The organism is Brevibacillus sp. DP1.3A, assembly GCF_013284245.2.
Classification (GTDB): domain Bacteria; phylum Bacillota; class Bacilli; order Brevibacillales; family Brevibacillaceae; genus Brevibacillus.
The window spans coordinates 2,963,352-3,018,073 of record NZ_CP085876.1 but is presented as its reverse complement, the minus strand read 5'-3'; the positions used below and the strand labels follow the sequence as shown (position 1 = coordinate 3,018,073).

Genomic DNA, 54,722 nt, shown 5'->3' with positions numbered 1-54,722 from the left:
AGGCAAGCAAACTTCCATCTGGTGACCATTCAGGCTGAGAGCCTTCTACTAGCTTCCATTCTTGGAACGATACTGTGCTGCTCGCCCAAATTTCTTCGACGCCATTTTTAGAGCGGGTAAAGGCAAGCGAATCATCATGTTCAGACCAGCTTGGTGAAGAGTACAATACTCCTTCTTCTTCCTTCAGCAATCGGCTACTTCCCATGCTGTAAGTCGTTGGCATCTCCACAATCCATAGCCTCGATAATTTTTTATCCTGCTCAACGACAGCGATTTGCTTCCCAGAATTAGACCACGCTACCCCGGTGTATTTTCCTTCGGTTGGCGGTAGCTTGATCGTGACTGGCTTTAATTTCTCATCAATTGGAATGGTTTTCAGCTCTGCATTGTTATTGATGTAAGCTAGCTGAGTGGCTTTCTGATCAATATCAACAAGCTCCACGGTTGCTTGTGCTGGCAGCTTAAGTACTTCATGCTCTCGAACGGCAAGAGAGGTATTGTTCCACCACACAAATCCTACTATGGCAAGGGTGAGAGCAGCAGCTGCGATTCCGCTCCAAACCAACCTCCCCCATTTTTGGGGTACGGCACTTGGAACTTTTGCCTGCTTGGCTTCGAGATCTCTCATTTTCTGGAGCAATTGCTTTTTAAGGTCTGATTTTAATTGATAATTGACAGGAACCGTTCCGCGCATCTGCTTCAAATGGGCTAGGAGTTGGGTTACAGTCTGATCATCCGATTGATGATCCTGGGGGTGCTTCTCCTCTTCTCTCATTCGGAGTCCCCCCTCTCATACATCTTCTGAAGTTTTTGTAATCCGCGATAAGAAATCATTTTGATACTCGATTCTGTTTTACCGAGCACCTCAGCCACCTGGCTGATTTTGAGGTCAGCAAAGTAGCGGAGCATCAACACGTCTCGTTGATCCTGAGACAATAAGTCCAGACGATCACGAAGCAGACGAATCTCTTCATTCGTCAGCGCCTGCCGTTCCGGCTGCCATGTGTCGTCCGGTTCTGCTCCTAGAAAATCTTCCTGGTCGACCGGTAACTCCCTGTTTTTCCGCATAAAATCTACATATGTATTGTGAGCAATACGAAAAATCCATGATGCGAAAGGACTTGTTCTGCTATATTGCTCGAATTTTTCTAGCGCTTTTAAAAAGACCACGGTTGTCAAATCATCGGCATCCCACGTACTCTGAACCCGGCATCGCAAATACCGGTTGACGCGATCAAAATATTCGTCATACAGTTCCGTAAATGGACGAGATTCATAATAATCTCCGGATGATGGCCCCGACGGTTGCTTCATAGCCATTCCCATTTGCGTTTTCCTCGGTTTCTTCCAGACTGAAGCATGTTCTCAGAATGGGCTTTCCCCACTGCATTCTGAGACTACTCTAACTAAGTATTACGTATTTCTTAGGAAGAAAGTTTCATAATGTGGCAAAGTTTTTTGAATTATTTACCTAATGCAGCATCTAATGCTAACTGAATGTCTTGAACAGCCTCGATTCCGACCGATAATCGTACCAGACCCATCGTGATTCCCGTTTCCTTGCGCTGCTCTTCAGAAAAAGCACGGTGGGACGTCGTAACAGGATGAGATACACTCGTCTCCACACCTGCAAGAGACGGAGCCAACTTGATCCAGTCAAGTGCCCGGTAAAAGTCATAGATCTTCGTCTCGTCTGCCAGAACAAAGGATACCATTGCCCCCTGCTTTTGCCGTGAAAAAAAGAAGGTATCCGTAGGACTTGGGTAATACACTTGTCCAACTGCAGGATGCTCACGAAGAAACGCAGCGATCTGGCTAGCATTATCGCATTGACGCTCCATTCTCACTGCCAATGTTTTCAAACCACGCGATGTCAACCAGGCCTCAAAAGGACTGAGCGATGCACCGTAGTTGGCTACGATCTCTGTGGCACGCTTGATTGTCGCCTGTGATCCAACCAGAACACCTGACGTCACATCGCTATGTCCACCTATGTATTTGGTTCCACTATGTACCACGAGATCCGCTCCGAATGAAATGGGTTGTACCAAATAAGGTGTCGCAAACGTATTATCCACCATGACGGTTAAGCCAAGACTTTTTGCTTCCTTGATCCAGTAAGGCAGATCCACAACTGTCAATAGCGGATTGGTGATGGTCTCCAAGAAAAACAGCCGCGTAGTTGGGCGAACATAGTCAGCAAGCTTTGTCATTTGACCAAGCTGGATGCACTCAAGCTCGATCCCAAACCGCGACAGCTCCTTGTGCAGTAGAGCGTAGGTACCGCCATAAATTTCATGAGAAGCCAGCACGTGATCGCCAGGAGAAAGTACGGCAAGTAAACCCGCCATGATCGCTCCCATACCGGAGGCAGCACTGACACCTGCTTCTGCGCCTTCTAAAACAGCGATTGCATGAGCCAGCTCCGCTTGGTTAGGATTGCCATTTCGGGTGTACAAGTATTCTCCCTCGCCGACGTAGTATTGTTCTACTTTTTCCAAGCCTTCGAAGGCAAAAACGGAGGTTTGATAAATCGGTGTAGTTTTGCTCTTTACTCCCCGCAAAGGGTCATGTCCGATATGTACCGTTTTGGTCTCAAATCGCTCTGCCACATTGATCACCCTTTTAACCCAATCATACCATGCGAGATTGGAAAGGAAACTAGCGGATTGGCAAATGCTCGTCTATTTGTGTTATAATTCGAAACCGAACCACCCAACAGTACGATACAAAGGAAGGTGCATAAGATGAGAAAAATGATGACAACTCTGTTCACATGTCTGACGGCAATCGCCTTGGTTACGGGTTGTTCTACAGGAAGCAATGAAGCGGCTCCTAATCAACCGACTACGCCAGCAGAGAAACCAGTATCCAAAGAGCCAGCTAACCCACCGGGTCCAACCGGAGAGAAGAAATACGAGAAGGCTCCGGCTATGCAGATTGACAAAGCAAAGGACTATCAAGCGAAAATCTCTACTTCCATGGGAGACATTACGATCGATCTGTTTGAAAAAGATGCCCCGATTGCTGTCAATAACTTTGTTTTCCTCGCAAAGGACAAGTTCTATGACGGCATCACGTTCCACCGGGTCATGAAAGATTTCATGATTCAAACAGGGGATCCATTAGGATCTGGCATGGGAGGTCCTGGTTACACGTTTGAAGACGAATTGAAAAATGGTCATAAATATGAACCAGGCGTGGTTGCCATGGCGAATTCCGGTAAAAACACGAATGGTAGCCAATTCTTCATTGGTTCTGGACCTGACGTGACAGGATTGGACAACTCTCCGAATTACACGATTTTCGGAAAAGTTACGGGTGGCATGGATATCGTTCAAAAAATTGCCGGAACAAAAGTAAAGAAAAACCCACAAACGGGTGAACCAAGTGTTCCTGAGCAAACGATTACCATTAAATCCATCGCGATTACAGAAAAATAAGAGCAGCCTCAAACTGCACACGAAAGCCACTTTCTCAACGGGAAAGTGGCTTTTTTTAAAGAAGAAACATCCGTTTGTGAAAACTCTTTCACAAACATAAAGATATTGTAAATAGTACTATGGAACCAATTCCCTCTTGAACCATTCCGATAAGACCGATAGACTTGCAAAAGACCTGATTCGCTTCCGCAATCAAAACGCAAAAAGCGAAAAGGAGTGGTTCACACCATGTTGACACGAGAAGCGCCAACGCGCTTTTTCTTCTTTTTGAACAGTTTTGGCTTGATGCTGTTATGCTTATTTGTCACACCGACAAGTGCAATGGCACCGCAAGCAGTACAAATCCTCCCTGTTCTCGGTAGTGCACAGGCGCCATCGGAACAAGTTTCGAAGAAGGAAAAGAAATCAACCACATCTGCTACAGCAGTAAAACGTGAGTCTGTGCAGGTTAGTCGTGATAGTCGCCCAAAAGTGGTTCGCAATGGAAAAGTGAAGGTTTCACAGAGGGATATGGAACTGCTCGCCCGGTTAGTGTATGCGGAAGGCCGGGGAGAACCGTATGAAGGACAGGTAGCGATTGCTGCCGTTGTATTGAATCGGGTTGCTTCAGATGAATTTCCAAATACGGTACGGGAGGTTATTTATGCTCCCAATGCGTTTTCGCCTGTCCATGACGGCAATTTGACACATAAATCAAATGAAAGTACGAGAAAAGCGGTCCAGGACGCGGTGAATGGAAAGGATCCGAGCAATGGTTCCCTGTACTTCTTCAATCCGGATACGGCTACATCCAAGTGGATATGGTCACGTCCTGTAACAGTTGAGATCGGTAGCCATCGTTTTGCTCGTTAACGCGGTACTTACAGAAAAAAGATTTAATAATACTTTATTTTTATTTAATTGATGTTTTACTTTTGCTTGCTATGTTGTAGGTGTAAGCACTTTTTCAACGCATTGAGAAAAAGATCGATTATCTTCTTTGGATGACTTTTTAACGTAAGCATGTTTAGATCGATTATTCAATCTGAGTATGCCTACGCTAATAGCTTTGATTGATTGACTGTTTTGGGTGAGAGCAAACCAGTCATAGAACAATCAGTCGTTCTTTTTCTCAATCGCCCCCAATAATTAGGCATTCCCAACCGGGAATGCCCCTTTTTTTATTAAAACCCGTAAATAGACATACCGCCATCAACCGAAAGCGTTTGACCTGATATGTATGAAGCTGCATCAGAGGACAAGAAAATCGCTGGTCCTACCAAGTCCTCGACATCCCCGATTCGGCCACTCGGCGTTCGCTGCAACACCTCTTGGACGAACGCTTCGTCGCTAAGCAAGCTCTCCGTTAATGGCGTACGGAAATACCACGGCGCGATCGCATTTACATTGACACCAAACTTGCTCCATTCTAATGCCAGCACCCGGGTCATCTGGATGAGCCCTGCTTTACTGGCACCATATGCGACGCCAGTGCGAAGTGCTACTACACCTGCGACCGAAGCAATATTGACGATTCTGCCATAGCGCTGATCGCACATGATTTTTCCAGCAGCTTGACTCATGAAAAACGCTGCTTTCAAATTCAAATCCACTACCCTATCCCACTCTTCTTCCGTTATCTCATGAGCTTTTTTGCGGATATTCATTCCTGCATTGTTGATCAGGATATGCACACCCCCTAACCCTTCGACTACTTGCTTCACAACACGGTCCGCTACATCAGACACAGTCAAGTCAGCTTCGACAGGAAAAGCCACCCCGCCTTTTGCTTCAATCTCTGATACTACTTCTTGCAAATCGGAAGCTGTTCGCGAGACTACCGCAACCTCCGCACCCGCTGCTGCGATTCCCAACGCTAGTGCCTTCCCAATCCCTCTTCCAGCACCTGTTATGATTGCTTTCTTTCCATGCAAATCGAAACGTGTCATTTTCGAAACGACTCCCCTTTCGTTTCCTTAGAGGATTCTGCATCCATCGCCTTTTCCCTTGTCTTTTGCTACAATATACCTGTATGGAAAGGGGGCAGTCCGTTGCGTTTGTACAGTCAAATGACACTCGCCGAGCTGCAGGAGGAAATGGAGCGCCTGCACGTCGAAGCGAAAGAAAAAAAGAAGCTTGGTGATCACTCACAGCTTGCGATCATTACACAAAAGTACTTTATGGCGAAATCGTATTATTTAGGAACAGATGAGTTCCGAATCGGCAGCAAATACAGCGTGCCTGATTACGATCAGCCGTTTACAATTGATTATTTCAACGGCGTCTTTGCTTGGGGACGTTTCCCTGATTCGGACGAACAGACAGGCTTTCCAGTAGGAATGCTGGAACTCTGGTTCGACTAGAAAAAAGAGATCGGCACTCGCACTCTTGTGCATGCTGATCTCTTTTTTCTTGCCCCGGCACATGCCGCAGCAGCATGGATATACTAAGAAAAACGAAAGTGAGCCAACCCGCATATGGACTGGATTTCTATCATCCTCTTGGTACTACTGGCGCTCGGTGTCATTGGCAACAACGCAACCGTCTCCATTGCCGTTGCGATCCTTCTCTTAATGAGGCTCCTGTCATTGGACCGATATTTCCCACTGCTCGAGCAGCATGGATTACAGCTTGGGATCATTATACTGACGATTGGCATCATGACTCCGCTTGCAAGCGGCAAAATCAATCCTTCCTCCATCTTGGAGATTTTCATGAATTGGCATTCGTTACTGGCCGTCGCCGTCGGTATGTTTGTGGCTTACTTGGCGGGAAAAGGAACGGTCTTGATGACCCATAATCCCTTGATCGTCACAGGCTTGCTGCTAGGTACAATAGCTGGTGTCACTTTTTTCCGCGGTGTTGCAGTCGGTCCTTTAATTGCAGCAGGTATTCTCGCCTTTATTTTGCAATTTCTCCCGAGGTGATTAGTTCCAGCGCTCTTTCAACTGAAGGCCATAGGCCAAAATTTGCTGTGGCGTAACCATGCGAAAGCCTTGCTGCGCACGATAATCAATCGTAAGCAGTTCAGACCCGATATAGGCAATGGTTTCGCGATCTATCAGAAACGTCAAAGAATCGACCTGGTAGACTTCATCTTCTGGACCTTGGGTATCCCACCACAACGCATACTCTACATTCATCCCACAGCCGCCGACTAGTTCACCGTTTATCCGAATGGGCTTGTCTGTACTGGCTATGCGTTCTACTGCCTCTTTTGTCACTTTTACTATCATGTTTGGTGCCACCCTTCTCATGATTTTCCAGCATGCTGGATGCATCATCTCTTACATGATAGCATACAATGCTTGAAAGGCAGCAGAAAGGACGATCATCTATGAACATCTACGAACAAGATGGGATTTTTGTCGCTGAAACGGAGTTCCAATCGGAGCACGTTGTCATATTTGCGAATACGTGGGAGGAAGCCAAGGAAAAACTACTCGTTCGGCTTCTCGTACTAGAAATGATTGGTTGAGTAAAAAGCGGGTCGCCCAGTGGACCTGCTTTTTTCAATGTGAAAACAACAAGGAGCTACCCATAACCATGACGGATTCGACAGCAACGAAAATTGCCGAGCAGCACCTGGTTGCTCAAATCAGACAAGCAACAACCAAAGCCAATCGCAACAATGTCACCCGCACTCAAGCATACCTCGCCTTTTATCTCCAGCACCAAGAGGTTCACTGGGCGTTATTGGCCCATCTAGTCTCACGAAATGGCGGGTGGAACATGACCGATTTAAAAGGAGAATGGCTACCGCTTATCATGGATACACAAGCAATCGAGCCCTTTTTTTGGTTTTTGGAAAGATGTAACTGGCTGATTTTTCACGATGCCTACCCACAATTACTACTGTATGCGGAGATGAAACGAACGGGGACAGATTTAACAAAGCTTTTGGCGCCACTTGGTGTTTCAGTCTTTATGCAATCGTATTGGCAAGAGTTCCTCGCATCTAAAGACAGTGCGCGCATTACACATGCACTCATCGTTAATGAACAGCAATATATCGAACAACGTGTCGTACAGAAGCCGTTTACACTGAATCGTATTTTCGCTTCGTTTGCTTTCGTCGCCCAATCTGCTCTCTCGATGAATCAAGTGCTCATTCCTTATAAAGCGCATCCTACTGACCGCCGAATTAGCTTGATCGGGTTAAACGTTCATCATTTTCCCGACGTCAGAAACCGCATTCAGGTCGGAAAGACGTTGTATCAGCAATTGTTTGGGGATCCTTTTCGCTTCGAAAAAATGGTCTCCTATTGCTCTCGTATTCCTCATACAGGCTCACGAGCGGATTATTGGCCGCATTTATTCACACCTCATCATACTGCTTCCACCACAGAAGATGAGTACCAACTACGATTGGATGGACATGAGTTGCTAGAAGGAAGCCCGAAAATATACAGCCCACGTCTTCAAGATGCATGGGCAGATTATGGACACGATCCGGCAGATGGGGTAGATTGGTTTCGAGATGAAAAATGGCACAAGGTCGTGAAAGAACCTGCTTCACTGCCTTCCATCGACAGTGATTCTTATGTGCGTTCCTTGCAATGGATCGAATACGGAGTCAAACTCGTCTCAGCAATCACGTAGCTTGGAGAGGAGGTCAGCCTCATGGAAAAGTGGATGCAAGAAATGGCGTCCAATCAAACAAGTTTTTTGCTATCCTGCCAATTGCCGAGCGGTACCTTTCGCCTTGGCCCCAAACGTGATCAAATCAATCCGTACTTCACCAACCTCGGCATTATTTCCCTCATCCGCATGAAGGAAGTGGAAGCTGTTCGTGGTCATCTCGATTGGTATTTGCGGAACCTGAATGCAGACGGTTATATCAATGATTTTCGTCTTGAACAAGGCAGAGAAATCGATACCGGCACAAATGATAGCGAAGATAGCTACCACACCACTTATTTCAGTCTGCTTGCGGAATGGATACGAGCAACGGGGCGTATGGACTGGCTGCATGCCAACCACGCTAAACTCTTATCCCTTCTGCAAGCGGTTGCCCGCCTTCAACAGAAGGACGGTCTGACCTGGGCGAAGCATTCGTATCGGGTTAAATATTTGATGGACAATTGCGAGGTGGCCAAGGGGCTAGCAGATGCTTCGTATTTATTTTCGTTGATCGGAAATGTGGAGGCTGCCGAGGAAGCAGCTACGCGCGCCAAAGCCTGCGAGCTTGGCATCAGCGGAATGTACAGTCGGATTCGCAAGTCGTATGCAATGTATGATCGTACGTACCCCGGCTGGCGAAAATGGTACCCGGACGTCACTTCCCAAGCGTTTCCTATTGTCTACAGCTTGACAGATGCCAATACCGCTTCGCTACTCTACCAGAGGATCACAGACACGTTCCCGCATTTTGATACATTTCAGACTGGTGATTTATATCCGTGGATGACGATGGGGGTATGTGCGCAGTTGATGGGGGATAAAACACGGGTGAAGACGATGCTCGTGACCGCCACAGACTTGTACATACAGGGTCCCAGGTACCCGTACTGGCTGATTCAAGATGCCGGGCGCTATATTGAGTTATTACTGCATGATACCACGAATAAAAAATAGAAAAACGCGGGAAACCATCCCCGCGCTTGCTCTACTTTCTTTCAATTTTCGTACCCGAGTCGTGCGTCACCACGAGAAATGGGGTCAATTCCCCTTCCTCCCAGTAAAAAGGCAAGACAGAAATCGGCACTTGCCCCTTCGAGGCAAAATCATAGGTGAGACGCGCTAACAGGTGAGCTCCAGCTTCTCCTGTCATATCCGCCACGATCAACACATCCTGATGCGGTATCGCGACACCAAGCGAGTCCCCTTGCTTCTTCTGATCCATCTCCTCCAGAAATGAATCAAGCAAAATTCGGCTTGCCGCGTATCCATCTGTCGGACTAATAAAATGGATGTGCTGACCTCCTACCTCTTGTGATTTCACTGAAAAGGGGAGCTTTCGCAAGTTTTCTAGCGCGTATGAATGAAGCTGCTCGCTCGTCCAGCCTGCTTCCTGCAACATCCGCTTCTCAATCAATGCGTAACCTTCGCCTTGATCTAGGGCGTACAGTACATACGTATCAGCTGTATGCTCCTTCACCACCCACCGCTCGGGGTACTTGTTGATCATAGAGGCATGACGCAAAACCGGATAGATGTTATGCTCTTGGCCGCTTACCCGTAGTTGTCGATCCAACTCCTTCACTCCCTTCCCTCCGTTTATTACCAAGGTGGATTATCATCGTCCTCCGTAGGCGTGTTCACCGGGGTATATGCAACGTTCTGGCTTCTCTCTTCGATTTCTTTCACGATGTCCGTCAATGCCTTTGGCTTTAAAAACTCAACTGGAGACATGCCACGCTCGAACTGTAGCTGCTCGCCCTCTAATAGCACCAAATAACGCCCATTCACTTTGGCGATATGCAGGCTGGTGCCGTAATCGGCCAATAACGTGCGGATCTGCATATGATCCAGCTTGAACTTCAGCTCGACCTCTGGTTGGCGATCTGTAATGATTTGCATCGCTTCCATCACGGTCTCATGCTCCCATTTTTCTGCGAGCTCCCGCTTAGGGCTTGCGGCAATGAGTTCGATCGCTTCCTCTTCCCGTATCCGCTCTTCGGACTCTTCGGGATACGTATATTCGATGTGCTGTCTCGCCAATGAAATGACTTCTTCAGAAACGATCTGTGTCATCGTCTGTGGATACTCGATAAAGCGCAAAAATTCCTCGAAATAGCGCGCGTGGGAGAACTGATGAATTTTCACGTGATACGGGTCATTCATCCCTGATTCAATCATGTACGGATACATGAGCGATTTCATGTTTTTGGCATTGATCGCCATGCGTACATTCGATATTAGGCTCTTCTCATCTGTGATGACCGCTGTTTTTTGTTCGAAATCGCATTTTAAAATAAAGACATAGCGCTCGTCAATCAGCTCTAACCTCGTCCGTACCACAATCATGACTCCGCCTCTCACTTGAGAGGTTCGCAAATACGACTGAATCAGCTCCTGACAGGGCTCCTTGCTCTCCCCTGACGTTTCCGCTGCCAACAATCGATTCAAGAGGGCATAGTTGGGGTTCGAGTCCAATGGATGTCCAGGCTCCAACACAAATTGACCCAGTTTTGTCGGCGTGCCTTCTGTCTTTGGATTCATCTCGACTTTTCTTTTCGCAATCCGGGCGAATTCCCCATCGAGAAAATCTTTCAGCTCGCTTCTCTGATATTCATCATGGCTCAAATAGCGCGTCATCCGCACTTGTTTAATGCCATCCTCTTCTTCAGGCTGTTCCATTAGATAAAAGGATAACCAGTCAATTGTAAAATTCATACCCTTCGCTCCTGTCTGCATGTAACGAACTGATTATAGCAAACCTATTGAAAAAAAGGTCAGCTTTTTCAAATCATGATAAGATGAAGGGAGGGGGGAAAATCAAACAATGTGGACTCGTATGAAGGCATGGTGGAACGAAACGATACGCGATAAACCGTATCAACCCGGCCACCTAGCAGGTCAGTATGAAATAACAAAAGTATTAGGAATGGGAAGCTACGGGATCGCCTATCTCGCCACGCACAACCCTACAGGTAATCAGGTCGTGCTGAAACAAGTGAAACCAAGCCTGCGGCACACGCCAAAAGGAGAAGCCATGCAAGCGTATGAAAAAAAGGTGCTGATGTCCCTCTCACATCCGCAAATTCCTCGCTGTCTGGATTCCTTCACTTATCAGCACGACTCGTTTATGGTCATGACTTATATAGCTGGACCGACACTAGAAGACATGTTGTTTGATCAAAACATCGTGGCGAATGAGCAAAAATGCGCCGAATGGATTCGCCAAATCGGGGAACTCGTGGCCTACCTCCATGAGCAAAATGTGATTCACCGTGACGTACGCATCCCCAACGTCATCTGGAAAGAGGACAAGCCATACCTGATTGATTTTGGCCTCGCTCGGTTCGTTGGTGATCGCCCGACTTATACAGCTGATACGATTTCCGCCTACCCGTCCGAAAAACAATTGAAGCGAGAAGTTGCTCCTTCCAGTGATTTGTACGCATTGGGGCATTTCTTTTTATTCTTGCTCTATTCCGGGTACGAATCGGAACCGGACGCACCTGAAAAAAGCTGGGAAGAGGAGCTCTCGTTATCCCCTTCCATTCGAATGATGATTCGGCGTTTGTTACAAATGGACGCCCCTTATGAAAGCGTACATGATTGGCTCAGAGAGCTGGACCGCTATTTGATCCACTTCCAAGAAAAAAGAGCAGGGCATCCGTAGACTTCACGGATTCTCCCTGCTCTTCTTCGTCATTCATTCTGCAATCGGCTCTTGTTTCGCCTGTTCGATCTTTTCCTTCAGTTCCCCTGCTTCCTGGCGCAGCACTTGTCGTTCGTGTTTCGTCAGAACTTCTCCACCAACTGTGCCATTTACCAGCAAATCCTCTTCATATAACCGATCTTTGCGCATGGAAACCTCCTGCAGACAAGTTGTGTACTTCTTGTCCTACTTTGTTCCAAAGCTGCCCTTCTTATGTGCACGATTTTGATTTCGTTTTGCAGGGCTCGCATTTTTGGCAGGAGCTCCTGACTTTTGTCCTGGAGCGGGCTTTCGTACAGGACGCGGATCTTCCAGCGCTCCGTGCGTCATGAATTTTTCAGCAATAGGCAAGCCTGTTTGCTTGGAAAATTTTTGGACGATGAACTGTTCCTGTGTCGTAATGATCGAAAATACCAGTCCGGCACGCCCCATACGCCCAGTTCGGCCACTGCGATGAATATACGTGTCAGCATCCGACGCAGGATCATAATGAACAATACATTCCACACCTGGAATATCAATGCCACGTGCCGATACATCTGTCGTAATCAACACAGGGAATGCTCCATCCCGGAATTGTTGCAGGGTGCGGGCACGATCTTCTTTCGTAGCATCACGGTGCAGGAGTCTGCACGGCAAATGATGGTAGTTGAGCTTCGATACAATCTCGTCCACTTTTTCGATTTGATTGACAAAAACAATCGAGGAGCGAACATTGACGAGGCGCAACAAACGACGGAGCGTATCCACCTTTTTGCGTGGATCGGTGACCAAATACATGTGTGCTACTCCTGCGGCGCCTTCTGGTGCTGCTGCGCGAATAACAGCAGCATCTTTTGTGAAAATTTCAGCCGTATGTACGACTTCCTCTGCGATTGTCGCGGAGAATAACAAGCGTTGAGTATCACGCAGTGTTTTTTTCATGACCTCTTGAACTGGCTTGCCAAAGCCCGCATCCAGCATCCGGTCTGCTTCGTCGACAACAACTGTCTTCACTTCATGGACCTTTAGTTTGCGCTGATCAATTAGCTCCAGCAGTCTTCCTGGTGTTGCTACGATCAATACAGGCTTCTTTTTCAGTCTCTCGATTTGGCGTTTCACATCGACTCCACCAATAATGGACATTACGGCCGTGTCCTTGCCTGGCAGAAGGCTTTCTGCTTCCCGCGCAATCTGAACAACGAGCTCATGTGTCGGTGCAAGTACAATGGCCTGTACATCTTTTTGCTCCATATTGATTTTCGATAAAATCGGCAATAGATAAGCAAACGTCTTGCCTGTCCCAGTCGGTGATTCAATCAAGGCATCTCGACCAGCCATAATCACCGGGATAGCTTCACTCTGAACAGGGGTCGGTGTTTCCATTTTTCGCTCTCGCAATATAGTCAACAGCGGTGCGCTAATTTGTAAATCTGCAAACGTGGTGCTCACAAAAACCCTCCTGGCATAAATTCGTGCATTGGGTAAGCTTACCACACTTTGCAGGTAGAAAACAGAGGTAAGCCAGTCCTCGTGAGGTATGGTCCATCGGAGATAGATAAAAACAGGCGAAATCCGCAATGGACTTCGCCTGACCTTCCTTCTACCCGTTATTGGAATCGATACGGGTTTCCTGCTTCTCACCCTGGTCTTGACGGTCCCGGCTGGTGGTTTGGTTACGTGTCCCTTTTGGACTTTCCATGTACTCCTCTACTTCCTTTTGAAACGCCTCATCATAGTCACGCACACCTATCACCTCCTGTCCTTTATTTTGACCCGGGTGATCACATATTATTTTCCTGAAACCTTTTACCCGGTCATGCGTCTTCTCCTATAGGAATGATAACCCTTGTACAATTTTTCAATTGGATGTGAATATGGATATGGAGATGTTATCGCGCACTCGCACACACAAGCGAGTCAAGCGTAAAAGACCAGGGCGTTGGGTTAAGAAATGGCTCCTCGGCACTGCCTTAACCTGTACAAGCTTAGCGCTGCTGGGAATTATTTTTTTATTTGGAACGAAAAACGGAGTCGAATTACGTGAGTGGGCGGCAGGCACTTTGTTGACAACACAGCACGATTACTGGGCCCCCTATACGTTTTTACCTGATGAAAAATTGAAAGAACTAAAGCAGCAAATTACACATCCGACCGTTATCAATTCCGAAGGCACAGGCACTGCAGGACCTCCTGTTCCGCCGAAATCGAATCTGGTAACCGTCACACTTCCGGAGAAACCAAAGGAGCTAATCGAGATTGAGGAAATTGACATCTCGAAAGGAAGTTATTACTTTAAAGGAAAAATCATGTACATTAGCGACCCGAGCAGAGTACGACTCGTCGTCACGAATCGCAAGGACCGTGGAGATCTGCTTGATGAGTTTGTGAAGAAAACAGGAGCCATCGGGATTGTCAATGCGAGTGGATTCGCTGATCCAGACGGCTACGGCAAAGGAGCGCATGCCTACGGCGTCGTCATCCACGACGGAAAGATTTTGCAAGGCTACAATCCGAGAAGCGGAGAAACCGCGTTAGGGCTTACCTATGACGGTAAACTGATTACTGGCAGCTACTCGGCTGAACAACTCGTAAAGATGGGCGTGCGTGACGCTGTGAGCTTCCGTCCCCAGTTGATTGTAAACGGGAAAAATATGTTTGAAGGAAAGCCTGCCAAGAGCTGGGGCATTCAACCGCGTACCGCAATTGGACAAAAAGAAGACGGGACGATCGTATTTGCTGTCATTGATGGACGCCAGCCTGGTCATTCCATCGGCGCAAGCATGAACGACATGGCGGAAGTATTGGCCGAGCGCGGTGTGGTGACAGCAATGGCCATGGATGGTGGTTCCAGCTCCATGATGCTGCACAACGGTGAAGCCATTACGAAAACATCTTCTCCGTATCATCGAGGCCGCTATTTGCCAAATGCGTGGGCTGTTTTTTAGAGAACGGCTGAGATGATTTAGAGGAGGGTTAAGATTTATGGACAAATTGTTTCATTACAGTGAAGACCCGTCCATTGCAATTTTTCATCCTCGCGCCCATCCCTCCCACCCCACACTTGCTCCAGCTGTATGGGCGATTGATGAAGCACGAGCGCCGATGTATTATTTACCGCGAGATTGCCCGCGGATTTGCTTTTACAAAAAAGCAGATTCTGAGGCAACAGACGTCGAGCGCTTTCTTGGCTTGACGACTGCCAAAATGGTTATGGCTATCGAAAGTAAATGGTATCCCGTGCTTACACAAACAAAGCTATATGAATATACCTTCTCTCCAGAATCTTTTTATTGCTGGGACGAAGGCGCGGGCTACTATTTGTCAAACGAAACCGTTACGCCACTAGACGTAAAGCCATTAGGAGACCTCGTACACTGCCTTAGCCAAGCGGATATTGAATTGAGAATCACTCCTTCGCTGTTGCCGCTGCGAGATTCACTGCTACAAAGCAGTCTGCACTTTTCCATGATCCGTATGCGGAATGCGTCGCTCACATAAAAAAACAGGCAGTCTCACCCGATGGTGGCTGCCTGTTTTTGCTTTTACAATTTAATCGGTGTTTTTGCCTGTTCCAAGCTCCATTTCTCAACATCCCACGTCTGTGTAACCCAATCCTCATAAAATTCAGGTTCGTGGCATACGAGAAGGACGGTCCCTTTGAACTCCTTCAAGGAGCGTTTGAGCTCTTCCTTGGCGACGACATCCAAGTGGTTCGTCGGCTCGTCAAATACTAGCCAGTTGCTTTCGCGCTGCAGTAATTTACAGAGGCGAACTTTTGCTTGCTCGCCCCCGGACAGAGCGTTCAAGTTACGATTGATATGCTCATTTTTCAAACCACAACGTGCCAGCGCTCCGCGAACTTCATGGTTATTCATGGCAGGGAATTCATTCCATACATCATCAAGTGCAGTGATTGGCTTCGCCTTTACTTCTTGCTCGAAGTAAGCAGGATGGAGGAAATCGCCTTTCTCCAGCTTTCCATCCAACGGAGGAATCACACCAAGCAACGTTTTCAACAGGGTAGACTTACCGACACCGTTCATGCCGACAATCGCTACTTTTTCACCGCGCTCCAGCTTCACGCTAAGCTTCGGCAGCAATGCATGAGAATATCCGATCTCCAGGTTTTCAGCCTCGATGACAAAACGGCTACTTGCCCGGGATTCCTTAAAGATAAACGAAGGTTTCGCAGCCGTTTCCGGCTTGTCGATGCGATCCATTTTATCGAGCTGCTTTTGACGGCTCTTCGCGCGGCCGGTAGTAGACGCACGTGCTTTATTGCGCGCAATAAAGTCTTCCATTTTTGCGATTTCTTCCTGCTGCTTCTCAAATGCGTCAAAGTGCTGACTGCGTTTTGTCTCAGACTGTGCCAGGAAGGATTCGTAGTTCCCTGTGTAACGATTCAGCTTGGTAAATTCCAAATGATAAATCACATTCACGACTTCGTTCATGAAGGTCGTGTCATGGGAAATCAGCATGAAAGCGTAAGGGTAATCCTTCAAGTAGTTTTTCAGCCACACGATATGCTCTTCATCCAAGTAGTTCGTCGGCTCATCCAGCAAAAGAACAGTTGGTTGTTCCAGCAGCAATTTTGCCAAAAGAACCTTGGTACGCTGACCACCAGAGAGGGATGCAACGTCACGTTCCAAACCGATTGCACTCAAGCCCAAAGCGTTGGCGATTTCATCTACTTTTGCATCGATCAAATAAAAGCCGCTTGTTTCTAGCTTGTCTTGAATTTCGCCCATCCGCTCCAGCAATTCTTCCAGTTCCTCTGGAGTTGCCTCGGCCATCTTTTCACCAATCGTCATCAGTTCCGCCTCTTGCTCCAAGAGTGGCAGGAAGGCGTCCTTGAGTACGTCACGAATCGTTTTGCCAGCTTGCAGCTTGGTATGCTGATCCAAATATCCGTATTCGATTTTGGGCATCCATTCAACACGACCGTTATCAGGCAAGTTTTGGCCTGTCAAAATCCCCATCATCGTTGATTTTCCAGTACCATTTGCGCCTACGAGTCCTACACGGTCATTCGGTTGCAAACGGAAAGACACATCGCGAAACAAAACACGGTCCCCAAAACCATGGGACAAATTATCTACAATCAAAACACTCATGCTCTATTCTTCCTCCTGATCTGTTTCCTCTATGAGGCTTACAACAAAATTCTTTCAAAAAAAGTAGGAGCGTACCGTGTCACATATGATTCGCCCGTAAATACCAATTCGTCCAGCCGGACACGCATATCCTGAAGGTTGACACTTTCCCCGGCGATGTTCAAGATCGCAGCTCGTGTCATCGCCCTCAGAATATTGACTTCTGTAGCCAGCTTGTCACCGAACAGCTTGCCGCTATGCACAATCTCTGAGCGATGATTGTACGATTTTTTTACAAACTGTGCAATCCGTTCACGCTGCAAGGCGGTTTCTCCAAAATAGTACGCCATTCGGACACGCAATTTATAGGTAATCTCGCCTTTTTTGCCATCGGGAACGAACAATGATTCCAATGCAATCCACAGATCCAACAGCTGATCCTCGTAGTTTTTCTTCTCCAGTGAAAGCGCATAGCGACGAAAAGCAAGGGACGGCAGCTTCTGTTCGACTAATGAAGTAAAAATACCGGCAGTTTCGTCATCAAATGTGTACTTGTCACCATCAAGCGATCGCTTCAAATACGTAATGCCATACATATTGCCATTGACGGTGATGATGTAAGGAATCGAACAAGTCCCCGTTGTGGATGCTAGATTCAGCTTACTTTCGATTTCTTCAATCCACACCCGATCATCCGTTACTTTCATCTCTTCGTGATCCCCGACTAAAAATAAACTGCTGGGATCTACACGCAAATCAAAGGTTCGCTTGTTCTCGTCCATCTCATTGCGCAAGAAACGAGACGCGATCTCATATGGCCTCTTTGCGCCTGATATGAGCGTGTACGAATTAGGCAAATCGATCCGAACGGGCTGTGCTGTTGTTGAATTGAATACGGGGGCGATTAAGACCGGCATAGTTCTCGCTCCTTCCAGACCAGCAGAGCTCGTTTATTGTTTACATAATAAATATTATGTTCTATAAACAGTATCGTGCCATTCTGTAGTTTTGACAACATATCAATTCCTTCTAAATGTGGACATGCTTCCTCACCATACGAGTTTGGAACAACCTCATTATAGAATACCAGCATTTCCTATGATTCGTCATCATGTGTTTACGCCAAACTAGGTAAAGAAGGAGTTGATTTTATGGAAAAGGACCATATTCTTGATGAAAATCCGCATCAAACTTACAATAATGTAGCTCGCCCGCTGGAACAGACTGGCGAACCCCAACCTGGCTCTAAAAAAGTGAAGCAGCAAAATCATTCGCGCTCCATCCAAACACGCGAAGGATAATGAATGGCACCCGGCTCCATTGCAGTCGGGTGCCACTACCCTTCCTTTTTTTTACATCAAAAAAGATTGAATTGTCCCACAAGGATGCACTATGATAAATTTAGTATCCTTGATGGAGGTTAAGTGAAGATGATCACCATTCCACTTCCGGGCAACCATAGCCCTCTTTCCAATTTGATCAGCTATAGTGTTTCACCGCTGTACGAGATGGCTGCTAGTTTGTATACTCTCGCCCAAGAGACACCTCCCGAGCGCTTTGTATATTGGACCGAAGAAAAGTTAGAGCAGTTTGAGTCAGCCCGTCTTTTAAAAGAATGGGGTTATTTTGTCCCCCTCTTTCGATATGGGATCCCAGACTCATTTGACCCCCTACATACAAAAGGTGTGATGGCTGTCGATGATCAATATGAGTACTTCGTAACACTTCCCACTGATCATTTTGTGCGTAGCATGAAACCGATCTTAGAGGAGTGGCTATCGCATCACGATACTCCTGTGGTTGCCTTCGATTTAGAAGAGGATGCCGATTATGTGAAAGGCCGTTTCAGCCTGTTCGTTTCATCTTATTGGCAGTTATTTTTTGAGGCGAATTGGGAGGCGATTGCTCCCAAATTCGTACGTGAAGCAGAACGGATTTATTACTCTTTACAAGGAATCGAATCCCTTACTACCTATCTGCAATCCATTTCTCCCGCAATTACCTATGACACAGAATCTCATCAGCTTACCTGTCCGAGTAATGGTCCAAGCTACGATGCACAGCATCTCATTCTTTATCCTAGCTATTATTATGCCCAAGAACCCACGCTTACGAAAAAAGGCTGTAATGCCCATTTGCTGTATTCCATCTCGGAAATACACACTCAACCAAAAACGCCCTCATGAAGGGCGTTTTTCATGTTGCATATGTGCGACAATCAATTTATCTAATTGTTGACTGATTCTCACGATTTCAGGGTCAAGAAAATTGTAACCTGCATTTTTTGCTGCGCGCTCTAGCTTTAGTCGCAAGTCATCAATCATCTTACTCGTAGTTTCCATGCTGCAGCCCCCACCTAACGTTGTCTCCCACTATTTTACATTATATAAGAACAGGTGGAAAGGGTAAGATGTGGAAGAAAAAGCCTTGCACCCATTTCGGGCACAAGGCTTTTCACACTTTTTACTTCATGACGTGGATCGGACGACCCAGAGCCAATTCAGCAGCTTCCATTGTTACTTCACCCAGTGTTGGATGTGCGTGAATGGTCAGCTCGATGTCTTCGAGTGTTGCGCCCATTTCGATCGCCAATCCGATCTCTGCGATGATGTTGGATGCTTCTGGACCAACGATTTGCGCACCCAATACGAGATTCGTTTCTTTTTCTGCAATCAGCTTCACGTAGCCTTCGCCTGCATTTACAGACAGAGCGCGACCGTTTGCTGCGAATGGGAAACGACCTACAACGTAATCGATGCCTTTTTCTTTTGCTTCTTTCTCATTGATTCCTACGCTTGCGATTTCTGGATCGCAGAATACAACCGCTGGAATCGCCTTGTAGTCCACTTCTGCTGGATGGCCAGCAATCGCCTCAGCGGCAACCTTACCTTCGTAGGAAGCTTTGTGAGCCAACGCAGGACCTGCTACGATATCCCCGATCGCGTACACGTTAGGAATGTTCGTGCGGCCTTGCTTGTCAACAACGATCAACCCACGATCAGTCACGTTCATGCCGATGTCGCGAATACCGAGTTCATCTGTATTCGGACGGCGTCCAACAGTAACGAGTACGTATTCCGCCTCGATTTTTTGTTGCTCGCCTTTTACTTCTGCAGTCACGATTACGCCGTTTTCTGTCTCTTCCATTCCTTGTGCCAATGCTTTTGTATGGATGGTAACGTCGAGCTTTTTCAGCTTGCGCTCCACCAAACGTGGCATGTCTGGCTCAAATCCTGGCAAGATTTGATCGGAACCTTCCAAAATCGTAACTTTTGTACCAAACTTCGCGAACACCGTACCAAGCTCGATACCGATGTATCCGCCGCCAATTACCACGAGGCTCTTCGGCAGTTCAGTCAAGGACAGCGCTTCAGTAGAAGACATTACGCGTTTGCCAAACGGGAATGCAGGCAACTCGATTGGACGCGAACCAGTAGCAATGATGCAATGCTGGAAGCGATAACGGTTGACATCATAACCGTGGAATACTCGTACTTCATTTTCACTTACGAACAGCGCTTCACCAGGGATTACCTGGATTTTGTTGCCTTTGAAGAGGGAGCCAACGCCACCAGTCAGTTGCTTTACGATGCCGCTTTTCCACTCTTGTACTTTGGCAAAATCCACTTTTACATTTTCCATCGTGATACCCATGGATTCTGTATGTTGTGTGTGCTCATATGTGTGTGCAGCGTGGATCATCGCTTTGGAAGGAATGCAACCTACGTTCAGGCACACGCCACCCAGTTCACCTTTTTCCACGACAGCTACTGTTTTTCCCATTTGAGCAGCACGAATCGCTGCAACATATCCACCTGGGCCGGCACCGATTACGAGCACGTCTACTTCTGTGGTAAATTCACCTACTACCATTGTCTCTTATCCCTCCATGACGAGCAGCGTTGGGTTTTCCAAGAGCTGCTTCACGTAGTTGACGAAACGCTGTGCAGGTTCGCCATCAACCAAGCGGTGGTCAAAGCTCAAGGACAGGTGCAACATTTGACCTACCACGATTTCTCCGTTTTTCACAACTGGTTTTTCGCTAATGCGGCCAACACCCAGAATGGCTACTTCTGGATGGTTAATGATTGGCGTGAAGAACATACCGCCAGCAGAACCGATGTTTGTGATGCTGAAAGTAGAACCTTTCAACTCATCTGCAGTTGCTTTGCGGTCGCGTGCTTTCTTCGCCAACTCGCCGATTTCGCCTGCGATTTGGAAGATGGATTTACTGTCAGCCGATTTTACAACTGGAACGAGCAAACCGTCTTCTGTAGAGGTAGCGATACCGATGTTGTAGTACTTTTTGAAGATGATTTCTTGTTTTTCATCGTCGATAGAAGCGTTGAGTTCTGGGAATTTCTTCAGACCAGCTACAACTGCTTTCACGATCATAGGCAGGTAAGTCAGCTTCACACCACGCTCTTCAGCAAGTGGCTTCGCATCTTTACGCATAGCGACAAGCGCTGTAACATCCACTTCGTCGAAGATAGTTACGTGTGGTGCTGTGTATGCGGATTTCACCATTGCTTTCGCAATTGCTTTACGCATACCTTTCAGCGGAACGCGCTCTTCCAGCTCGCCTGCTGTAGGTGCGTGGTGAACAGTTGGAGCCGCTGCTGCTTGTGCTACACCTGTAGCTGCTGCTGCAGGAGCTTCAGTTGCTACTGGAGCTGCCACTGCTTGTGCAGTTGGTGCTGCTCCGCCAGATACGAAGCGATCTACGTCTTCGCGTGTGATGCGACCCAATTTGCCTGTACCTGGTACATTAGCCAATTGAACGCCTTTTTCACGAGCGTATTTGCGAACGGAAGGCGTAGCCAACACGTGTTTACGGTCAATTGGTGCCGCTACTGCTGTTGCAGTTGCTTGTGCCATCGGCGTTTCCAGTGCTTGGTTCGCATTTGCGCTCACTTGGGAACCGATGTCGCAGCCTGGCTCCATTTTTTCTGCAGCTTCAGGCGCTGGTGTCGCTTCAGCAGCGTGGGAATCGCCATGGCCATGGTCTGGCAGGTTCGGAATTTCGCCTTCTACGTCAAACTCGATCAGTGGATCGCCGACTACGGAAACCGTACCCTCGGTTACTTTCAGTTCGATAACTTTCCCTTTAACAGGCGACGGCACTTCTACAACCGCCTTGTCATTTTGTACTTCCATGATGACTTGGTCTTCTTCAACGGAATCTCCGGGCTGTACGTGCCATTTGACGATTTCGCCTTCATGGATACCCTCGCCGAGCTCCGGGAGTCTGAATGTAAAACGACTCACAGTATCTCCTCCTTAATAGAGATTTATCATTTATTTTTAGTTATTATCGGCCGAAAGAAGGCGGAAAGCTTTCAACTTTTCCGCCATTATGTCTGTTTCTCAATTAAAAATCGAGGACTTGTGTCAGACCATCTACTACACGTTTTACGTCAGGCAGCCATACATCTTCTGCTTGAGCAAACGGGTAAACCGTATCTGGTGCTGTAATACGCAGTACTGGTGCTTCGAGGTGCAGGATTGCACGCTCGTTGATTTGCGTGATGATTTCTGCCGCAACACCAGACGTTTTTTGTGCTTCTTGAACAACGATCGCACGGTTTGTTTTCTTCACAGAAGCTACGATGGTATCGATATCGAGTGGGCTGATGGTGCGCAGGTCGATTACTTCTACTTTTGCTCCACGCGCTTTCTCGATTTCTTCTGCTGCTTTCAGGCTGGTATGCACCATCGCACCATAGGTGATGATGGTAACATCGCTACCTTCTTTTACTACGTTTGCTTTGCCAAGTGGAATCGTGTACTCGCCTTCTGGAACTTCTTGACGGAAGGAACGGTACAGCTTCATGTGCTCAAGGAATACAACTGGATCGTTGTCGCGAATCGCGGAGATCAACAATCCTTTTGCATCATATGGGTTGGAAGGGATAACCACTTTCAGACCCGGAGTTTGCAGCATCAAACCTTCCAAAGAGTCCGCATGCAGCTCAGGCGTTTTTACACCGCCACCAAATGGGGAGCGGAATGTAATTGGGCTCGTGAAGCGACCACCGGAACGGTAACGCATACGGGAAGATTGGGATGCTACAGCATCAAACGTTTCAAATACGAAACCGAAGAACTGAATTTCTGCTACTGGACGGAAGCCGTTGATGGAAAGACCGACAGCCAAACCGCCGATTCCGGACTCAGCAAGTGGTGTATCGAATACGCGCTGCTCGCCGAACTCAGCTTGCAGACCTTCTGTTGCACGGAACACCCCGCCGTTGTTACCTACGTCTTCACCGAAGACAAGAACGGTTTCATCGCGCTTCAACTCTACGCGCATTGCATCCGTAATGGCTTGAACCATTGTCATTTGTGCCATGGCTTATTTCGACTCCTTCGCCAGGAATTCTGCCTTTTGCTCTTCGAGTGCAGGCGGCAGTGTCTCAAACATTACATCGATCAGTTCGCTAACTTTCATCTTAGGTGTTTCGTCCGCTTTTTTGATTGCGTCCGCAACAGCTGCTTTCGCTTCTTCGATGACAGCTTCTTCGTCTTTTTCGCTCCAGAGGCCTTTTGCTTCGAGGAACTTGCGGAAGCGGATCAGTGGATCGCGCAGTTCCCACTCGCTTTGCTCTTCACCTGTACGGTAACGAGTTGGGTCGTCACCAGCCATGGTGTGAGGACCATAACGGTACGTCATTGCTTCGATCAGAGTCGCACCTTCGCCATTCACGCCGCGCTCTTTCGCTTGTTGAACCGCGTAGTAAACTGCGAGAATGTCCATACCGTCAACGCGTTCGCTAGCAATACCAGCCGCAACTGCTTTGACTGCGATATTTTCAGAAGCCGTTTGTTTTTCGAACGGCAGAGAGATCGCATAACCGTTGTTTTGGGAGAAGAAGATAACAGGCAGCTTGTATACCCCTGCAAAGTTCATACCCTCGTAGAAGTCACCTTGGGAGGTCGCACCGTCACCAAAGTAGTTGATCGCAACGTTCTTTTCACCGCGCAGCTTGTAACCCATTGCAACACCTGTTGCTTGTGTACATTGAGCCGCGATGATGATTTGTGGCATCAACACGTTTACACCTTCAGGAATTTTACCACCCTCGATGTGTCCGCGGGAGTACAGGAATGCTTTATGCATAGGGTAACCATGCCATACCATTTGTGGAATATCACGGTAGCTAGGCAGGACAAAATCTTCTTTAGAAAGAGCAGCCTCGGAACCGATCATGCTTGCTTCTTGACCAGCTACTGGTGCATAGAAACCAAGACGGCCTTGGCGGTTCAAGCTGATTGCGCGTTGGTCCCATACACGGGTAAATACCATTTTACGCATCAGTTCGCGCAATTCATCATCGGAGAGCTTAGGCATCAAGTCAGGACGAACAACCGTACCATCCGGGGCAAGAATTTGCAGCGGGGCGTTGTTCTCTGTTTGTTCAACAGCAGTGGATACGCTCATCACATTCACCTCGTCACTAGAATAAGGGACTTCCTTTTCCCGAGTTGCCCTTTGTCGCCTCTATCTGAGCATCAGCTCGATGAGTGACGAATGCAATTCGCGGCGGAAGTGACCCTGTTAAAAACCAGAAGAAAGTTGCATGGTGCAAGAAAGGGCTTACAGCGCCGTTTGCAACACCCTGTTATATTGCAGACAAAATACCTGTTTAATGTGTTACAGTATTGATATTACAGGGTTTATTTCCTCTCTGTTATCATTTACTATATAAGCTGTATCAGTTTTTTTCAAGGCTTAGTTTTTCATTTGAGCAAACAGGGAGTGTGAATCGATGTCTGACTATGTAAAGCGAACCATAATGAAAGAAGAAGTGCCCAGCATCCACGTGGACACTCCCCGCTCGGTCAAAGTATACCTACCGCCGGGGTACAATGAGCTTCTTTCTTACCCTGTTGTGTATTGCCAGGATGGGAACGACTTTTTTACGATGGGGCGAATCGCGACCATCTCCAATCAATTGATTCTGGAAGAAGGTATCGAACCCTACATCGTCGTCGGTGTCTCAGTCGATCGCAACAAGCGCACGAGCGAGTATTCTCCATCGGGGTCGAGAAACGCAGCCTATCTGCGTTTTTTCACCGAAGAGCTGATTCCTTACATAGAGGAGCATTATCCTGTGCGCCGTGATCCTGGTTCTCGTATACTGGCAGGAGACTCTTTGGGTGGAACCGTTTCTTTGCATCTCGCATTGGAACACCCCGACCTCTTTCCACAAGTACTCGCGCTGTCCGGGGCGTTTTTCCAGACGACACTCGACCCGCTTTTGAATCAGTCCAGTCTATCTTGGCTGCGAATCTGGATGGTTGTCGGCCTCGATGAAACAGCTGTGGAAACAAGTGCGGGTACCTTCGATTTCGTGCAATGGAATCGCGAGGCAAAACAGATTCTTGAGGACAAGCAAGCAACCTTGTCCTATCGAGAAAAACCAGGGAATCACGTCTGGGGTTTGTGGCAAAAAGAGCTGCCTGACGCTTTGCGCTACTTTTTCCCACCTCCACGTCTGTAACCATTACGAGCCATTGATTTCTTTAATATCCTCGTACCCGTAATACCGGCCATCCACCAGGAAAATACCTTGGTGGTTGGCTTTTTCAATTTCGCCCGCTACCTGATTGTCGTCGTTTAGGACGATGTTGACAATCTTGCTCTCGTCCCGTTTCATTTGATTGAGAATGCGTTCTCGCTCTTTAGCCGAGATCATATCTATCCCTCTTTTCCCCTATGTTGGATAGCTATAGTATTTCATTGGCAGGTCTGAATTACACACAAGTGAGTCAACCGAATGGAACCAAAAAAAGCCTTGCCGCCCTCCAATTTTCCGGGCACGGCAAGACTTTACTACGACTTTATTTATTGTTCGATGGTTGTATATTTAAAATCTCTACCACCAAACGGGTTGATCAAAAATCCTTTGACCTTGTCATTTTTTATATACGGTCTTGCGCCATAATACACAGGAGCAATCGGCATTTCCTCCATTAAGATGGTCTCTGCCTCACGCATGATCGCATTACGCTTCGTCGTGTCTTTTTCCAAGTAACTCTGGACGATTAGCTCGCGGTATCTGTCGTTTTCCCAAGCAGCGTCGTTCGTCCCCACTGTTTTGTCCTTGAAAATTTCCAGGAAATTGATGGGGTCGTTAAAATCAGCACCCCAATTTCGGTAGGCAAACTGATAGTTTTTGGCGCGCTTGTTTTGTAAAAATACTTTTTCCTCCAAGCCACTAATTTTTACATCTACACCAAGGCTTCTTTTCCATTGATCCTGAAGAGCTTCAGCCAGCTTTTTCTGACGATCGTCACCTGAACCATATGTGTATGTCACGTCAGGCATCGTCAAAAGCCCCATCTCCTTTAACCCTTCAGCCAATAACTGTTTGGCCTTGTCTACATCCTCTTGAAAATAGTCATTTCCACTGAGTTGCATAGAGGGCGGAACCCATGCAAAAGCCGCAGGCACCCCTGTCTGTACGATTCCATCGACGAGAGGCTGCCGTTGGATCGAATACGAGAAGGCTTGTCGAATCTTTTTATTCGTAAAAGGGGGCTTGGTTGTATTAAAGGTGACTGCAACTGTGTTCGGATACGGCGCCATTACGATTTTTCCTTCCCCCTGCAAAACAGGGATCACATCGACGGGCAACACGTAGCTGGGATGCCCTCCCCAATCCAAATCACCAGAATCAAACAACGCTTGAGCGGTGTTGGTATCGGTAATCATGCTCCAGACGATTTTGTCGAGCTTCACAGCTTCTTTATCATGATACTTCTCGTTTTTCACAAGAACCAATTTGTTTTTATGCTCCCACAGCTCCATTTTGAATGGGCCGTTGCCCACGTAGTTGTCCGGAGACGCTGCCCAGTCTGGATGTGCCTCCAAGGTCTTTTTATGTAAAGGAAACAATGTCGGGAAAGCCGTCAGCTCATAAAAAAACGGAGCTGGCGAATTGAGCTTGACCTCTAGTGTAAAATCGTCTAGCGCTTTGACCCCTACGCCTTCATGCGATCCTTTCCCTGTGTTGAATTCCTCAGCCCCTTTAATGAAATAAAGCATGTAGGCATATTCGGATGCTGTCTTCGGGTCGAGATTTCTTTTCCAAGCGAACTCAAAATCATGGGCGGTTACCGAATCTCCGTTGCTCCATAGCGCATTCGTTTTCAATGTAAACGTGTACGTCGTCAAATCCTCGGATACCGTATAACTGTCGGCAATTGCGTTGGCTATTTTCCCATCCGGTCCATAGCGAGTCAATCCTTCAAAACAAGCAGTAATGACATCAAAGGAAGTGCCATCGGAAGCAAGACCGGGATCTGCTGTCGGAGGCTCTCCACCGTCTGCGTTCCAATTCAATACCATCTCTTTTCCCGTTGGCTGCGTTGGTTGAGATGCCTGCTCATTCGGTTTGTTCGTTACCGCCGTTTCACTTGAACTACATCCCGCTAAAACTTGAAGCAACAAGAAGCAGCTCAAAATGAAGCTCATCCTCTTTCTCATCGAGTCCATCCCCCTTGATTCCATTCGATTCCGTACACTAGTAAACGCTCTTGCTTTATCACACTACCATGATAACGCAAGTGTGGACGAAACAAATCAGACGGTATGGCGAAAAACAGATCGCGTTAAGACTCTTATTTTGTACAAATTGTCTAATTATTTGGAATTCATTATCAAGACAAAGAAAAAAGCCAGTCTTCCCTTCGGACTGGCTACAAGCGGTTGATACAATTACACCGTTTCCAATAATTGCTCTACTGCTGCAACAACGGTCTCAATATGTTGATCGGTAATGTGTCGATGCGTCGTAAAGCGAATGACATACTCGTCAAAATCAACTGCGAGCACTCCTTTTTCCTCCAAACGGTCCAAGAAGGCGACAGCTGTTTGTCCAATCGAGTCTGTATTCACCAGCACGATATTCGTCTCGACTTGCTCGACCTGAAGCGTTAGCTGGCGCAAGCCTCTTGCCAATTGCTGTGCCCGTTCATGGTCTTCTGCCAATCGTTCGGTCATCTGTGTCAGAGCGATGATGCCCGGTGCTGCCAAATACCCTGCCTGGCGCAGCCCGCCCCCCAACTTTTTCCTCCACCATCTCGCTTCTTCGGTAAACGCACGATCTCCAGCCAATATGGAACCAACTGGAGCACTCAGCCCTTTGGACAAGCAAATCTGAACGGTATCGGCAAAAGCGCTTAGCTCACTGACTGCAACACCTTGGGCCACAGCCGCATTGAAGAGACGAGCACCGTCCAAATGAACGGGAATACCGTGTTTTTGTGCTGTATCATAGACACTCTTCATTTGCGCGACAGAGATTACCGCCCCACCAGCACGATTATGTGTATTTTCGAGACAGATCAATTTTGTGCGAGGAAAATGGATATTGTTGCCCCGAATCGCTCTCTCTACATCTTCTGCACGCAAAGCACCACGTTCTCCAACCAGCGTCCGTGTTTGCACACCAGCCAATGCCGACATAGCGCCGCCTTCATAGTAAAAAATGTGCGAATCCGCTTCCGCAATGACCTCGTCTCCGTTGACACAATGCGTCAAAACAGCTACCTGATTGCCTTGCGTGCCACTTGTTACGAACAGGGCAGCTTCCTTTCCGAGTATTTCAGCCGCGATCGCTTCCAAACGATTGACAGTTGGGTCCTCTCTATAAACATCATCACCAACCTCCGCTTCCGCCATTGCTCGAAGCATTTCCTCGGTTGGTTTCGTAACGGTATCGCTGCGCAAATCGATTTTCATAGATGACTCTCCTTCCACCCTGTTGTCATTCTCTAGACATATCGTAACACTTTCAACATTGCATCCTGATTTCCCTCTTGCTAAGATGGAGGGGTAACTTACATACAGTTAGGGGATTTGACCTGTGAAACTAAAAATCACTCGTAACGCTGCCAAACAATTGGCTCCAATCATCGAGCAAGAAGAAGACAAAGAATTGAAACTGCGCGTTTATATTACTCACTCTCATGGTGATCATGCACACTACGGACTCGCTCTGGACAAGCCAACGGAAGAAGATGTTGTAATCTCGACCGACAAAGAGATCGATGTGATCGTGAAAAAGGATGAGCCATTGCTGGATGGCATCGTCATTGATTACCTCTTCTTGCCGCAAGAAGGCTTTGTTATTACCAACCCTTCTAAAGGTAACACCGGCGACCACTAAGCATGATACAGATAAACCCTCTGCTTTTATACTGGCAGAGGGTTTTCTTTGATACGTAGATTCTTATTCGTCAGTAGCCATGATGTACAGCTCTGTCGGTAAATCTTTCAGCAATAGTGAAGAAGCGTCTTCAACCTGCGTCATAACTAGGCGATGGACCGGACGAGTCATCCCGACATACAACAGTTTTGCGTCCCATTCATTATTTTGATAGGCGTCCACATCCAGTAAAATGACTACATCGAACTGCAAGCCTTTCGTTAAAAAAGCAGGCATGACGGTTACGCCACCCGGAAATTGGTTATCCTTGCTGCCTAACAGAGTCAGATCAGCTATCTTGTCTTGTAGGCCTTTATGTGCTTTTTTACTCGCTTGAATGGTTTTCGCTACGATCGCAATCGTTTTGAAGCCTTCCGATTGGTAGGCAGTCACACGCTGAGAAATGTCCTCCCACAGTTGTGCTCGCGAACGAGCCTTGACCATGATTGGTTTTTCCCCATGTCGCAAAACCGGTTTTGCCAATACCGTCTCGGGCAATTCAATTTGCCGCAACACTTCATTGGCACAACGCATGATCTCAATTGTAGAACGATAGCTTTGCGACAACGTATAATAGGAAGGAAACAGCTGGGCAAAAATCCCCTTCGTCAACTCTTCCCACGCATGAATCCCCCGGTAGCTATGAATGCCTTGCGCAATATCTCCCACGATCGTGAGCGAGTTTCTCTTGGTTGCCAATGCAATGACGGCTATTTCTAACGCACTCAAGTCTTGTGCTTCATCCACGACCGTATGATCAAAATGCTCTGCCTTATTCATTCCTTCAACAATATGCTGCAAGTATAGCAATGGCGCGATATCTTCCGGCTCCAATCTCTCCTCTGCAAACAGCGCAGCACTTGACTGCGTCACATCACGCACAACTTCGTCTGAAATATCAGCAGGTACGAGCTTGCGCAGCAATTCCCCGTCAGCAATCAGCTCGCGATAAGCTGCGAAGATTTCCAGTCTTGGAAACGAAGTCAGATATGTATCCAGTATTTGCTCCAGCATTTTCTCGAATTTGTACAAGCCTTCTTTGTCCAAATCGACTTTTCGCTCTCGCAAATGGGCAAATAATTGCTTGTTCATTTCTTGTTTCAAATGCTTGCGAAGCGCTTCTACCCTGCGATGATACGGCATATTCCCGAATTGCTCCAGGAAGCATTGGCGAATAAAATCACCTGGAATTGTAAAGACTTGCTTCGTTTTGTTGTATAAAAAGCTGAGCTTCTTAAAAGGAATTCTTGTTTCGACGATATGCCGAATGTATTGCTCCAGCGCCTCCCGACAAGCGAGCGATCCTTTGAAACGAAGCCTGTTTCGCGTCATTTCTTGCTGGCGCTCATCTTGCCCCTCTTCGAAGAACAATTGAAGAGGTTTATCAGGACTCACGATTTTCCACCCTTTTGGCAGCAGTGGCTTCACAAGACGCGCTGCCCAGTCTACAAAGGTAGACTGTTGAACGTCATCTACGCCGAGTTCAGGTAAAACCTCGGATATATAGGTAAGAAACATCCGGTTAGGTGCAAACACCATGAACTTTTTGGACATCATGGAATCCTGATAGTTATAAATCAAATAGGATAGTCGGTGCAGCGCGATGGTCGTTTTTCCGCTCCCCGCTACTCCTTGCACAACAATGGGCCGTTCTTTTTCCGCCCGGATAATATCATTTTGCTCGGATTGAATCGTAGCGACGATGTCTTTTAGCCTGCTATCGTTCGCCTGATTCAGATTGGCTGCCAAAAATTCATCGATGAAGCCCTCTTGCAAAAATTCGTCGGGATGCCCCATTTCGCGGTTAATCGTTTCTTTTACCGCTCCATCATAGATGCCGACGATCTTTTCGTCTTCGATCGCAAAATTACGCTTTAATCGAACTTCACCACGCACAATTTCGCGTCCCATCCGGTAAAACGCGTCTTTGCTCTCACCGGAATAATAAAGACTGGCGATAGGCGCGCGCCAATCCACGACGACACAATCAAACGTATCGCTGCGTACAATTCCTCGTTTTCCTATGTATACCTGATCCAGCTCGTAGATCTCATCTTTCAAAAAATCCACTCTGCCGAAATACGGCTTCTCTCGACCTTGATCTTCGAGGTAGCGCAAATCCTTAGCCTTTTTATAGTTAACGACCTGTTTCACATAGTCATCTGTTGCCTCGCGAATTTCATTGCGAAGCTGCTCCATTTCTTCGTCGATCGCTGAAATTGTTTCATCCAGCTTTTTTTGTTCCAATTCATAATCACGATGCTGTGTACTCACATTCATTCCCCCTCACATGTATCGTGTCATTGAACGTATTAAGACCATTGCCTAGCCAACCATATTCCAACCCCACAAGAAAGTAGTCCGACTCCCAAACTGAGAAGAGCGTACAAAGTGCCACGCAACAGGTGACCTTCTCCCCAAAAAGAAACCACTTCCAAGGAGAAACTAGAGAACGTCGTAAATCCTCCCATGACCCCCGTTGCAAATAAAAGATAGAGTGTCGGAGATAAAATGCCACGTTCTTTCCCCAGCACGAACAAGATGCCGATGATCAAAGATCCACAAACATTGGCGATCCAAGTTCCCCACGGCCATCCCGGCTGATTCGCGAGCAAAGACAATAGGTAGCGCAAAAGTGAGCCAACTGCTCCTCCAACCGCCACAGCTATCCACGCCACCGCTTTCCCTCCCTGAATATCAAAGCGTTATGTATGTCACAGAAAAAGACACCCTAGCGTCAAGCGAGGATGTCTGTCGTATCAGTAATTGTTATCTTACTGTTTTGGCTTATTTTCTTCAAGGTCTTCCACATAACGGATGGAATCCAAATTTGCTCTCAATGAAAGCTTAACGGCGTCAATGTACTTTTGGCGCAATGCTTTTTGTTCGAGCTTTTCCTCTTCGGTCAAACCTTCTTCGCGAGATTTTTTGACCAATTCGTTAATGCGTTTAATTTCTGCGTCAGATACCACTGCTGGTTCCTCCCACTCTGTAGTAGTGCCGATTCATTATACCACATTCGAATGATCCCGCAAGACAGCCGAACACTTACGGAGTATCAGGAAGCATGAGAGTCTGACCTGGGTAAATCCTGTTACTCTCTAAACCGTTCGCATCCTTAATCTCTATTATATAGTCACGAACATCCATATGCTGATCTGTATTGTATTGAACAGCTAACGACCATAGGCTATCTCCAGATTGTACGGTTACTTCTATTCCTTGTGGCTCCTCCATGGGCGAAGAAGCAAACACTAGTTCGGTCAATAAGTAAAAAAAGAGAGTAAATGTTATAAGAAACAAGAGAGCTTGTCCTCTCGTGATACCAAAACGAACTCGACGTTCTTCTTTTTTCTCGAAACGATTTCGTGCTGTCGATGAATTCATAATAATGGCCTCCTCGCAAACATACGTTCTGATCATTTGTAACCTCATGATAAATGAGAACATATGTTCATGTCAACAAAGAATCGAACTTATGTTTGTCGAACGCAAGCTCCCATGGTATAATATAGGAAAATATGTTCGAGAAATCAGGGGTGTCTTTCTATGTCAAAATTATCGAGTAGACAACAAGCCATCATCGAGTTCATACGAAAGGAAGTTCGTGATAAAGGATATCCGCCATCTGTACGTGAAATTGGTGAGGCTGTTGGACTAGCTTCCAGCTCAACAGTACATGGGCATTTGGCACGCTTAGAGAAAAAAGGCCTCATTCGTCGAGATCCTACCAAACCTCGTGCCATCGAATTGCTATCAGATGAAGATCGTTTTCAAGACAATTTCGAAGACTCTGTCGTCCGTGTGCCAGTAATCGGAAAAGTAACCGCTGGACAACCGATCACTGCCATTGAGGATGTGGAAGAGTACTTCCCGCTTCCAGACAATATCGTGACTTCTGACAAGGTCTATATGCTGCGCGTCTCCGGGAACAGTATGATTGATGCAGGGATTCTCGACGGAGATTACGTAATTGTTCGCCAACAGCACGTAGCGAACAATGGTGACATTGTCGTAGCCATGACAGAAGAAGACGAAGCGACCGTCAAAAGATTTTTCAAAGAAAAGAACCACTTCCGTCTCCAACCGGAAAATGCCACAATGGAACCGATCATTCTGGAGAATGTCACCATTCTCGGTAAAGTCATCGGTGTATATCGACTCATTCACTAGTTTCCACGTAAAAAAGGACAGCCTCGGCTGTCCTTTTCGTTTTCTATATGTTATCTGGCGACAAAAAACCAGATGATCATCGTAACTTGCAATATGACTTTTACGACCGCACTACCCAAAAATCCGATCAGTGAGCCTACGCCCGCTTTCACTGCTCGCTCCATCGACTGCTTCTGCACCATTAACTCTACCAGAACGACGAATACGAACGGCAAGATCAGCATACCAAACGGTGGGAAAACGAAGATCCCGAGGATAATTCCGACCGCAGCAGCAACGGACGACCACTTGGACCCTCCGTACCTTTTCACGAAGTACATGTTCGTCAGCAAGTCAGCACCATAAAGCAGAATGCTTAGAACGACCATTCCCCACCAAAAGGATGCGGGCAATCCCGCTCCCGGATCTGCAATGAAAAAGTGATAGAGCAAAAAGCCCGCCCACAGTAATATCGTATCAGGTAAAACAGGTAAAAAAATTCCTGCGATGCTTAGCAAGAACAATAACACGACCACTACCCACAAAAATATTTCCATCTACTACACTCCCTTCATCTAGGTATACGAGTGATTACCGATTTCGTTGCGTACTTATTCACTTTTGTCTAAACTATTTTAAAAGAAAGTAGACATGGAGGTAGTCTCTTGAGAAATTGGCATGATCTCTCTTATTTGGGCAGAGGAACGATGCGCCAAAAAGCGGCGTGGGAAGCGATTAAACAGACGCACATCATGGAAGTACTATCCGATTACCGTCCAGTGCTTGCCGGAACCATCCCTTTAGACATTGACGTCAAGCAAAGCGATCTGGACATTATTTGCGAGAGTCATGATCTGGAACAGTTTGAGCAGGCTGTGCGTACAGCATTTGGCTGCTTGCCCGGATTTGAAGTGACACACCTAGATGTAAAAAGTACTCCCACGTCCGTTATCTCGTTTTTCACAGCTGACTTTTGGTTTGAATTGTTTGCTCAACCGGTAGCTGTCGAAAAGCAAAATGCCTATCGTCATATGGACATCGAAGCACGTTTGCTAGACATAGGAGGCTTGGATGCATGCCAACATATTAGAGCTCTGAAGCAAAGCGGCATCAAAACAGAGCCTGCATTTGCCAGGTACTTTCATATTCCGGGTGATGATCCATACGAGGCATTGTTGCATTTGGAGTCGTTAACCGAACAGGAATTACGACAAAAAGTTCAGCTCCTGCGAAAGGATTAATCTTCAAACAAAGAGCCGATCTCTACTTCTTGAATACAGGAAGGACCATCATTTTTCGGACTGCCCACTTTGGCGGATACCGGATATACCATCATCTCGCCGGAATCGTAGGGGGTAAACAGCGACTGGAGCTGCAACCGATCATACTTCTCCCGATCAAGCCATAAGTCCTCATCATCTTTCTTTAAGATGACAGGCATTCGCTCATTTTTATTAAATGTCAACAAAATCGTACTGAGTATTGCTTTATTCGACATTTTCTATGGTGTAACACCTAAATTATGTCGCTAGTATACGTTTGAGATGCATATCTTGTTGCAAGGAAGTGATTATCATGGAAAATTCATATAATAACCCTACAGCTAATAACTCTGAGGACACTATGAAAGAAGCGATTGTTGTAGGTGAATCATATCACTTCTGGTTGGATGCAGAGGAAGATGTATATGATCAAAAGTACAGAAAATAAGAGTCGGTGTGTAGAGAAAGTCCCCTTTCGTCAAAAAGGGGACTTTTCCTCGGACATTAGATGGATACAGCTCGCTTGCGGAAAAATTTACTCCCCTGTTTCCGCAAATTTCTTTATACGGGCACCGATCTCGTCACGAACTCGTTGAAACTCAGGCCATTCTTTTCCCGCAGGATCGTCAAATCCCCAATGGACACGGTTTACATGAGTAGGAGTGGTTGGACAAACGGAATCGGCATGGCTGCATAGTGTCACGATCAGATCAGCCTTGTTTAAAATATCAGAGTCAATGACATCTGATGTTTGATCGGAAATGTCTATGCCAACTTCTTTCATCGCTCGAACGGCATTTGGATTCACACCATGGGCTTCAATTCCAGCAGAAAAAACATTCCAGGCGTTACCTAAGTATTTTTTTCCCCATGCTTCCGCCATTTGGCTTCGGCAAGAATTTCCTGTACATAAAAAGTAAATCGTTTTTTTGTTTTCCATGATGTACACACCTTTTAGCTTCAATTAGGAAATGTGCTGCTAAAATATTTGCGCTTGAACCATAAAGCTACATTAACTAATGCAATCATCACAGGTACTTCCACAAGAGGACCGATGACGGCTGCAAAGGCGGCACCTGAATGAATCCCAAACACTCCGACTGCCACAGCGATAGCTAATTCAAAGTTATTACTACCTGCTGTGAAAGCAAGCGTCGTAGTAACGGGATAATTTGCGCCAATCTTTTTCCCCATATAGAAAGAGATAAAGAACATGAGGATGAAATAGATGAGAAGTGGAATGGCGATACGAACAACATCAAGTGGAACGCTCACGATGTTTTCTCCTTGTGTTGAGAACATGACAATGATGGTAAAGAGTAAGGCAATCAGAGTCATGGGGCTAATTTTTGGGATGAACACTTTCTCATACCAATGTCTGCCTTTAACTTTTACAAAAGTAAAGCGCGTCAGCATCCCGGCAAGAAAAGGAATACCTAGATATATAAACACCGATTTTGCCACTTCCGCCATCGTAATAATAATGACTGCACCCTGAATACCAAGCCATTCCGGGATTACGGTGACAAAGACATAAGCATATACTGAAAAGAAAAGCATCTGAAACAAAGAATTGAAAGCCACAAGTCCGGCAGCATATTCTGCATCACCTTTTGCGAGGTCATTCCACACAATCACCATGGCGATACAACGTGCCAATCCAATCATGATCAGCCCTACCATATATTCTGGTTTATCTGGCAAGAAAATGATGGCTAATAAAAACATCAAAACCGGGCCTATAACCCAGTTCTGAATAAGGGATAGCAAAAGAACCTTAATGTCTTTAAATACGCGCCCCATTTCTTCATATCGAACTTTAGCTAAAGGAGGGTACATCATCAGGATTAAACCTATAGCAATCGGTATGGATGTTGTACCAATTTGTAAGCTATTTAATCCATTGGTGAAAGCAGGAAAGAAAGTTCCGATCATAATCCCTACTGCCATAGCAAGGAAGATCCAAAGGGTCAAGAAGCGATCTAAAAATGATAGTTGTTTCATTGAGCCTCCCACTTTGTCTTAGCAGCAAGAATTGGTTGCTTCTGTTTTTGAATCTACGCAGCAGGATGTGGACTCGATTTTATGAACCTCACTGTCAGACTTTGTGTAGAAAAATTCCCACTCATTACCGTCTGGATCAGTAACCCAAAATTTATCCTGCACAGCATAACAACATGTCGTATCCATCTCGTCACGAGCGAAAAAGCCTTCTTTTTCTAGTCTTTCCTTATGAGTCAGGATTTCATTTGCACTTTCAACCTGGAATCCGAAGTGGTTCACTTGATTTCCGCTTACAGCGTCCCGAACATTCAATGTAAAGTTTAATCCTGGGGTTTCAAGCAAGAACTTAGCATAATCAGGCTTTACCTTTACAGGGTTAACCCCAAAAACTTTTTGATAGAACTCAATAGATTTCTCCAAATTGGTAACGTTAACACCAACATGTACATACTTCATTTAAGATTCCTCCTTTAATTTAAAAACTATTAATCAAAAAAAATTGATATAATGTCTAAAAAAATTAGCAGCAACTGCCTTTGCCTGTTTTCCTGAAGATACAACAAAGCTCTTCCGATAAGAGGTGGTTCACTTCATCATCATTCAAATCGTAGTAACTCCAGGTACCTTTTGTCTCTTTGATAATTAGGTTGGCATCCAATAATATCTTGAGATGATACGATAATTTAGATTGAGGCATGTCAAAAACCTCTGTCAGGTCGCATACGCATGTTTTGCCTCTTTGACAAAGCTCATACATAATTTCAAGGCGCTTCTGATCGGAGAGAGCTTTGAATTTCTTCTCATATTGCTCCAATTTGTGCTTGATATCGTTCATCGATTACAACCTCATTCATCAATTTTTTTTGATGTATTTATTATATGCACGATTACCAAGAAGATGCAATAATTAAATCAATTTTTTTGATATAACATCCTTTTCGATAGGTGATCGCTACACTAGTAACCCTCGACGCCCAAAATCAATGGTGCAAATTTTGTCCACATAAACTCATAAAAGCTGTCAGCAGGAAGGATGCATCGCTTTCGGGCGAAAAGCTGTTTGAATGCGGGCTTTTCATTTAATGTCTCACAGCGCGCATTGATCATTTTGTAGCTGCTCTTCTCATCGGCAGCCCACGACGGCACTAACCCCCATCTCAACTGACCCATACGTCGCTCGCCGCGATCAGCAATAATCGCTGGAATGAACTGACCCGGTGCAATATTGTACCTTGGCTTTGCATCAAATGGAATGACTTCGATTTGGAAGCGTTCCTTCCATTTTTCCAAGTTCGTTACGAGAGTAAAACGGCCGCACATGCTTTTCCCCTCACATCCTTCCATACTAGACGTCTGCTTTTTTCTCTTCTATTTTTACTGTTTCACCCGGCGTGTCATTTCAAACCTTTTATGCGTGTGAAGTAAGAGGAAAACGAAAATGTTCTCTCTCCATTTTTAACGAAGGACGAACAAATAAGACATCCTCTGTCGTGGGCATCAATGCAGATTGGATTTTTTCACTCTCACTATCCGGCATAAAATGAAAATGAATGATCGTTGTCTCAGCCGATATCAAATGAGAAGTGACTGCTTCTAAATCAACTGGCTTTTTACTTACGAGATCAAATACATGCAGGTGGTCATCTTCTTGTTCAAATAGGACAATCACATCCTCCTCTTCGACATAATAGATCGCATCCCGGAAAACGAGAAGAAAGTAAAACATCAACAGATGCTCGCTATCCTTGACGCCCAATCTCGATGAAACGGGGATTCGTTTGGCAGCAAATTCCTTCATGACGATACAATCAGCTTCGTTATCAACATCCAGCTTGCGCAAGGCTGATTTTTGTCCTACTTGCTTTTTCAAATCGGATGCCAATATGTGAAAGCTACTTTCCTGTACTCTCTCTAATCCGAACTTCGGATAAAAATCGAGCACAGTTTCGTTGGCAAACAGATAAATAAAATCGTATTCATTCTCGCATGTTTGAATGATATGGTTCATCAATTTCGCTGCCAATCCTTGATTGCGATAAGCCGGATGCGTCATAACCGTTCCGACCTGAAGTGCCTTATAGTCCTTACCGTTAGATGTCACGACCATCTTACTTACAGAAGCGTTCGCAATGACCTGATCCCCATCTATATAGGAATAGCAGACATAGTTATCATTCCAAAAGCCCTTGTTATACCATTCTTTAAAATCGAGCTGAAAGACCTGCGTGGCGAGGTCATTAAAGCTTTCCTTGTATTTTTCGATATGCTTGTAGTCGCTAATCAATCGATAGTCACCCATGTGAAAGCCTCCCATTCTTTTGTTTGTGCTGTGTGTAATCATTCATTCCTTTTCAGCAATCCCTTCTTTCCAATAAAAAAGACCACAAGAAGATTTCTCTTCTCATGGTCAAATTTATCGTTGTGATGAAGATACCTATCCCGAACAGAATAGATATCATGCACAAACGTGAAATTTGTTTTAATGAGATATAATGCCTTCTAATCGCTTTTGAAAAAAGGTGCAAAAAATAAACCAAGGGCGAGCCCTTCATTTGACCTTTTCCCCTATAAAATTCGTTAGAATTTTACTTAGCGATTATCAGTTTCATCATATTCAATCAAAACCTCTTTTCACGTCAGGTACTTTTACTATATTTTACTTTCAATAAATTGTAAATGAGCAATCCAATTTCTTTCTTTTATTTACTCCTATCTTGTTCTTTCATATGAATGAGCTGTTGTTCCCTTTCCACATCAAAAGTACCCATCTCATTACAAGATAACTCCATTTGCGTCCTGTTACGTAATTTCATGATGACTTCCCTTACATATCCACTTACATTTTTGTAAGCATCGTTATACAAAAACGTCATTTTCTTATATAATTACAAATACTCCCTTCCCGAAAAGGACTGGGGGCACCGTTTTTAAAATGGACCTCGAGGGGGGTGTACGAATGGCGAATGCTCTCAATTTGCCACATACCGCAGCGGCTCATGCAAAGCCTAGAAATAGTGAGGCGATACTTTGCATGAGGTGGTCTCTCGTTTAATCGAATCATCGCCTTCATTTGCGTATCTCATTTCCTATTTCTTGGCTTTGCCCCTTATTTGCCTATTTTTAAATAAGGAGCGAGCAGAAATGAAATGTGTGAAAGCAAATTTAATCCTTCCTGAATCGTTACTCGCAGAAATTCAAAAGTACGTGCAAGGAGAAACCATTTACATTCCGAAAACAAAAGTAGCCCATCAAAAATGGGGGACGCGCACTGGCGGGAGAAAACTCCTGGATGAGCGGAATACGGCTATTAAAAGCAGCTTTCGGGCCGGGACCGCTATTTCTCAGTTAGCGGAGGAATACTTTTTGTCTACAGAGACGATTAAAAAAATCGTGTATACCAAATAGACATTTATAAAGCACTGGTGACCTTTCCATGGGACTGACCCCCGTTTCTAGAACAGGGATCAAAACACCTTACAAGTTTAAGCAGCCAGTCCTCGGAATTCAACCGGCGACTGGTTGTTTAGTTTCGTTTGAATACGAATTGAGTTATAGTAGGTAATATAATCTCGAATGGTTTGTACAACGATTGCCGTCGTTGTACTTGTAAGGCCTTCGAGATAGAACGTTTCTGACTTTAGCGTGGAATGAAACGATTCGATTGGGGCATTATCAGCGGGCATTATCAGCGGGCATTCCCTTGCGGGACATGCTCATGGTAATGCCTTTTCCTTTAACTGCTTCTTGGTAAGCTTGAGACGTGTATACGCTACCCTGATCACTATGTAGCATCATTCCTGGTCGATTAGGAAGTTGATTCAATGTATCTAAGACAAACGAAGTGTCTTGTTTATCTGCTATGGAGTAAGCAACAATCTCCCCGTTGTATAAATCTAAGATGCTTGATAAGTACAACATTTTCCCACCAAACGGCAAATATGTAATATCCGTCACTAACTTTTGCAACGGAGCTTCGGCATGAAATTGACGTTGTAGTAGATGCTCAGCTGATTGTGAAGGTTGTCCCGTTGGTTTACGTTTCTTGATGCGTACTCGACATTGCAGTTGTTCCGCTTGCATAATCCTCTGCACACGCTTGTGATTAATTAGCTGTTCATTCCGAAGGAGTGCCGTGATCTTTCGATAGCCATAGCGGAATTTATGTAGGGAACATAGCTCCCGAATCTTTTCAATTATGAGATCCTTCGGTTTCGTTTTAAACACCGACTTCCATCGATAATAGGTGGATCGGGCAATACCCAACCAAGCGCAAGCTTGAGTAATAGTTACTTCTCCTCTGATGGAGTCCATCCATTTGACCACGCTTTTAGGTGACACCTCCTTTCCAACTCCTTGTACTTTTTTAACACGTCCAGTTGTTGTTTCAAAAATCGATTTTCTGCTTTCACTTTCTCAAGCTCTGAAGTGTACTCAGGGCCTTTGCCAAAGCTATATTGTTTGCCAACAGGTTGTTCTAGTCGATGAAGTTCACCCTCTCGATACCACTTCATCCAGACCTTTAACTGAGTCACATTGCGGATTCCGAGTCTCTCCATAACCTCCTTCACTGGAACACCTGCCAACCTCATTTGAATCGCCTGCTTCTTAACTTCTACTGGGTAACTCACTCTAGTTGTCAATGCAAAAACACCTCCAAGATTGTCCCCATATCTTACGACATGGTTTAGTTCTCTTGAAGGTGTTTTGATTTGTCTCACTTTAAGGGGTCAGTCCCCCATACAGGTTGTCAGTGCTTTTTTATGGCGAGTTTTTTTGTGAAAAGTCTTCTCCCTTTCTCCTCTCTTGCAAACACACTAAAGTAAAGAGGAACCCACCTTACAAGACAGAAACAGGAGGAACCGCAAGATGGAACCTTTTATCCATACACATCAGTATCACTTCATTCAATCACGCGTTCAAGCAATCATGAACGCCTATGCGACCAGTACAGATGTCAATGTGATTCGTGCTCGAAAAGAAATCGCCCATGAAGAAATCTTTCAGTTGTTCCCGAACATGACAGCAGAACAAAAAGAGATTTTGCATCCGATTGACTCGATTAGAGAAAAAGCAGAAGGAAAACAGTTTTTGCACCAGCTTTTACCGTTTGTGATTCCATTCCCAGCTCTCACAGAGTCTTCTATTAAGAAGCTCTTTCCAAAAGTAAAGAAGCTTAAAATCTCGAATTTAGCAGAAATCGATTTTTCAGAAATCTCTTATGTGGGCTGGCTAGACACTGCGACGGAAAAGAAGTATATTGTCGCTTACCACGAAGGAAAACTGTTTGGCATTCACGGGCAGTTTACCAATGTAAATAAGAAAGGCCTTTGTGCGCTCTGTAATCGCTTTGAAGAAATCGGCATGTTCGTCCTTGAAGCAAAAAGCTCTGGGGATGGAACATATTTGAAAAAAGGAAACTTCATTTGCCAAGACAGTGCGACGTGCAATCAAAATATCATTTCGCTAGATAAGCTGAACGATTTTATTGCGCTGATGGTGAAATAAATCTGCAACTAAATTGAAAAAGCCGCCGGGTCTTTCATGCCAGGCGGTCTTTCCTATATGTCCCTTACTTGATCTCGTTCAGACTCTCTTCCAAACGATCCCACGTTTGGGTGATGCCCTCTAGCATGCCCATGTCCATGACAGTTTTGAGGGCCTCTGCAGATACATATTCAGAACGGCTGACCAGCTTCGTCTTGCCACCCATATCGATGAATTCCATCATAACCTCTGTCGAAGGCATGGTATCATTTGTGTTGCCTTCTGCATCTGAAAAGTAATCGGTATAGATGATTTTCTCTGGCTCAACAATTTCCATATAAACGCCTTTGCCCCAAGATTCCATGCCGTAAAAATCACCTTGATTCTTATCGACACATTTCATGCAATAGTGCCAAACACCACCTGGTCGGAAATCGACATTACAAACCGGGAGTTCCCAGCCTTTCGGTCCCCACCAACGCTTGAGATGCTCAGGCTCCTTAAACATCTTGAACACGAGTTCTCTTGGCGCGTCGAATACACGTTCCAGTACCAGCACCCGCTCGTTCTCTACCCTTGAAACCATTGTATTTCTTGACATAGCAATTCCTCCTCATTCATTTGAATGGATCTCAAGTATTTTCCTTGTTTTGCAGTTCCCGCAAATAGTCTTCCAGATTATCAAATCTTTCTTCCATAACTCGCTGGAATGACTTCACCCAAGAATCTAGCGCTCGGAAGGGCTCGGGCCTGAGTTTATATATTCGACGATTGGCTTCAGCCTTCACATCCACGATCCCGTTGTCACTAAGCACCTTCAAATGCTTCGAGGCTTGGGGCTGGCGAAGCCCCAGTTGGTCTGCGATTTCCCCTACAGTTAGAGGACCATCGCGCAAAAGTTCGACGATTTTCATACGATTCGGTTCAGCCAAAGCACTCAGCGTCGCCATGTCCATGCCTGGATTCATCCCCGACATGTCACTCACCTCGTTACATGATGGATTCTACGTTCATCTCATCTCCTTCAGTGTTATTGTGATCATCTTCTTAGGTAAAATATACACCAAAGGGAATATTCCTGTAAAGGAATATTTAAAATGGTTTTGTCATTTTCTTTGTTAGTGATCAATCAATAACTAGTGCTTATCATTTATTTCATGGAAGTACGATTCTGTAAATGCTGGATCGTTGCCGTTATACCCTCCTCGAACTTCGTCGCTGGGATCGGTCCAATAAGCCGTTTATATTTTTCTCCGCTAAGAATCAACGGTGTTTCGGTTAAGTACAGCATCTCGACAACCTCCTTCATCACCGGGACGAACATCCCCAGCAAAGACAAACCCATTTTCCCAAGAGGAATGACAGGCTTCACGGTGCCACTTGCTTTTTGAGCGATTCGAACGATGTCTCGACCGGAAATGATGCCTCCACCTGGAATGTGCCAGTTTTGTCCATAAGCAAACTCACGGCTGGCCAACTCCACAATCATCTTCGCCGCATCCGGCAAATAAACAAACTCGCGAGGAACATGCATATTCCCAATGAAAAGCCCCGGTTTTCCAGCCGCAATTGCCTCAAGTGTGGAACCCAAATACGATGCTTGATTAGCGGTAGGTCCGTAGTAATCCGGTAATCTGACAATCATCGTTCGCGCATGATCCCAGCGACTGCTAAACAGCATCTGTTCAAATGCCAACCTGATTTTTCCTTTCTTCGTATGCGGTTGCTTTGGATGCTCCTCCGTCACTGGTTCTATCTGCTTTCGCCCGTATGGATAAATGCCGTCTACCACAACAACCTTCAAGTCTCTCTTGTTGACGGCTTCCATGACGGCTTCGCCAAGTGGGATCAGCTTGTTTACCATCTCGTGATAAGGGACGTTTGCACAATGGAATAGTACATCCGCTCCTTCCGATGCTGCTACGATGTCTTGAGACCGGAATGCATCCCCGGTGGCCAGTGACAAATGTGCTGGATTCCCTAGCTCTGACGCCATTTGCTCTAGCTTTTGTCTAGAACGTCCAAAAGCAATCGTTTCAACTCCTCGTTTGATGAGCTCGTTTAGAATAGCCGCTCCCGTTCCGCCTGTTGCCCCGACTACAATCGCTTTTTTCATTCGGATCATCTCCACTTGTTTAATTTGTGATTGATCAATCACTAACTAATTTGAACTATAACTTTTTAGTTAGTGATTAGTCAATAACTAATTGTCACAATTTTTTCTCCGCTACACCTCCATTAATTCTGGCATATCCAAAGCTGCTGAAATATTACACAGCATTCCTCTTGCCAGGAAAATAAGTGTTCTCTCTTCCGGGCTCGCAATGCCCGCTTCACGAAAAGCTGTTAGGACGATCTGACGAACCTCCCGAAATCCTTCGCGCATTGCCTCTCGAATCGAAGGCTCTTGAATCGTCTGGGACTGCATTTGAAGAAGTATTTCATTTTGATGGGAAGCCAAAATCTTTTCATATGCCTTGATTAAATCTGTTTCCAATTGCTCTTTGGATGCGGAATCCACAACGAGACGGAAAGAGTCAATGATCCGCTCCCACGACGCCTCCAAGGCTGCCTGTAACAAAGCTTCCTTCGATGCAAAAAACTTGAAAATATACGGCTGGGAAATCTTTGCACGCTCTGCCACTTGCGCTGTCGTTGCCCGGAAATACCCGATTTCAGCAAAGACTTCAATGGCAGCAGAGATGATTTCCGTTTTACGATTGACCGACGTCATTGCAAGATCGCCTCCCTTTTAGTGATTAATCAATAATACCTGATTATACGTCAGTTTGTGATCGGTTTCAAATGACGTGTATCACTCCCATACAGACTTGCCACAAACTTCGTGATATTTTCAAGAAGGGTTGTTGCAAATGATTAAGAAAGCCTTGATGATTCTAGCAGTAAGCTCTGTTGTCACGGTACCAAGTTTAGCCATAACCGCCCACGGAGCAACACTCCCTTTACATAAGAAATCGGTCTCCTTCGCAGCTAGCACTACCCAGTATGACTGGAAAGGAAAAGAAACTTCCTCTACATCAACTGAGATTAAGCACGGAACTACTACAATTAAAAACGCTGCATTTGGTGATCAAATTTGGGTAATGCTAGGCTCCCCTATTCCAGCCGGATGGGTGATAGTGAATAGTACGACACTGACATTTCTTAAGTAGATTTTTATTTTCCGAATTTTTGGTATTTTATATGTTATCTAGAGTGTATGTGTGTTATTATTGGATCGGAAGTTATATTTTCCCAATTTAGGAGGTGAGTAACAATGTTTAAGAAATTACTTCAAAAAATTGGTGCTAACTCAATCCGCCCATGTCCTCGGGAGTGCATACCAGCAGGAAAACATTGCATGTGTCCCGCTTAATGTCAGATAGTACTTAAAAAGGCCGTCCCAACAGCTATTTGCGTGGCAGAGGGATGGTCTTTTTCCGTATACCTATCATCCTCATTTCGTTCATACTTATAAGGAGGAAGATTTATGAAAAAATTTGCTCTGTTTGGTATTGCTGCTGCATTACTTCTATCGCTTTCATTTCCTGGTGTTAGCAGCGCAAAAGAACAACGTGTACCATGTGAAGCTGACGGGTATTGCGGATGGCCGACTTATAGCGCTTAACACCAACACATCCAATAAAGACTGAGACGAACGACATCTGCCAATACAAATACTAGTGATTGTTGGCGACAAAGGTGCTAAGGGATGTATAAGAAGTTTATGATTGATATGAAGTAGTAAGGTTAAAGAAAGCAAACGTAAAATCTACATTGTTTATTTTAATCAAACATCATGCACCGACTATTTAACTAGCGGTATGATGTTTTTCTTTTTTCATTCGTGATACTATTTCACCAATCAAACCATTTAAAGGCGGATCAAATTATGAAAAAACATATATAGAATGAAGCTTTCAATTACCGATTTGTAAAAGAACTGGTTTCATTTTCTATTGAATCGTTTTCTTTGTGTTCCTCGTCTTAATGAACAAACGTATTTAGCAGGGAGAAGATAGCATGAAAAGTCTTTTGAAAATGATGATTGGTTTGGCCTTTGCTTTTTGGTTCTTTATTCTTTGGGCTTGTAAATCGCTTCTTTCAAGTGATATTCCAGTAACCATTTCGACCTGGGACACGATCCTTTTCTCTTTCAGTTATCTCGTTTCTACGGTAGTAGCTCTACTCTATGTCAGGTTCACGTATAATGGAAAAATACATATCTTCCTGTCTATTCCTACACTTTTGTGGGGACTTTCTATTGCTCAAGTATTTACCCATCAGTATCACCCCTATGATACGCTGATGAGTGTTATTGGCTTTATAGGCTCTGGAGCGATTATGTTCTTTTCGATTTTGATGCAGCGTAAATCTCCGAATTTTACCTAGAACACATGCTACATCACTATATCCATGATTGGCTGGGGTGAAAAATGATTTTATCTTTTTTCCGTGATTGGGCTGAATGCAAGTCTGCAGAATTACAAAAATCTAATATCTCTTCGGAAATTATCAATTGTGAATTTGTCGACAGTAAGATCGTTCATGACCCTTCTTTAAGAGTTATTCATGAATCCCAGCTTTGCATTGGTCAGATTATTGTGTGGAAGTCACAACAATTTGAAATGGAAATGCTGCATATCGAATCTGAAGACTTAATTTATTGGAAGTATCTTGAGAAAACAGACTCCAATTTTGACGAAATCACTTCAGATTATTTCCAAGTTCTTCAAACCGGCTTTAAACTTTGACACCGTACACAATTTATAAAAATATTCATGTTCTTAAATCACTTAGTCACGATAGAATGGTAATACATGGAAAATAAATCTACCAAGGAGGTGAATGATCATGCTGAAGAAGCTCCTGAAAAAGTTAGGTTCAAATTATTCAATTGAGCCTTGCGGAGATTCATGCATTATTTATCATGGCAGATGCTTATGCCCTTGGTAGAAGTAGCTAAGTTCCAAGAAGGCTGTCCCAAATGCCATGAATGTGGCTAAGCGATAGCCTTTTTTCGTCGTTTATCCCCCTACTGATTTAACATTATTGAGCTGTTGGACATGACAAGTAACAGGCTGTTGCATGCCCAAATTTCCCACTTACTGTGATATCGCCCTTACATAGCGCCTTAATTTGCATAGCTTGAGTTTGAGGTTATTCCTCATACACTTGAAGGGGTGATATCGATGGGATTCTTTGACGACAATTTTGCTTTAGTTTTGGTTCTTTTCGTTTTATTAACAATTGTTGCTTGTAGTTGTGATGAGTGCTAATTTCTGTCCAATGTTATGGGCGGCTAAGCTGCCCTCCTTCTCCCTCTTTGGCATCATTGAGCTTTGATCCCATCTTTTTGTCCACTCCTCCTACGTTACGCTTTAGTAGACGGAGTGTAGTATTGTGGAGAGGTTAGATTTGGACACTCTGTCATACGACAAAACTTTTTCAGTGGTATTTCTATCACCTGCGCTTTCAACAAAAGAGCCGCCCGGTTCTTTCCCCGAGCGGCTTAACGCCTTTCACGTCTTCTTGTTAGGAACCTAAGAACTCGTCACTGTATAGCTCCCTTGTTAATCCGTTTACTATATTTAAGCGTGTACGGATACGTCCCTATCCTTTGCAATATCCCCCAGACTGTAGTACCAACCTCTGCTGAATCGCTTGATTTGTTTTGTTAAAACTACATACTTTCAGAATATTATTTAATTTCAACTCATTAGCGAAACTTGATTATGAAAAAGCTCGTTGCTGTTGTTTTTGCTATTGTAATGGTTTGTCCGTAAGTTCTGGCGATACTCCATGGATTAAACGATAGATCATTCGATTAGGAGTCTTTTGTGCCCCTTGCTAGGGGCATTTTTTATTACAACCGATTTACCTCAAAACCACGAATTTTACAGCCTCATCACCGTTTTTCTTATGTTAAATGGCATGCTCTGTACTATGCCTATTCAAGATTCTCCATTTCCATCGTCATCACGATAAAGAGGGTCCCATTGTTTACGAATGAGGCCGTTTCTTTAAATCTCGCTCTTGTATACACTTTAATTGCTCTATGATTAAAGCTAGCAACACTTAAACGTAGATATTTTGGTTCAAATTGCTGTTTGGCAAATTCGATCCCAGCCTGTAAAAATGAAAAGCCAATCCCTTTCCCTGTCATATCTGGTTTCATTCCGAGCCCGATATCCAACACGTTCTCGCCCTTGTAAAGATTTTGCTTTCGAGCTTCTGGGACTTGAGCATTGAGCCCAAAACAGAAGAATCCGGTAAGCTGACCATGATTATCTTGAACTGAATAATAGGTTCCGTCTAATAGTTCCTGAAATGTTTCTGGACTATTTTCAAAGTCATAAAAAGAATATTCCTGCGGATATTGCCAAGTTGCGACTTGCTCTGCATCCGTAATTGTCATCAAATGAACGTTCATTTATTCCCCTCCAAAAAACCTTTACACTCAGTTCGTTTTTCATAAAGCTATCCCCTGCTACAAGATAAACCGTGTCATTTTCCATGACTACTACCATGATAGGGAGTTGCGTTCAAGAGATATGAATAGGCAATCTTCTGTTTTTTGTGTGTAAATATTTACCAATTCATTCAATTTGAGTATAATTACTTTTAGTTCGTGTATTTAGAATTTGATCAGAAATGATCCTAAGGAGTGTACTAGGTATGAAAAAACAGCTTCTCTCTATTTCGATGCTCGCTTTACTCCTCTCTGGCGCACCTGTATATGCTTCCGCTTCTACCAATGCTCAAGTTCAAGGTGAAGCAGACACAGTAACCATGGAGCAACAAAAACAAGAACAACAATTCACCAAATATTACTACCTTACTCCTGGACAGTTAAGTCCAAAAGAAGCGATTTATCTAAAGAAAGGGCAGGAGCTCCGTATCAGTCCAAAAGGTACCTTTGCGAATTACACAGTCTATAATGCTCAAAATAAACAGATTTGGAGCGGTACGACAGGAATCATTATTAAGGCTGATGCGGACGGGTATCGCTACGTACAATTTCAAGCTCCCTATTCCTACCAGGATCAAAATGTTATCGTAGCTACTTTTACGATTCAATAAAACATGAATAGCTTTTAGCCCGTCTTGATTGTGAAGACGGGCTTTATGCATATTTGCATCGCTCATTCTTCCCGTGAAAAGTCGAATAGCCACTTTTTCCTTTTCCGTAAGAGTGAGGTGGAACGAAGCTTGCATTCCATCTTGGTGACCTTCCTAAATACTGATCTACATACATTTTCAAGATAGTAGTACATTTGGCCAATCAGAAGGGTAATTCATTTCGTACGCTATCTTAGATCGTCATCAGGAGGGGATGTCACTTGAAAAGGAAAAAATCTAAGTCTAAGCGATTTAAGAAAGTGAATGGTCAATTGGTTGAATTTCTTCCTAGCTTTCAAGAATGTATAAACGAATGTAGACGTGTAAGTCCGCCTCACGAAGATTGTGAAACGTTATGTCTCCCATATCTAGACTCAAGAAGAGTACGATTGGATATAGAGTGTTACGAACGTTGCCGCCGCTGGAGATCTCACGGGATTTGTGATCACATTTGTCAGGTGCCTTATTGACCCAATAAGTTTTATGAAATAGAAAAATGTCTCTTTTCTGTAACGACCTTCATATATTGTACCTTTATAATGCACTTACAAACAACTTTACCCCATATACGAAGAGAGAGGAAACCAACATGAATCTCAAAAAAATCATCGTCGGCATCATGCTTACATCCGTCTTAGTGATGGGCATCATCTTTGCTCTTAACAATGGCAAAGTAGAACACTCTGCACAGCCTGTTGCACAGGAAAACGAAAAAACTGAACTTTACACTAACTCTCAGGCAAATTTCAGCTTTAAGCCGCCAACTTCTTGGAACGGGCACTACAAGGTGAACCAATATGCAGGTGTAGATGCTGACAAAATTCTGCCATCAGCCAAGCATGTAGTGCAATTCGATTATACGACGAAGGATGGCCAAGGTTCTGAAACGCTTCTAATGATCTCCGTTTTCATGAAACCTGATTGGACTCGCCTCTCTAGCGAGGAAGGGACGCCCGTAGGGACATCCATTGCAGAATCAAATGACATGGTGTATGTCTATACAACGCCACAGTCCAATCCGTTTGATTCCCAATCTGAAGACGGCAAGCTTTTTGACCAACTGTATGGTGATTTGAAAATAAATGAATCTTTCGCACTTCTAAAATAAGATTGTTACAATTCACGGATTGACGAACAGTAAACCCTCGAACAGGTCCCAAAAAGTAATGAAGCTGGGAAAACATTTCGTTTCTCCCAGCTTCTCCTTCAGTATTTGTTCTGACAGGCTTTAAGGAAAGTGACTAGGAGATTACCCGCCACTTTTGAAAGGTTAGGTCCTCAGGTCACAATCCGGAACGCGACATATACCATTATCAAATCCACGATAGGAAACCATTTTTCCTCAAATGGGAAGTCAAAACCAACTTTTCGAATAACCCCATCTTTTGCATCGATCGTATGGTTATTGTTTTTTCAGCAACATGCTACCAATCTCGTCTAGGAGCATTTCCTTTCCAATTGGGCCAAAGGCTTTGATGTTGAATGTTTCATTGGTCACCTCATAGAGATGTCCTTGTTGAACTGCCTTGTTGCTTTTCCATACTGGACTCTTTTTCAGTTCTGCATATATATCATCCGCTTTTCCGCCGAAATTGACGAGGAACATATGGTCTGGCTGAAAATTCGTCAGTCCTTCCAGCTCGATCATTTCCATTGTTTTATCCGTTGGTGTTCCAGCTGCCGGCTTGAGGCCGAGATCAGTGAACAAGATATCTGCATATCCATAGTTTCCGTACACGCGGAACAATTTTGGGGTTACGGCCAGGAACATAAAGGTCTGGTCGCCGTACGCTTGCTTGAGTTGCTCGCGCATCCCTTTCGTCTTCTCGTCATAGCCAGCCAGCCATTTGTTCACGTCCTCTTCTTGTCCAAACAGGCGGCCTATTTCTTTAAACTTATCACGCCATTTATCCATGTCTGTCTCCAGAACGACAGTCGGGGCAATTTTGGATAGTTGATCGTACATCTTTTGCTGGCGGTTATTCATAATAATCAGGTCTGGCTTTGTTTCTACCACAGCTTCCAGATTGATAGAGTCATCCCACATCCAGCCAACCGTTTTTACATCTGTCAGCTTATCCGCTACGTGGGACATGATTTTTGTCTTGTATGTATTTGCCGTCGCAACCGGCTTGTGTCCCAAAATTAATAGCTCCTCCGCTGCTCCCGATACGTCTGCAATCCGCTTTGGTTCCGCCGGGATTGTCACTTCCCCCATCAGATGCTTAACTACGCGTGTCTCAGACTTCTTGGGTGCTTCCGAAGCCGTTTGGCTGCTTCCGCAACCTGCCGATACGGCAGTGACCACTGCAACCAAGCAGGCCAGTACGATTCGTGTTCCTTTTTTCATACGCTCATTTCTCCTTGTCATGTGATGTTTGGTGTGAAGTTTCTTTTTGATAATGATTATCATTATAAGTGACAGAGAAGATAATCACATATTTTATCCTATATGTCAATGTTTTTTATATTTTTTGTGTATATAAAGAAAAGAGATTGCCCCATGTTACAGATTGGGGAATCCTCTAGATCAACCAAGCTATTGATTACTCCTTCCCCTTCTCACAAGTAATGTTTTGTAAAGTTCAATCGAAATGAAACAGCAAAATAACGAAAAGAATAGTCATTATAATTTGAAATAGGTCTCTTATTTGAGACGATGGAAAACTTTTCTTTTTATAGTGGAGGGAGCGCATTATGCACAAGGTAGTTGAACCAAAAATTCTTTACTTTGGGACGCCAGTTGTACTCATCAGCACATTAAATGAGGACAATTCTGTCAACCTTGCCCCTATGTCTTCTGCATGGTGGCTTAATCAATCATGCATGCTTGGAATGAGTAGCTCATCTCAAACCGTTACCAATTTGTTGCGCGAACGCGAATGTGTTTTGAATCTTCCTTCGTCTGATCTTGCTCATGCGGTGGACTGTCTGGCTCACTAACTGGACGAAATCCTGTCCCGGAGCGCAAGGCTAATGTGGGATACCGATTTGAACCGGATAAATTCGGAACGGCTAGGCTCACCCCCCAAAATTCGGACCTGATTCGGCCTCCACGCGTTGCGGAGTGCCCGGTTCAATTAGAGGCAGTGGTAGAACAAGTCCATAATTTTGAACTGCCCAGCTCTTTAAAAGCAATTGAAGTAAAGATAATACGTGTTCATGTTGATGAACACATCCTAATGACTGGCGAGAAGAACTACATCGATCCTGAGAAGTGGAGCCCGCTAATTATGAACTTCTGTGAATTTTTTGGCCTTAGCCCCAAGCTGCACCCGTCAAGATTAGCCCCAGTTTTTGGTCCCGCTCCAAGTTCCGTTAGCATATCGAATTAAATATCATTGGCGTGCTGTAGAGCCCTTCAATCTAAAATATTTCATGAAGCTTGGCAGCCTGCTCGTCTGCAGCCCATGGGCATACGTCGGGTACTCCTGGTTTCCCTACTTCAATTGGAACCAAAGGAGCAATATCGATATTTTGGCAATAAACGCCGCCTTTCCCGTCGAGTTGGTTGCTTACAGCACACCAGACGATCGTCGCGGCTCCTTCCGGTACGGTTTTGCGTTCCTCCGTCAATTCGCTAAACGTCCGCCATCCCTGCACGTCAATCACCCCCAGAAGCGCTCAATTCTTCATTGGACAAATGGCGGGAGAGCTCCGTGACGATGGTACCGGGGTGTACGGATTTTCTTGAGTGGCATGTCTGTTCTTCTGAGATGGTTCAAAAAACGGATACGGCCTATATCTTCCTCGTCGTACATTCGTTTTTGTCCGCCGCCTCTCGTCGGCGAAGCAAGCAATCCGATTTTCTCGTAATATCGTAGGGTATCCGTAGAAACTCCTGTCCGCTCTGCAAATTCGGAAATCGAATACGTCCGTTCTTCGTTCATGAATGCCTCCTTACTGGCTCATCTTTCCCTGCCGTCATAACCATACTCCTTAGAGTAAGCTCCAAGTCAAGGTATTCCTAACTCTCTTTCTTATAGGAATTTCAGGAATTAGAACTGGAGATCGATACATTAAGACAACCATTTAACGGAGCCTTATTTTAAAAAACTGTACAAAAATAGCTGTTCACTCAGGCTATTTTTGTACAGTTTGATATTTATGTACATATTAAATTTTGCTTGTAATGTATGGTACAAATGAATTGGGATTGTTTTTTATCATGTACCTATTGTTTTATAGAGCTACTTTAGATTCGAAAATGTAACGGCCGTCGGATAACGACTTATCTACCTGTTCGAACAGCATCGGTGAAATAAGCTTGAGGTCACCTCCATACAAAAAAGTCCCCAATTGCTTTAAGCAAATTGGGGTACACAAGAAGTAATACGTGAATAAAAAAGTGGTCATCTATATAGTAAGTTATCACCTCAATACTTCCTACAAGTATATATAGGTATGCATACCTTCTCTTGCCACAAAAAAATAGCGCAGACTCATCTGCACAGATTAAGTCGTACGCCATATCCCCAAGAGAATCTACACTAGATATCCTATTACATTACTTTTATCGGTTTGATTGGGCGGCTATTTCATGTATAAATATTGGTAAATAGTTTGTAATACTTCCTTATGTGCAAATAAAATGAGAACGTGCAATAATGTCTAGTTTCTTATTATTTTGGTTCTGTTGTTCTTTTAGCTGTTCTAAAATTTGATTCGTCATCTCTGCGTGAGAAATAAAGCCCTCCCCGGAATGAAGGAGGACTTTTTATCAAGCGAGACTAATCCAAAATGTACTCGGCCAATACGCTCTGTATGTGATAAATATTCAAGTTCTTGTTAAATTGTTTTTGGATCGGTACTGCACTTCCAGAAACCCAAATTTTTAATTCCGCATCCAAATCAAAATTTCCAGCTGTTTCAATGCTAAAATGATGAATACTTTTATAAGGAATGGAATGGTACTCTGTCTTTCTACCAGTAATGCCTTGCTTATCAACCAGTATTAACCGCTTGTTGGTGAAGATGAACATATCACGAATTAATTTGTACGCCTTTTCTATGCTCTCATTGTTCGCTAAGATTTGAGCATACTCCTTTTGAACATCTGCAATGTTAACTTCCGAAGCATTACCCATTAGACCGTCTAACAAGCCCACATTAAAGTCCCCCTATTCGAATAATTGATTAATCATATTCTCCAAACAGATTAAATTTCCTACTGAAGTGGTTACAACATGAATTAGTTCTCGATATCGATGCAATCAAGCCTCTTGTGACTTGCTCCAATACGCTTCAACTGTATATGACATTGCAAGTATGATTAGGGTAGTAATCGTTATACTGTTCAAGGGTTTTCTCAAAAGTTGCTGTTACATCAGGAAGTAGTTCCTTTATTGAATCCCACCCTATGAAAGTGAGATTTATTGGCATTCTACTAACCTAGTAATGGCATCCCAAAACATATAGGGTAGCTGTCACCACTCGCAAATAATTGTAATAAACTGTAAAAAACCTTGGAGTGATGAATATTTGAAAGTGTATGGTAGACATCCCTTTGATACGTCATCAAGTGTCTGATCTCTAAGGACTGTGGACCTGATCATCCCAGTTCGAAAGGCTTGGTATTTAATGGTATTGATTGGGGCACATACCTTCTTCGCCCCCGGTTTGTTGGTGACCGCCCCCTGTATGCTAATATGGTCCTG

At 44.9% G+C, this 54,722-nt stretch carries 67 protein-coding genes and 2 pseudogenes (2 of these 69 cut by a window edge); 27 read left to right on the top strand and 42 right to left on the bottom strand.

Annotation, left to right across the window (positions count from 1 at the left end; all coding sequences use genetic code 11):
- The 3 genes from HP399_RS14255 to HP399_RS14245 form a co-directional block, all read right to left on the bottom strand.
- Positions 1–775: the 5' portion of a TolB family protein gene (locus HP399_RS14255; protein WP_173619559.1), read on the bottom strand. The gene continues 302 nt to the left of window position 1, outside the view; 775 of the gene's 1,077 nt are visible here — the first part of the coding sequence; it begins with the start codon at positions 773–775; its stop codon lies beyond the left edge, outside the window.
- Positions 772–1,326 carry an RNA polymerase sigma factor gene (locus HP399_RS14250; protein ID WP_047067599.1) on the bottom strand — a complete coding sequence of 185 codons (555 nt, stop codon included), beginning with the start codon at positions 1,324–1,326 and terminating at the stop codon, positions 772–774. The genes HP399_RS14255 and HP399_RS14250 overlap by 4 nt, the downstream gene beginning before the upstream one ends.
- 137 nt (positions 1,327–1,463) lie before the next feature.
- Positions 1,464–2,621 (bottom strand): trans-sulfuration enzyme family protein, encoded by a 1,158-nt coding sequence (locus HP399_RS14245; protein WP_173619560.1) that lies wholly within the window; start codon positions 2,619–2,621, stop codon positions 1,464–1,466.
- 126 nt (positions 2,622–2,747) lie between these two features.
- On the opposite strand from HP399_RS14245, the gene HP399_RS14240 reads away from it, so the two are divergent.
- Both HP399_RS14240 and HP399_RS14235 read left to right on the top strand, forming a co-directional pair.
- Positions 2,748–3,443, top strand: a complete 696-nt coding sequence (locus tag HP399_RS14240) for a peptidylprolyl isomerase (protein ID WP_173619561.1) — start codon at positions 2,748–2,750, stop codon at positions 3,441–3,443.
- 228 nt (positions 3,444–3,671) lie between these two features.
- Complete coding sequence (locus tag HP399_RS14235) at positions 3,672–4,295, top strand: cell wall hydrolase (RefSeq protein WP_173619562.1); 624 nt, start codon at positions 3,672–3,674, stop codon at positions 4,293–4,295.
- Between the two features lie 311 nt (positions 4,296–4,606).
- Here HP399_RS14235 and HP399_RS14230 read toward each other — a convergent pair whose 3' ends face one another.
- Positions 4,607–5,371: an SDR family NAD(P)-dependent oxidoreductase gene (locus tag HP399_RS14230; protein ID WP_173619563.1), complete on the bottom strand. Its 765-nt coding sequence runs from the start codon at positions 5,369–5,371 to the stop codon at positions 4,607–4,609.
- Between the two features lie 102 nt (positions 5,372–5,473).
- Here HP399_RS14230 and HP399_RS14225 point away from each other — a divergent pair, with 102 nt between their 5' ends.
- Together HP399_RS14225 and HP399_RS14220 are read left to right on the top strand one after the other, a co-directional pair.
- Positions 5,474–5,785, top strand: a complete 312-nt coding sequence (locus HP399_RS14225) for a YfhH family protein (protein ID WP_017249145.1) — start codon at positions 5,474–5,476, stop codon at positions 5,783–5,785.
- Positions 5,786–5,899: 114 nt separating this feature from the next.
- Positions 5,900–6,349, top strand: a complete 450-nt coding sequence (locus tag HP399_RS14220; RefSeq protein WP_173619564.1) for a DUF441 domain-containing protein — start codon at positions 5,900–5,902, stop codon at positions 6,347–6,349.
- Here the strand turns inward: HP399_RS14220 and HP399_RS14215 are convergent, their stop codons facing one another.
- Entirely contained in the window at positions 6,350–6,658 is a 309-nt protein-coding gene (locus tag HP399_RS14215) for an iron-sulfur cluster biosynthesis family protein (RefSeq protein ID WP_228088521.1), read from the bottom strand. It abuts the gene before it with no gap.
- Between the two features lie 101 nt (positions 6,659–6,759).
- Between HP399_RS14215 and HP399_RS14210 the strand changes: the two genes are divergently transcribed.
- The 3 genes from HP399_RS14210 (at position 6,760) to HP399_RS14200 (ending at position 8,999) form a co-directional block, all read left to right on the top strand.
- Complete coding sequence (locus HP399_RS14210) at positions 6,760–6,900, top strand: hypothetical protein (RefSeq protein WP_007718846.1); 141 nt, start codon at positions 6,760–6,762, stop codon at positions 6,898–6,900.
- 68 nt (positions 6,901–6,968) lie between these two features.
- Positions 6,969–8,024, top strand: a complete 1,056-nt coding sequence (locus HP399_RS14205; protein WP_173619566.1) for a DUF2515 family protein — start codon at positions 6,969–6,971, stop codon at positions 8,022–8,024.
- Positions 8,025–8,045: 21 nt separating this feature from the next.
- On the top strand, positions 8,046–8,999 hold the full coding sequence (locus HP399_RS14200) for a prenyltransferase/squalene oxidase repeat-containing protein (protein ID WP_173619567.1): 954 nt from the start codon (positions 8,046–8,048) through the stop codon (positions 8,997–8,999).
- Between the two features lie 31 nt (positions 9,000–9,030).
- Here the strand turns inward: HP399_RS14200 and HP399_RS14195 are convergent, their stop codons facing one another.
- Both HP399_RS14195 and HP399_RS14190 read right to left on the bottom strand, forming a co-directional pair.
- Positions 9,031–9,627 carry a DUF1444 family protein gene (locus tag HP399_RS14195; RefSeq protein ID WP_173619568.1) on the bottom strand — a complete coding sequence of 199 codons (597 nt, stop codon included), beginning with the start codon at positions 9,625–9,627 and terminating at the stop codon, positions 9,031–9,033.
- Between the two features lie 17 nt (positions 9,628–9,644).
- Complete coding sequence (locus HP399_RS14190) at positions 9,645–10,760, bottom strand: DUF3900 domain-containing protein (protein WP_173619569.1); 1,116 nt, start codon at positions 10,758–10,760, stop codon at positions 9,645–9,647.
- A 109-nt stretch (positions 10,761–10,869) separates the two neighbouring features.
- Here HP399_RS14190 and HP399_RS14185 point away from each other — a divergent pair, with 109 nt between their 5' ends.
- Positions 10,870–11,712, top strand: coding sequence for a serine/threonine protein kinase (locus tag HP399_RS14185; RefSeq protein WP_173619570.1), 843 nt, complete (start codon positions 10,870–10,872; stop codon positions 11,710–11,712).
- Between the two features lie 33 nt (positions 11,713–11,745).
- Here the strand turns inward: HP399_RS14185 and HP399_RS14180 are convergent, their stop codons facing one another.
- The 3 genes from HP399_RS14180 to HP399_RS14170 all read right to left on the bottom strand — a co-directional run bounded on the left by HP399_RS14180 (position 11,746) and on the right by HP399_RS14170 (position 13,477).
- Positions 11,746–11,901, bottom strand: coding sequence for a hypothetical protein (locus tag HP399_RS14180; RefSeq protein ID WP_173619571.1), 156 nt, complete (start codon positions 11,899–11,901; stop codon positions 11,746–11,748).
- Positions 11,902–11,937: 36 nt separating this feature from the next.
- Positions 11,938–13,182 (bottom strand): DEAD/DEAH box helicase, encoded by a 1,245-nt coding sequence (locus tag HP399_RS14175; protein ID WP_173619572.1) that lies wholly within the window; start codon positions 13,180–13,182, stop codon positions 11,938–11,940.
- A gap of 151 nt (positions 13,183–13,333) precedes the next feature.
- The gene (locus HP399_RS14170) at positions 13,334–13,477 is read right to left on the bottom strand and encodes a hypothetical protein (RefSeq protein ID WP_007718864.1); all 144 of its coding nucleotides are present in this window, start codon (positions 13,475–13,477) and stop codon (positions 13,334–13,336) included.
- Positions 13,478–13,613: 136 nt separating this feature from the next.
- Here HP399_RS14170 and HP399_RS14165 point away from each other — a divergent pair, with 136 nt between their 5' ends.
- Together HP399_RS14165 and HP399_RS14160 are read left to right on the top strand one after the other, a co-directional pair.
- The gene (locus HP399_RS14165) at positions 13,614–14,678 is read left to right on the top strand and encodes a phosphodiester glycosidase family protein (RefSeq protein ID WP_173619605.1); all 1,065 of its coding nucleotides are present in this window, start codon (positions 13,614–13,616) and stop codon (positions 14,676–14,678) included.
- Positions 14,679–14,715: 37 nt separating this feature from the next.
- Positions 14,716–15,231: a DUF6886 family protein gene (locus tag HP399_RS14160; RefSeq protein ID WP_173619573.1), complete on the top strand. Its 516-nt coding sequence runs from the start codon at positions 14,716–14,718 to the stop codon at positions 15,229–15,231.
- A 44-nt stretch (positions 15,232–15,275) separates the two neighbouring features.
- Here the strand turns inward: HP399_RS14160 and HP399_RS14155 are convergent, their stop codons facing one another.
- Together HP399_RS14155 and HP399_RS14150 are read right to left on the bottom strand one after the other, a co-directional pair.
- A complete protein-coding gene (locus HP399_RS14155; RefSeq protein ID WP_173619574.1) occupies positions 15,276–16,847 on the bottom strand; it encodes an ABC-F family ATP-binding cassette domain-containing protein in 1,572 nt (523 codons plus the stop codon).
- A 38-nt stretch (positions 16,848–16,885) separates the two neighbouring features.
- Positions 16,886–17,743 carry a HEPN domain-containing protein gene (locus HP399_RS14150; RefSeq protein ID WP_173619575.1) on the bottom strand — a complete coding sequence of 286 codons (858 nt, stop codon included), beginning with the start codon at positions 17,741–17,743 and terminating at the stop codon, positions 16,886–16,888.
- Between the two features lie 234 nt (positions 17,744–17,977).
- Between HP399_RS14150 and HP399_RS14145 the strand changes: the two genes are divergently transcribed.
- On the top strand, positions 17,978–18,127 hold the full coding sequence (locus HP399_RS14145) for a hypothetical protein (protein WP_015891582.1): 150 nt from the start codon (positions 17,978–17,980) through the stop codon (positions 18,125–18,127).
- Between the two features lie 129 nt (positions 18,128–18,256).
- Entirely contained in the window at positions 18,257–19,012 is a 756-nt protein-coding gene (locus HP399_RS14140) for a hypothetical protein (protein ID WP_173619576.1), read from the top strand.
- Here HP399_RS14140 and HP399_RS14135 read toward each other — a convergent pair.
- The 5 genes from HP399_RS14135 to pdhA form a co-directional block, all read right to left on the bottom strand.
- Positions 19,007–19,168, bottom strand: a complete 162-nt coding sequence (locus tag HP399_RS14135; RefSeq protein ID WP_173619577.1) for an aspartyl-phosphate phosphatase Spo0E family protein — start codon at positions 19,166–19,168, stop codon at positions 19,007–19,009. The two genes, HP399_RS14140 and HP399_RS14135, sit on opposite strands and share 6 nt — an antisense overlap.
- A gap of 121 nt (positions 19,169–19,289) precedes the next feature.
- A complete protein-coding gene (lpdA, locus tag HP399_RS14130; protein ID WP_007718888.1) occupies positions 19,290–20,699 on the bottom strand; it encodes a dihydrolipoyl dehydrogenase in 1,410 nt (469 codons plus the stop codon).
- Positions 20,700–20,705: 6 nt separating this feature from the next.
- Positions 20,706–22,094, bottom strand: coding sequence for a dihydrolipoamide acetyltransferase family protein (locus HP399_RS14125; protein ID WP_173619578.1), 1,389 nt, complete (start codon positions 22,092–22,094; stop codon positions 20,706–20,708).
- Between the two features lie 103 nt (positions 22,095–22,197).
- Positions 22,198–23,178 carry an alpha-ketoacid dehydrogenase subunit beta gene (locus HP399_RS14120; RefSeq protein ID WP_007718902.1) on the bottom strand — a complete coding sequence of 327 codons (981 nt, stop codon included), beginning with the start codon at positions 23,176–23,178 and terminating at the stop codon, positions 22,198–22,200.
- A 3-nt stretch (positions 23,179–23,181) separates the two neighbouring features.
- Positions 23,182–24,267, bottom strand: coding sequence for a pyruvate dehydrogenase (acetyl-transferring) E1 component subunit alpha (gene pdhA / locus HP399_RS14115; RefSeq protein WP_007718903.1), 1,086 nt, complete (start codon positions 24,265–24,267; stop codon positions 23,182–23,184).
- A 328-nt stretch (positions 24,268–24,595) separates the two neighbouring features.
- On the opposite strand from pdhA, the gene HP399_RS14110 reads away from it, so the two are divergent.
- The gene (locus tag HP399_RS14110) at positions 24,596–25,330 is read left to right on the top strand and encodes an alpha/beta hydrolase (RefSeq protein ID WP_173619579.1); all 735 of its coding nucleotides are present in this window, start codon (positions 24,596–24,598) and stop codon (positions 25,328–25,330) included.
- A 3-nt stretch (positions 25,331–25,333) separates the two neighbouring features.
- Here the strand turns inward: HP399_RS14110 and HP399_RS14105 are convergent, their stop codons facing one another.
- The 3 genes from HP399_RS14105 to ltaE form a co-directional block, all read right to left on the bottom strand.
- The gene (locus HP399_RS14105; RefSeq protein ID WP_173619580.1) at positions 25,334–25,525 is read right to left on the bottom strand and encodes a hypothetical protein; all 192 of its coding nucleotides are present in this window, start codon (positions 25,523–25,525) and stop codon (positions 25,334–25,336) included.
- 149 nt (positions 25,526–25,674) lie between these two features.
- On the bottom strand, positions 25,675–27,318 hold the full coding sequence (locus HP399_RS14100) for a peptide ABC transporter substrate-binding protein (protein WP_173619581.1): 1,644 nt from the start codon (positions 27,316–27,318) through the stop codon (positions 25,675–25,677).
- Between the two features lie 231 nt (positions 27,319–27,549).
- Positions 27,550–28,575, bottom strand: a complete 1,026-nt coding sequence (gene ltaE, locus HP399_RS14095; protein ID WP_173619582.1) for a low-specificity L-threonine aldolase — start codon at positions 28,573–28,575, stop codon at positions 27,550–27,552.
- A gap of 124 nt (positions 28,576–28,699) precedes the next feature.
- On the opposite strand from ltaE, the gene HP399_RS14090 reads away from it, so the two are divergent.
- Complete coding sequence (locus tag HP399_RS14090; protein WP_007718917.1) at positions 28,700–29,002, top strand: HesB/IscA family protein; 303 nt, start codon at positions 28,700–28,702, stop codon at positions 29,000–29,002.
- A gap of 63 nt (positions 29,003–29,065) precedes the next feature.
- Here the strand turns inward: HP399_RS14090 and HP399_RS14085 are convergent, their stop codons facing one another.
- The 4 genes from HP399_RS14085 to HP399_RS14070 all read right to left on the bottom strand — a co-directional run bounded on the left by HP399_RS14085 (position 29,066) and on the right by HP399_RS14070 (position 32,428).
- On the bottom strand, positions 29,066–31,315 hold the full coding sequence (locus tag HP399_RS14085) for a HelD family protein (RefSeq protein WP_173619583.1): 2,250 nt from the start codon (positions 31,313–31,315) through the stop codon (positions 29,066–29,068).
- 38 nt (positions 31,316–31,353) lie between these two features.
- On the bottom strand, positions 31,354–31,719 hold the full coding sequence (crcB, locus tag HP399_RS14080; RefSeq protein ID WP_173619584.1) for a fluoride efflux transporter CrcB: 366 nt from the start codon (positions 31,717–31,719) through the stop codon (positions 31,354–31,356).
- Positions 31,720–31,815: 96 nt separating this feature from the next.
- The gene (locus HP399_RS14075) at positions 31,816–32,013 is read right to left on the bottom strand and encodes a DUF896 domain-containing protein (protein WP_007718933.1); all 198 of its coding nucleotides are present in this window, start codon (positions 32,011–32,013) and stop codon (positions 31,816–31,818) included.
- A 76-nt stretch (positions 32,014–32,089) separates the two neighbouring features.
- The gene (locus HP399_RS14070) at positions 32,090–32,428 is read right to left on the bottom strand and encodes a cell division suppressor protein YneA (protein WP_173619585.1); all 339 of its coding nucleotides are present in this window, start codon (positions 32,426–32,428) and stop codon (positions 32,090–32,092) included.
- A gap of 162 nt (positions 32,429–32,590) precedes the next feature.
- Here HP399_RS14070 and lexA point away from each other — a divergent pair, with 162 nt between their 5' ends.
- Positions 32,591–33,214 (top strand): transcriptional repressor LexA, encoded by a 624-nt coding sequence (gene lexA, locus HP399_RS14065; protein WP_016743448.1) that lies wholly within the window; start codon positions 32,591–32,593, stop codon positions 33,212–33,214.
- 50 nt (positions 33,215–33,264) lie between these two features.
- On the opposite strand, the gene HP399_RS14060 is transcribed toward lexA, so the two are convergent.
- The gene (locus HP399_RS14060; RefSeq protein ID WP_173619586.1) at positions 33,265–33,750 is read right to left on the bottom strand and encodes a DUF456 domain-containing protein; all 486 of its coding nucleotides are present in this window, start codon (positions 33,748–33,750) and stop codon (positions 33,265–33,267) included.
- Between the two features lie 108 nt (positions 33,751–33,858).
- Here HP399_RS14060 and HP399_RS14055 point away from each other — a divergent pair, with 108 nt between their 5' ends.
- Positions 33,859–34,434 (top strand): DUF4269 domain-containing protein, encoded by a 576-nt coding sequence (locus HP399_RS14055; protein ID WP_173619587.1) that lies wholly within the window; start codon positions 33,859–33,861, stop codon positions 34,432–34,434.
- Here the strand turns inward: HP399_RS14055 and HP399_RS14050 are convergent.
- Entirely contained in the window at positions 34,431–34,691 is a 261-nt protein-coding gene (locus tag HP399_RS14050) for an SOS response-associated peptidase family protein (RefSeq protein WP_228088520.1), read from the bottom strand. The two genes, HP399_RS14055 and HP399_RS14050, sit on opposite strands and share 4 nt — an antisense overlap.
- A 77-nt stretch (positions 34,692–34,768) precedes the next feature.
- Between HP399_RS14050 and HP399_RS31005 the strand changes: the two genes are divergently transcribed.
- The gene (locus tag HP399_RS31005) at positions 34,769–34,903 is read left to right on the top strand and encodes a hypothetical protein (protein ID WP_255654154.1); all 135 of its coding nucleotides are present in this window, start codon (positions 34,769–34,771) and stop codon (positions 34,901–34,903) included.
- A gap of 87 nt (positions 34,904–34,990) precedes the next feature.
- Here the strand turns inward: HP399_RS31005 and arsC are convergent, their stop codons facing one another.
- From arsC to HP399_RS14020, 6 genes are all read right to left on the bottom strand, one after another.
- Positions 34,991–35,395, bottom strand: coding sequence for an arsenate reductase (thioredoxin) (gene arsC / locus HP399_RS14045; RefSeq protein ID WP_015891621.1), 405 nt, complete (start codon positions 35,393–35,395; stop codon positions 34,991–34,993).
- A gap of 20 nt (positions 35,396–35,415) precedes the next feature.
- Entirely contained in the window at positions 35,416–36,459 is a 1,044-nt protein-coding gene (gene arsB, locus HP399_RS14040; protein WP_173619588.1) for an ACR3 family arsenite efflux transporter, read from the bottom strand.
- Positions 36,460–36,477: 18 nt separating this feature from the next.
- Positions 36,478–36,915 carry an ArsI/CadI family heavy metal resistance metalloenzyme gene (locus HP399_RS14035; protein WP_173619589.1) on the bottom strand — a complete coding sequence of 146 codons (438 nt, stop codon included), beginning with the start codon at positions 36,913–36,915 and terminating at the stop codon, positions 36,478–36,480.
- Between the two features lie 64 nt (positions 36,916–36,979).
- On the bottom strand, positions 36,980–37,294 hold the full coding sequence (gene arsR / locus HP399_RS14030) for an arsenical resistance operon transcriptional regulator ArsR (RefSeq protein ID WP_007716712.1): 315 nt from the start codon (positions 37,292–37,294) through the stop codon (positions 36,980–36,982).
- Between the two features lie 122 nt (positions 37,295–37,416).
- Positions 37,417–37,779 carry an SOS response-associated peptidase gene (locus HP399_RS14025; RefSeq protein ID WP_370642721.1) on the bottom strand — a complete coding sequence of 121 codons (363 nt, stop codon included), beginning with the start codon at positions 37,777–37,779 and terminating at the stop codon, positions 37,417–37,419.
- 88 nt (positions 37,780–37,867) lie between these two features.
- A complete protein-coding gene (locus HP399_RS14020) occupies positions 37,868–38,758 on the bottom strand; it encodes a GNAT family N-acetyltransferase (RefSeq protein WP_173619590.1) in 891 nt (296 codons plus the stop codon).
- A gap of 842 nt (positions 38,759–39,600) precedes the next feature.
- On the opposite strand from HP399_RS14020, the gene HP399_RS14015 reads away from it, so the two are divergent.
- Entirely contained in the window at positions 39,601–39,864 is a 264-nt protein-coding gene (locus tag HP399_RS14015; protein WP_173619591.1) for a CD3324 family protein, read from the top strand.
- A gap of 77 nt (positions 39,865–39,941) precedes the next feature.
- Here the strand turns inward: HP399_RS14015 and HP399_RS14010 are convergent.
- A pseudogene (locus HP399_RS14010) lies at positions 39,942–41,099 on the bottom strand (IS3 family transposase).
- A gap of 226 nt (positions 41,100–41,325) precedes the next feature.
- On the opposite strand from HP399_RS14010, the gene HP399_RS14005 reads away from it, so the two are divergent.
- Positions 41,326–41,964 carry a FusB/FusC family EF-G-binding protein gene (locus HP399_RS14005; protein WP_173621368.1) on the top strand — a complete coding sequence of 213 codons (639 nt, stop codon included), beginning with the start codon at positions 41,326–41,328 and terminating at the stop codon, positions 41,962–41,964.
- Positions 41,965–42,028: 64 nt separating this feature from the next.
- On the opposite strand, the gene HP399_RS14000 is transcribed toward HP399_RS14005, so the two are convergent.
- From HP399_RS14000 to HP399_RS13985, 4 genes are all read right to left on the bottom strand, one after another.
- The gene (locus tag HP399_RS14000) at positions 42,029–42,544 is read right to left on the bottom strand and encodes an SRPBCC domain-containing protein (RefSeq protein WP_173621369.1); all 516 of its coding nucleotides are present in this window, start codon (positions 42,542–42,544) and stop codon (positions 42,029–42,031) included.
- 31 nt (positions 42,545–42,575) lie between these two features.
- Complete coding sequence (locus HP399_RS13995; RefSeq protein ID WP_173621370.1) at positions 42,576–42,920, bottom strand: ArsR/SmtB family transcription factor; 345 nt, start codon at positions 42,918–42,920, stop codon at positions 42,576–42,578.
- Between the two features lie 173 nt (positions 42,921–43,093).
- Positions 43,094–44,059 carry an SDR family NAD(P)-dependent oxidoreductase gene (locus HP399_RS13990; protein ID WP_173621371.1) on the bottom strand — a complete coding sequence of 322 codons (966 nt, stop codon included), beginning with the start codon at positions 44,057–44,059 and terminating at the stop codon, positions 43,094–43,096.
- A gap of 111 nt (positions 44,060–44,170) precedes the next feature.
- Positions 44,171–44,677 (bottom strand): TetR/AcrR family transcriptional regulator, encoded by a 507-nt coding sequence (locus tag HP399_RS13985; protein ID WP_173621372.1) that lies wholly within the window; start codon positions 44,675–44,677, stop codon positions 44,171–44,173.
- 756 nt (positions 44,678–45,433) lie between these two features.
- Between HP399_RS13985 and HP399_RS13980 the strand changes: the two genes are divergently transcribed.
- From HP399_RS13980 to HP399_RS13965, 4 genes are all read left to right on the top strand, one after another.
- Entirely contained in the window at positions 45,434–45,571 is a 138-nt protein-coding gene (locus HP399_RS13980; RefSeq protein WP_157230862.1) for a hypothetical protein, read from the top strand.
- Positions 45,572–45,966: 395 nt separating this feature from the next.
- On the top strand, positions 45,967–46,335 hold the full coding sequence (locus tag HP399_RS13975) for a hypothetical protein (RefSeq protein ID WP_173621373.1): 369 nt from the start codon (positions 45,967–45,969) through the stop codon (positions 46,333–46,335).
- 44 nt (positions 46,336–46,379) lie between these two features.
- Positions 46,380–46,697: an immunity protein TriTu family protein gene (locus HP399_RS13970; RefSeq protein WP_173621374.1), complete on the top strand. Its 318-nt coding sequence runs from the start codon at positions 46,380–46,382 to the stop codon at positions 46,695–46,697.
- Between the two features lie 438 nt (positions 46,698–47,135).
- On the top strand, positions 47,136–47,222 hold the full coding sequence (locus HP399_RS13965) for a YjcZ family sporulation protein (protein ID WP_016743434.1): 87 nt from the start codon (positions 47,136–47,138) through the stop codon (positions 47,220–47,222).
- A 671-nt stretch (positions 47,223–47,893) separates the two neighbouring features.
- Here HP399_RS13965 and HP399_RS13960 read toward each other — a convergent pair.
- Positions 47,894–48,376, bottom strand: a complete 483-nt coding sequence (locus HP399_RS13960; RefSeq protein WP_173621375.1) for a GNAT family N-acetyltransferase — start codon at positions 48,374–48,376, stop codon at positions 47,894–47,896.
- A gap of 245 nt (positions 48,377–48,621) precedes the next feature.
- On the opposite strand from HP399_RS13960, the gene HP399_RS13955 reads away from it, so the two are divergent.
- Positions 48,622–49,026: a hypothetical protein gene (locus HP399_RS13955; protein WP_007718996.1), complete on the top strand. Its 405-nt coding sequence runs from the start codon at positions 48,622–48,624 to the stop codon at positions 49,024–49,026.
- 628 nt (positions 49,027–49,654) lie between these two features.
- On the top strand, positions 49,655–50,173 hold the full coding sequence (locus tag HP399_RS13950) for a hypothetical protein (protein WP_173621376.1): 519 nt from the start codon (positions 49,655–49,657) through the stop codon (positions 50,171–50,173).
- A gap of 294 nt (positions 50,174–50,467) precedes the next feature.
- On the opposite strand, the gene HP399_RS13945 is transcribed toward HP399_RS13950, so the two are convergent.
- Positions 50,468–51,415, bottom strand: coding sequence for an ABC transporter substrate-binding protein (locus HP399_RS13945; RefSeq protein ID WP_173621377.1), 948 nt, complete (start codon positions 51,413–51,415; stop codon positions 50,468–50,470).
- 347 nt (positions 51,416–51,762) lie between these two features.
- Between HP399_RS13945 and HP399_RS13940 the strand changes: the two are divergent.
- Positions 51,763–52,400 (top strand): annotated as a pseudogene (locus HP399_RS13940) (flavin reductase family protein).
- Positions 52,401–52,431: 31 nt separating this feature from the next.
- Here HP399_RS13940 and HP399_RS13935 read toward each other — a convergent pair.
- From HP399_RS13935 to HP399_RS13925, 3 genes are all read right to left on the bottom strand, one after another.
- Entirely contained in the window at positions 52,432–52,668 is a 237-nt protein-coding gene (locus HP399_RS13935; protein WP_228088519.1) for a hypothetical protein, read from the bottom strand.
- 29 nt (positions 52,669–52,697) lie between these two features.
- The gene (locus HP399_RS13930; protein WP_228088518.1) at positions 52,698–52,955 is read right to left on the bottom strand and encodes a MerR family transcriptional regulator; all 258 of its coding nucleotides are present in this window, start codon (positions 52,953–52,955) and stop codon (positions 52,698–52,700) included.
- Positions 52,956–53,795: 840 nt separating this feature from the next.
- Positions 53,796–54,173 (bottom strand): PH domain-containing protein, encoded by a 378-nt coding sequence (locus tag HP399_RS13925; RefSeq protein ID WP_173621378.1) that lies wholly within the window; start codon positions 54,171–54,173, stop codon positions 53,796–53,798.
- Between the two features lie 462 nt (positions 54,174–54,635).
- Between HP399_RS13925 and HP399_RS31150 the strand changes: the two genes are divergently transcribed.
- Positions 54,636–54,722: the start of a M23 family metallopeptidase gene (locus HP399_RS31150; RefSeq protein WP_370642720.1), read on the top strand. It continues 252 nt past the right edge of the window; only the first 87 of its 339 coding nucleotides appear in the window; its start codon is at positions 54,636–54,638; its stop codon lies off the right edge, out of view.

Excerpts from the sequence above, each read along its gene's own strand:
- HP399_RS14250 (WP_047067599.1), bottom strand. The coding sequence starts at position 1,326 with ATGGGAATGGCTATGAAGCAACCGTCGGGGCCATCATCCGGAGATTAT.
- HP399_RS14240 (WP_173619561.1), top strand. The coding sequence starts at position 2,748 with ATGAGAAAAATGATGACAACTCTGTTCACATGTCTGACGGCAATCGCC.
- HP399_RS14235 (WP_173619562.1), top strand. The coding sequence starts at position 3,672 with ATGTTGACACGAGAAGCGCCAACGCGCTTTTTCTTCTTTTTGAACAGT.
- HP399_RS14230 (WP_173619563.1), bottom strand. The coding sequence starts at position 5,371 with ATGACACGTTTCGATTTGCATGGAAAGAAAGCAATCATAACAGGTGCT.
- HP399_RS14220 (WP_173619564.1), top strand. The coding sequence starts at position 5,900 with ATGGACTGGATTTCTATCATCCTCTTGGTACTACTGGCGCTCGGTGTC.
- HP399_RS14215 (WP_228088521.1), bottom strand. The coding sequence starts at position 6,658 with ATGATAGTAAAAGTGACAAAAGAGGCAGTAGAACGCATAGCCAGTACA.
- HP399_RS14210 (WP_007718846.1), top strand. The coding sequence starts at position 6,760 with ATGAACATCTACGAACAAGATGGGATTTTTGTCGCTGAAACGGAGTTC.
- HP399_RS14205 (WP_173619566.1), top strand. The coding sequence starts at position 6,969 with ATGACGGATTCGACAGCAACGAAAATTGCCGAGCAGCACCTGGTTGCT.
- HP399_RS14200 (WP_173619567.1), top strand. The coding sequence starts at position 8,046 with ATGGAAAAGTGGATGCAAGAAATGGCGTCCAATCAAACAAGTTTTTTG.
- HP399_RS14190 (WP_173619569.1), bottom strand. The coding sequence starts at position 10,760 with ATGAATTTTACAATTGACTGGTTATCCTTTTATCTAATGGAACAGCCT.
- HP399_RS14185 (WP_173619570.1), top strand. The coding sequence starts at position 10,870 with ATGTGGACTCGTATGAAGGCATGGTGGAACGAAACGATACGCGATAAA.
- HP399_RS14180 (WP_173619571.1), bottom strand. The coding sequence starts at position 11,901 with ATGCGCAAAGATCGGTTATATGAAGAGGATTTGCTGGTAAATGGCACA.
- HP399_RS14165 (WP_173619605.1), top strand. The coding sequence starts at position 13,614 with ATGGAGATGTTATCGCGCACTCGCACACACAAGCGAGTCAAGCGTAAA.
- HP399_RS14160 (WP_173619573.1), top strand. The coding sequence starts at position 14,716 with ATGGACAAATTGTTTCATTACAGTGAAGACCCGTCCATTGCAATTTTT.
- HP399_RS14155 (WP_173619574.1), bottom strand. The coding sequence starts at position 16,847 with ATGAGTGTTTTGATTGTAGATAATTTGTCCCATGGTTTTGGGGACCGT.
- HP399_RS14150 (WP_173619575.1), bottom strand. The coding sequence starts at position 17,743 with ATGCCGGTCTTAATCGCCCCCGTATTCAATTCAACAACAGCACAGCCC.
- HP399_RS14145 (WP_015891582.1), top strand. The coding sequence starts at position 17,978 with ATGGAAAAGGACCATATTCTTGATGAAAATCCGCATCAAACTTACAAT.
- HP399_RS14140 (WP_173619576.1), top strand. The coding sequence starts at position 18,257 with ATGATCACCATTCCACTTCCGGGCAACCATAGCCCTCTTTCCAATTTG.
- HP399_RS14135 (WP_173619577.1), bottom strand. The coding sequence starts at position 19,168 with ATGGAAACTACGAGTAAGATGATTGATGACTTGCGACTAAAGCTAGAG.
- lpdA (WP_007718888.1), bottom strand. The coding sequence starts at position 20,699 with ATGGTAGTAGGTGAATTTACCACAGAAGTAGACGTGCTCGTAATCGGT.
- HP399_RS14120 (WP_007718902.1), bottom strand. The coding sequence starts at position 23,178 with ATGGCACAAATGACAATGGTTCAAGCCATTACGGATGCAATGCGCGTA.
- pdhA (WP_007718903.1), bottom strand. The coding sequence starts at position 24,267 with ATGAGCGTATCCACTGCTGTTGAACAAACAGAGAACAACGCCCCGCTG.
- HP399_RS14110 (WP_173619579.1), top strand. The coding sequence starts at position 24,596 with ATGTCTGACTATGTAAAGCGAACCATAATGAAAGAAGAAGTGCCCAGC.
- HP399_RS14105 (WP_173619580.1), bottom strand. The coding sequence starts at position 25,525 with ATGATCTCGGCTAAAGAGCGAGAACGCATTCTCAATCAAATGAAACGG.
- HP399_RS14100 (WP_173619581.1), bottom strand. The coding sequence starts at position 27,318 with ATGAGAAAGAGGATGAGCTTCATTTTGAGCTGCTTCTTGTTGCTTCAA.
- ltaE (WP_173619582.1), bottom strand. The coding sequence starts at position 28,575 with ATGAAAATCGATTTGCGCAGCGATACCGTTACGAAACCAACCGAGGAA.
- HP399_RS14070 (WP_173619585.1), bottom strand. The coding sequence starts at position 32,428 with ATGAATTCATCGACAGCACGAAATCGTTTCGAGAAAAAAGAAGAACGT.
- lexA (WP_016743448.1), top strand. The coding sequence starts at position 32,591 with ATGTCAAAATTATCGAGTAGACAACAAGCCATCATCGAGTTCATACGA.
- HP399_RS14060 (WP_173619586.1), bottom strand. The coding sequence starts at position 33,750 with ATGGAAATATTTTTGTGGGTAGTGGTCGTGTTATTGTTCTTGCTAAGC.
- HP399_RS14050 (WP_228088520.1), bottom strand. The coding sequence starts at position 34,691 with ATGTCGAATAAAGCAATACTCAGTACGATTTTGTTGACATTTAATAAA.
- HP399_RS31005 (WP_255654154.1), top strand. The coding sequence starts at position 34,769 with ATGGAAAATTCATATAATAACCCTACAGCTAATAACTCTGAGGACACT.
- arsC (WP_015891621.1), bottom strand. The coding sequence starts at position 35,395 with ATGGAAAACAAAAAAACGATTTACTTTTTATGTACAGGAAATTCTTGC.
- arsB (WP_173619588.1), bottom strand. The coding sequence starts at position 36,459 with ATGAAACAACTATCATTTTTAGATCGCTTCTTGACCCTTTGGATCTTC.
- HP399_RS14035 (WP_173619589.1), bottom strand. The coding sequence starts at position 36,915 with ATGAAGTATGTACATGTTGGTGTTAACGTTACCAATTTGGAGAAATCT.
- arsR (WP_007716712.1), bottom strand. The coding sequence starts at position 37,294 with ATGAACGATATCAAGCACAAATTGGAGCAATATGAGAAGAAATTCAAA.
- HP399_RS14025 (WP_370642721.1), bottom strand. The coding sequence starts at position 37,779 with ATGTGCGGCCGTTTTACTCTCGTAACGAACTTGGAAAAATGGAAGGAA.
- HP399_RS14020 (WP_173619590.1), bottom strand. The coding sequence starts at position 38,758 with ATGGGTGACTATCGATTGATTAGCGACTACAAGCATATCGAAAAATAC.
- HP399_RS14015 (WP_173619591.1), top strand. The coding sequence starts at position 39,601 with ATGAAATGTGTGAAAGCAAATTTAATCCTTCCTGAATCGTTACTCGCA.
- HP399_RS14005 (WP_173621368.1), top strand. The coding sequence starts at position 41,326 with ATGGAACCTTTTATCCATACACATCAGTATCACTTCATTCAATCACGC.
- HP399_RS14000 (WP_173621369.1), bottom strand. The coding sequence starts at position 42,544 with ATGTCAAGAAATACAATGGTTTCAAGGGTAGAGAACGAGCGGGTGCTG.
- HP399_RS13995 (WP_173621370.1), bottom strand. The coding sequence starts at position 42,920 with ATGTCGGGGATGAATCCAGGCATGGACATGGCGACGCTGAGTGCTTTG.
- HP399_RS13990 (WP_173621371.1), bottom strand. The coding sequence starts at position 44,059 with ATGAAAAAAGCGATTGTAGTCGGGGCAACAGGCGGAACGGGAGCGGCT.
- HP399_RS13985 (WP_173621372.1), bottom strand. The coding sequence starts at position 44,677 with ATGACGTCGGTCAATCGTAAAACGGAAATCATCTCTGCTGCCATTGAA.
- HP399_RS13980 (WP_157230862.1), top strand. The coding sequence starts at position 45,434 with ATGAAAAAATTTGCTCTGTTTGGTATTGCTGCTGCATTACTTCTATCG.
- HP399_RS13975 (WP_173621373.1), top strand. The coding sequence starts at position 45,967 with ATGAAAAGTCTTTTGAAAATGATGATTGGTTTGGCCTTTGCTTTTTGG.
- HP399_RS13970 (WP_173621374.1), top strand. The coding sequence starts at position 46,380 with ATGATTTTATCTTTTTTCCGTGATTGGGCTGAATGCAAGTCTGCAGAA.
- HP399_RS13965 (WP_016743434.1), top strand. The coding sequence starts at position 47,136 with ATGGGATTCTTTGACGACAATTTTGCTTTAGTTTTGGTTCTTTTCGTT.
- HP399_RS13960 (WP_173621375.1), bottom strand. The coding sequence starts at position 48,376 with ATGAACGTTCATTTGATGACAATTACGGATGCAGAGCAAGTCGCAACT.
- HP399_RS13955 (WP_007718996.1), top strand. The coding sequence starts at position 48,622 with ATGAAAAAACAGCTTCTCTCTATTTCGATGCTCGCTTTACTCCTCTCT.
- HP399_RS13950 (WP_173621376.1), top strand. The coding sequence starts at position 49,655 with ATGAATCTCAAAAAAATCATCGTCGGCATCATGCTTACATCCGTCTTA.
- HP399_RS13945 (WP_173621377.1), bottom strand. The coding sequence starts at position 51,415 with ATGAAAAAAGGAACACGAATCGTACTGGCCTGCTTGGTTGCAGTGGTC.
- HP399_RS13930 (WP_228088518.1), bottom strand. The coding sequence starts at position 52,955 with ATGAACGAAGAACGGACGTATTCGATTTCCGAATTTGCAGAGCGGACA.